This window comes from Aggregatibacter segnis ATCC 33393, from assembly GCF_000185305.1.
GTDB lineage: Bacteria > Pseudomonadota > Gammaproteobacteria > Enterobacterales > Pasteurellaceae > Aggregatibacter > Aggregatibacter segnis.
Window position 1 is genome coordinate 97,359 of sequence record NZ_GL622200.1, and the last position, 54,798, is coordinate 152,156.

Consider the following 54,798-nt stretch of genomic DNA (forward strand, 5'->3'; position numbering starts at 1 on the left):
CTTATTACTTTAGTTCATTAGCTTAATGTTAATAGTGAACTAAATTAATAAGTATTTTTAGCAGTCATAGTGCAGTAGAGCCACCTGAATCCATACCGAACTCAGAAGTGAAATGCTGTTACGCCAATGGTAGTGTGGGGCATCCCCATGTGAGAGTAGGTCACTGCTAATCCCTATCTCGGAGTGGTAGTTCAGCTGGTTAGAATACCTGCCTGTCACGCAGGGGGTCGCGGGTTCGAGTCCCGTCCATTCCGCCAATTTTATAACTTTTTCAAAGTTAAATACCAATAGGGGCGTAGTTCAATTGGTAGAGCACCGGTCTCCAAAACCGGGTGTTGGGAGTTCGAGCCTCTCCGCCCCTGCCATCCATTTTCTTATCTTCTCGCTTTTTATTTTTACTACTTTCTACTGAACTAAGTTTTTAACTAGTTCGATAACTTGATTCATTTGTTGCTCAGATAACTTCCCTTCATGTGCAAATTTCACTTTTCCAGATTTGTCTAATACTACAATTAGGCTTTCTTTAGGCTGTAATCCCCAGTCTTTTTTAACTTGACCTGTTTGATCTAAAATCACTTGGCTGTGAGGATTATTTTTTTTACCTTTTTCAGCACTACTTTTGACGAAAGGACCGGTGCCGAAGATAGCATCTTCTGCATTAATAATTGTTGTTGTTTGATATTTGCTAGAATCAAAGCGTTGAGCTTTGATCATTTCCATTAAGCCATCATTTTTTTCTTTAACGCTACTTCTTCCTGCCATGTGTTGAAGAACCCTTACTTTTCCTGCAACTGCTGGCGATTCCCAGTTTTTATAGTTGATGCTTCCATTGTTTATGATTAATTCTCCGTCAGTTTGAACGGAAACATAAGGGAGGGGGGTATTGAGTTGGAGGTTATGAGCAAAACTCGATGTTGCTAAGGATGTTAGCAATACAAATGCTAATTTTTTCATTCTATTTTCCTTGGATTGGAAGTAAAAAATATTTAGTCAGGTTTATTAAATGGCACGCCCTAAAGGATTCGAACCTTTGACCCACGCCTTAGAAGGGCGTTGCTCTATCCAGCTGAGCTAAGGGCGCATTAAAATGGGATGATGAAAGAATAGAGAAAGGTGGTCGGCGAGATAGGATTTGAACCTACGACCCACTGGTCCCAAACCAGTTGCGCTACCAAGCTGCGCTACTCGCCGAAAGATGTGTAGCATTATAGTTTTCTTTCATTTTCAGTCAATCAATTTTTATGGTTTTACTGTCAATCGTCTAAATTTATTACAATTCAGTTTACATAAAACGGATTTTTCTGACAAAATAGCGTGCGTAAATATTTACCTTACGCGGAGAATTTAATGGCGGCTCAAATTATTTCAGGTACTCAGTTATCCCAGCAAATTAAATTGAATATTACACAAAAAATTGCACAGTATATTGAGCTGGGTAAACGTGCTCCTGGTCTGGCAGTAATTCTAGTTGGCGCGGATCCGGCTTCTCAGGTTTATGTGGGAAGTAAGCGTAAAAGTTGTGCTGAAATCGGTATTTTTTCCAAATCTTACGATTTACCGGAAACCACTTCTGAATCAGAATTGTTAGCTCTTATTGAGCGATTGAATCAAGATCCTGAGGTTGATGGTATTTTGGTGCAGTTACCGTTGCCAAAACACATTGATAGCACCAAAGTAATTGAAAAAATTTCACCGGAAAAAGATGTGGATGGTTTTCATCCTTATAATGTTGGGCGCTTGTGTCAACGTATTCCAACATTACGTGCTTGTACGCCTTATGGTGTGATGAAATTATTGGAAACTACAGGTATTTCTTTTTATGGCAAACATGCTGTCATTGTTGGTGCGTCCAATATTGTTGGTCGTCCAATGGCATTAGAATTGTTACTTGCCGGCTGTACTGTCACAATAACTCACCGTTTTACCGAGGATTTAGCGGGTCATATTCGCCAAGCGGATATTTTAGTGGTTGCTGTGGGTAAACCTAAATTTATTAAAGGTGAATGGATCAAAGAAGGCGCAGTTGTCGTTGATGTCGGAATTAACCGTATTGATGGCAAGTTGGTTGGCGATGTTGAGTTTGAGGTTGCTGCCGAGCGTGCTGCTTATATTACACCGGTGCCGGGTGGCGTTGGCCCAATGACGGTAGCAATGCTTATGTATAATACGCTTTCCGCTTATGAAAAACATGAAAATTTAGTGTAAAAGTGCGGTCATAAAAAACAGTGTTTTTATAGAGATAAAAAAGCCCTTGAGTTAATTCAAGGGCTTTTATTTTTGATAGGGAAGAATTACATCATTCCGCCCATACCTCCCATGCCACCCATACCGGCAGCACCGAGGTCAGCTTTGTCATCTTTTGGTAATTCGGTCACCATACACTCGGTGGTGATCATTAAACCGGCGACAGAAGCTGCGAATTGCAATGCGGAACGGGTCACTTTAGTTGGATCTAAAATACCCATTAAAATCATATCGCCATATTGCTCGGTACCTGCGTTATAACCAAAGTTTCCTTCGCCGTTTTTTACCGCACTTGCGACTACAGAGGCTTCTTCACCTGCGTTCGCGACGATTTGACGTAATGGGGCTTCCATAGCGCGAAGAGCAAGTTTAATACCCACGTTTTGTTCTTCGTTGTCGCCACGTAAATCAGCAACTTTGCTGGCTGCGCGAATTAACGCCACACCACCACCGGCAACCACGCCTTCTTCCACAGCTGCACGAGTTGCGTGTAGTGCATCTTCCACGCGTGCTTTTTTCTCTTTCATTTCTACTTCAGTTGCTGCACCGACTTTAATTACCGCAACACCGCCGGCGAGTTTCGCCACGCGTTCTTGTAATTTTTCTTTGTCGTAGTCGGAAGTGGATTCTTCGATTTGTTGACGAATTTGTGCCACACGACCTTGGATTTGTGCTTCATCGCCGATACCGTCGATAATTGTGGTGTTGTCTTTATTAATGACAACGCGTTTCGCTTGACCAAGATCTTCAAGAGTGGCTTTTTCTAACTCCATACCGATTTCTTCAGAAATCACCGTACCGGCAGTTAAAATCGCAATGTCTTGTAACATCGCTTTACGACGATCGCCGAAGCCTGGTGCTTTCACTGCAGCTACTTTCACGATTCCGCGCATGGTGTTCACTACCAATGTCGCTAACGCTTCGCCTTCTACATCTTCGGCAATGATTAATAACGGTTTACCTGCTTTCGCCACACCTTCTAATACCGGTAATAATTCACGAATATTCGAGATTTTTTTATCGACTAATAAAATGAATGGGTTATCTAATTCTACGGTAGCGGTTTCCGGTTTGTTAATGAAGTACGGGGAAAGGTAACCGCGATCAAATTGCATCCCTTCAACTACATCCAATTCGTCTTCTAAGCCGGTGCCGTCTTCTACGGTAATCACGCCTTCTTTACCCACTTTTTCCATGGCTTGTGCGATTAATTGACCCACAATGCTGTCGGAGTTTGCGGAAATGGTACCCACTTGTTCGATTTCTTTAGAGGTTTCGCAAGGTTTGGAAAGGGATTTAAGTTCGGCAACGACGGCAGTGACTGCTTTGTCGATACCGCGTTTTAAATCCATTGGGTTCATACCTGCCGCTACGGCTTTTAAGCCTTCGTTCACGATGGCTTGTGCTAGAACAGTTGCCGTGGTGGTACCGTCACCGGCGGCATCATTGGCTTTAGAAGCAACTTCTTTCACCATTTGTGCGCCCATGTTTTCAAATTTATCTTCTAATTCAATTTCGCGTGCCACAGACACACCGTCTTTGGTGATGGTTGGTGCACCGAAAGATTTGTCTAAGACTACGTTACGGCCTTTTGGACCAAGGGTGACTTTTACCGCATCAGCTAAAATGTTTACACCTTTTAACATTTTTACGCGTGCGTCGTTACCGAATTTTACGTCTTTTGCTGCCATGTTTAATTTCCTTTTATTTTGTTGCGTGAGATTGCTCCCACCATGATCTATTTCGTTTAAAGTGCGGTCATTTTTCAGCGTGTTTTTGCTTATTCAACGATCGCTAAAATATCGCCTTCGGAGAGAATGAGCACTTCCTCACCATCAATTTTTTCTGTTTTTACACCGTAGCTGTCGCTGAAAATGACGATGTCGCCCACTTTTACGTGCATTGGGTGAATGCTACCGTTTTCTAATAAACGACCAGGGCCGACCGCTAACACTTTCGCGCGGGTAGATTTGGTGGCTGCAGAACCGGTCAATACGATACCGCCGGCAGATTTAGTTTCCACTTCTTCACGTTTTAAAATCACTTTGTCGTGTAATGGACGAATATTCATCTGAAATTTCCTCTATTTCTAGGTTTGTTAAAAAGTTTCTTTTATATGGGAATCATTTTTACGCTTTCAAGGGAAAGGCAAAATTATTTTAACCGTTTATTTTCATCCGCTTCCTTTTCAAATTCCGCCTCAAAAATCTCGCCATCTCTAGGTGGATTGCCTTGGGACGAATAAAAAGTGCGGTTGGTTTTAAAGATGTTTTGTTGGAAGAACACGAATCGGCTACGAATGAATGTATTTACTAGGTAACGACCGAGCGGGCTTAACAGCACGCAAGCGAGAATGTCAGTCACAAAACCGGGAATAACAAAAAGGATGCCGGCAATAAGCCAGCGCAGAGAGCCAAAAAGCGCATCAGTAGGCAATTCGCCTTGGGTGAGCTGCTGTTTTACGCGAGTGAGGCTATACCAACCACGAACACGGATGATGACAATGCCCAGTAGTGAGGAACCAATCAGTAATAAAATGAGCATGAGGATACCCAAACGGCTTCCTAGCCAAACCAGTAGACTCAGTTCCAGATAAATAAATACAAAAACAGCGAAAAGAAAGGTGATAAACGGCATGTTCGCTCCTTAAAAATACGTTGGATGAGCATATTACCCGCTTTATTCTGCAGTGCAACTTTTATTCATGGCTACATCTTTCGGGTTAGAAAAACTAATCTGAAAAATAAAAATAACTCTTAAATGCGTATAAAAATCTGTGACTTGGATCAATTTAATTTTAATCGAATTTTCTATAATTTAGACAATTCAACCAAACGTGTTAAGCATAAAGGAGAACGCAAATGACACAATATAGAAAGGAAGTGGATTTGTTAGGTGAACGTGAAGTTCCTGCAGATGCTTACTGGGGTATTCACACCCTAAGAGCGGTGGAAAATTTTAACATTTCGAAAGTAACGATTTCTGATGTGCCGGAATTTGTTCGCGGCATGGTGATGGTGAAAAAAGCAGCGGCATTGGCAAATGGTGAGTTGGGTGCCATTCCAAAAGAAATTGCAGAAGCCATTGTTAAAGCTTGTGATGAAGTGTTAGTGAACGGCAAATGTTTGGATCAATTCCCATCTGATATTTACCAAGGTGGTGCAGGCACTTCCGTCAATATGAACACCAATGAAGTGATTGCCAACTTGGCGTTAGAAATTTTAGGTCACAAAAAAGGTGAATATAAATACCTCGACCCAATGGATCATGTGAACGCCAGCCAATCCACCAACGATGCGTACCCTACCGGTTTCCACATTGCCGTGTACAACAGCGTCATTAAACTTCTTGAAAAAGTCGCTTATTTGCAACAAGGCTTTGAAAACAAAGCAAAAGAATTCGAGAAAGTGTTGAAAATGGGCCGTACTCAATTACAAGACGCAGTGCCAATGACTGTGGGGCAAGAATTCAAAGCGTTTGCAGTGTTAATGGCAGAAGAAGTGAAACACTTAAAAGCTGCAGCGGCACACTTACTTGAAGTGAACATGGGCGCGACCGCAATCGGTACCGGTTTAAATACCCCACAAGGTTATGTGTCTTCCGTTGTGAAACATTTATCCAATGTCACCGGATTACATTGCACCGGCTCAGAGAACTTAATTGAAGCAACCTCAGACTGCGGTGATTATGTTTCCGTACATGGCGCGTTAAAACGCACTGCCGTGAAATTGTCAAAAATCTGTAACGACTTACGTTTACTCTCTTCCGGCCCTCGTGCAGGCATTAAAGAAATTAACTTGCCTGAATTACAAGCGGGTTCTTCTATCATGCCGGCAAAAGTAAACCCGGTTGTGCCTGAAGTGGTGAACCAAGTGTGCTTCAAAGTGATCGGTAACGATACCACTGTGACTTTTGCGTCAGAAGCAGGTCAATTACAATTAAACGTAATGGAGCCGGTGATTGTACAAGCTATGTTTGAATCTATTGAGATTTTAGGTAACGCTTGTGTGAACTTACGCGATAAATGCGTTGATGGCATCACCGTCAACAAAGAAACGTGTGAAAACTACGTTTACAATTCTATCGGTATTGTGACTTACTTAAACCCATTTATCGGCCACCACAACGGTGACTTAGTGGGTAAAATCTGTGCGCAAACCGGTAAAGGTGTGCGTGAAGTGGTCTTGGAAAAAGGCTTGTTAACCAAAGAACAATTGGATGACATCCTTTCCGTAGAAAACTTGATGAATCCGACCTATAAGGCAAAATTGAATAAATAAAATTCAATATTGACTTGTTTATTTAGTTCAACATCAGCGTCTTAAGGGATTAAGGCGCTGATTTTTTATTTGTCGCTTTTTAATGGCAGTCGGTCAGGCTAGAATAACCTCTCATTTTGGAAAAGAATTTGCATAGGGTGGAAATAATGAAAAACGTATTGGTGATTCGTAACGATAAATTGGGCGATTTTATGTTGGCATGGCCATCCTTTGCCATGTTAAAAGCCTCTGAACCATCGTTAAAACTGACCGCACTTGTACCTGCTTACACCGCAGATATTGCTCGGGCATGCCCTTATTTAGATGACGTTATTATTGATGCGCCGAAAAACGATAAAGCTGCATTTCAGCGCGTGGTGAACGAAATTAAAGCGCGTCAATTTGATGCCATGATCAGCTTCTTTTCCAATACACATAACGCCAAATTAGCGTGGAAATGTCGCATTCCTTACCGTTTAGCGCCGGCAACAAAATGGGTGCAATTTTTCTATAATCATCGTTTAACGCAACGCCGTTCCCAATCGGCTAAGCCTGAATTTGAATATAACTTGGATTTGGCCCGCACTTTTTTACGTGATCATGGCATTGCTGTTGTTCAGCCTTGCCCGCCATATCTCACTTTCCCTAAAAGTGCGGTGGATTTTCAGCGTGAGTCTTTATGCCATCAGTTAAACATTGATGCGGAGAAAAAATGGATTTTTGTGCACAGCGGTTCCGGCGGGTCTGCCAATAATTTATCTTTGGCGCAATATGCTGAGCTCATTCGTGGCTTATTAGCGCGGTTTAACGTCTATGTGATTTTAACGGCAGGGCCGAATGAAAGTGAAAAAGCCCATGAACTGGCAAATTTGGTGCAGGATTCGCGGGTGGTCGTTTATGACAAAAATAACGGCATGGTGGATTTCGCACAATCTTTGGCGTGTGCTAATTTGTTTATTGCCGGTTCCACCGGGCCGTTGCATTTAAGCGCTGCGTTAAATGTTCCGACCATCGGTTTTTATCCGAGTCGTCGTTCTGCTACACCATTGCGTTGGCAGCCGATTAATGAGGTTGATAAACATTTGGCATTTTGTCCGCCAAACGACAAAGCGAGTCAAACAGATTTAAGCAAAATTCATATTGGCGAGAAATTAGACGAGATCGAGCGGTTTATTACTCGGGTGTGGCACTCGACGACGGATAATAAATAAGGTGTATTGCACTACCCAGCCAATCCCCAGTGCGAACATGAGTGTGCCGATGCCTAACACGCCACCGAGCAGATAGCCGAAGAGGCACACTAAAACTTCAATGGACGTTCGCACGATGCCGATTTTCCAATGGAAACGATAACACAACCCCACCATTAACCCATCGCGTGGGCCGGGGCCTTGGTGGCAGGTTAGGTAAAAGGCATTGCCGATGCCGAATAATAAAATACCAACGACAGCGTAAATGAAACGCAGATAAAGTGCGGTAGGTTTTTCCAGCAAATAAACGGTTAAGCCGAGAAAGAGGGCGATCACAAAAATATTCATGACGGTGGCAAGTCCCGGCCTCAGTTTTAATGGAAACCACGCTAACATCACGATTGAACTAATTATCCATGACGCCCAACCGACACTAAATTCCCCGCGTAAGGCTACACCTTGCGATAATATGGTCCAAGGCGCGGAGCCTAAATCAGAAAGAAGCAATAATGCTTCGCCAAATCCCATGACACTTAAAGATAAAAGCAACACACAAAAGGATTTAGGCTCAAATGCCCAAAGGGATTTTGCTGCCCAAGGTGTATGCGGCAGAACCTGTGCTTTCTTCATTTATCTTTAATCCATCGTTTGTTACTAAGTGGCGCGCATTATCCCAAGGTTTATTCATGCTGTCTAAATAAATTACGTTGAATTTTGACCGCACTTTATTCCTTTTTAAGGCGGATTTTGCTTCTAGTGACATCGGGTTGCACTAATTATGATATTAATCAATAAAATTCACTCTCCTTTTTTATGGAAACCAAGTAGAATACGAAGAATTTTATTCAATGACTTTTGAGGTATTTATGGACATTTTAATTAGTGTTGTTGGTATTTTCGTCCTGTTAGGGATTGCAGTTTTGTTCTCTAACAACCGTAAAGCGATCAATCTGCGTACCGTTTTTGGTGCGTTGGCTATTCAAATCGCTATCGGTGCTTTCGTACTTTATGTACCGGCGGGACGTAGTGCGTTACAAACGGCTTCTGATTTTATCGGTAAAATCATTAGCTTCGGTAACGAAGGGATTAGTTTCTTATTCGGTGGATTGACTGATCCAAGCCAAAGTTTCGGTTTTATCTTTGCGATTAAAGTGTTGCCGGTCATCATTTTCTTCTCCGCCTTGATTTCTTTGCTTTATTACATCGGTGTTATGCAATGGGTGATCAAATTAATCGGTGGTGGATTACAAAAATTATTAGGTACATCAAAAGCAGAATCTATGTCTGCGGCTGCCAATATTTTCGTTGGCCAAACGGAAGCGCCATTAATTGTAAAACCATTTATCAGCCGTATGACGCAATCTGAATTATTTGCTGTGATGGTTGGTGGCGTTGCCTCTATCGCCGGTTCTGTGATGGCGGGTTATGCCGGTATGGGTGTGCCGTTAACTTACCTAATCGCGGCTTCTTTCATGGCAGCACCGGGTGGTTTATTGTTTGCGAAAATCATGTTCCCACAAACAGAAAAAGCGGATGACTCATTAAAAGAAAGTGCAGACGTTGAAAAACCATCTAACGCAATTGAAGCATTGGCAAATGGTGCGCGTGACGGTATGCACTTAGCGATGAACGTGGGTGCTATGTTAATCGCGTTTGTTTCTGTGATTGCTTTGATTAACTGGATTCTAAGCAGCTTCGGCGGCGTTATTGGCGAACCGGATTTAACTTTACAAGTGATTTTAGGTTGGATTTTCAAACCATTGGCATACTTAATCGGGATTTCTTGGGAAGAGTCTGCCATTGCCGGTCAAATGATTGGTTTAAAATTAGCGGTGAACGAATTTGTGGGTTATTTAGAATTTGCTAAATATTTACAACCGGATTCTGCTGTGGTGTTAAGTGATAAAACTAAAGCGATCATTACCTTCGCACTTTGTGGTTTTGCTAACTTCAGTTCCATCGCGATCTTAATTGGTGGCTTAGGCGGAATGGCGCCAAATCGTCGTAGCGACGTGGCTCGTTTAGGCTTGAAAGCCGTAGTTGCAGGTTCATTATCTAACTTAATGAGCGCAACAATTGCAGGTTTATTTATTGGTTTAAGTGGTGCCGTGCTATAAAGTGCGGTATGATTTCGCCATGTTTTTTATGATGACACCACGACCATGTTCGTGGTGTTGTCGTTTATAAGCAACGGAAACGTTTGCTTCATCATGTCAACAAGAGGGAAAAACTATGACTCCACACATTAACGCACCTGCCGGTGCATTTGCTGATGCTGTATTAATGCCGGGTGATCCGCTACGTGCGAAGTATATTGCAGAAACTTTTTTGGAAAACGCACAGGAAGTGACTAACGTACGTAATATGTTAGGTTTCACCGGTACCTATAAAGGTCGTCGCATTTCCGTGATGGCACATGGTATGGGGATCCCTTCCTGTTCCATTTACGCAAAAGAACTTATCACTGAATACGGCGTGAAAAAAATGATTCGTGTTGGCTCTTGCGGTGCAGTACGTATGGATGTGAAATTGCGTGATGTGGTTATCGGTGTAGGTGCATGTACCGACTCCAAAGTAAACCGTATTCGTTTTAAAGATAACGACTTTGCCGCCATCGCAGATTTTGGTTTAACCCAAGCCGCAGTGCAAGCAGCGAAAAACTTAGGTGTGAAAGCTCGCGTTGGGAATTTATTCTCTGCCGATTTATTCTACACGCCGGATGTCAGCATGTTTGATGTGATGGAAAAATACGGCATTCTTGGTGTGGAAATGGAAGCCGCCGGTATTTACGGTGTTGCCGCAGAGTATGGTGCACGCGCATTAACCATCTGTACCGTATCTGACCACATTCGCACCCACGAGCTCACCAGTGCGGAAGAGCGTCAGTTAACGTTTAATGAAATGATTAAAATTGCATTAGAAGCAGTATTAATTGACGATGAATCGAATTAGCTTTAGAATTCACCCGCCATACCATAGGCATAATTTTTTATATGTTACTTATTGAATAAGTACAATAGGAGCTGTTTTAAATTTATACCTGTGGCGACAGCATCATTGGCGACAAATTATTTGTGTAGTTTAGTTTTTCAAATGTATGGGCGTTGTCAATGATGTTGTCTCGAGGGCAGGAGTCTGTTTTTAGCGATTCCGTAGGTGTTTTGATAGAAGGCCTTAGAGTTATGGGTATCTATTAGGCCTACTAGTGATGCATTCACTTTTCCTATGTTGTGCAATAGTCATTGCTCAACATATTTTTTGGTTCATGTATTACATATCCATCTTCGTTATGAAGAGTAAAGCATTTATCCATTAAAGTTATATATCAATATATCTTGATTAAATTTAACCATTAGGAGAACTTCCATGAATAATATATACAAGGTTATCTGGAGTAAGGTAACTAACGTATTAGTCGTTGTATCCGAATTAGCGCGCTCTAAAGGGGTATCAGGACGCAATTCAACAGCGGCATCAAGCAATACTGCAAAAGTACGAACAAAATTAACCGCACTTTCTGTCGCCCTCTCATTCTGCTTTGGCGCATCTTCAGTATTTGCTGCTGATGTTAATGCTCCGAACGTTACCGCAACCACATCATTAACTGTTGGTGCTGCAGGCACCGCTGGTGGTTCAGCAACAGGTACAACAACATTGCATGGTACTGCTACATTGAATGGTAAAAATTTAGCGACTACCGATGATTTAGCAAATAAAGCTAACCAAGCCGATTTAACTGCATTAACAACTACAGTTAATGGCAAAGCTAACCAAGCCGATTTAACTGCATTAACAACTACCGTTAATGGTAAAGCTAGCCAAGGTGATCTAGATGCATTAAAAACTGATTTTGGTAACCACAAAACCACTACTGATAATGAGATTGATTTATTAAAAAAAGCAACTGATAAATTAGGTTTAGGTACAGGTACTACTTACAACGGTATTAAATACTTCCGTGCAAATTCAACAGGAGCCGATGCTACAGCCGGTGGAACTGATGCTGTTGCAATTGGTCCAGACGCTAAAGCAGCTGGGAATAATACTGTTGCATTAGGTATGCACGCTTCTTCTTATGGTGCTGAGTCTGTTACTGTTGGTCATGGAGCAGCTGCATCAGGAACTGCCTCATCTTCAGTTGTGTTAGGTCATAATTCTCAAGCAGGCTCTAAATTAAGTGGCGAATTGATTTATGATGGTGCTCAAAAATATATTACTGGTGATGGTAAGAGTGGCATTGCAATCGGTGATACAGCAAAAAGCCGCGGTAATCAGAATATTGCCATCGGTAAAAATGCATTAACAACAAATAAAGACGCATCTGAAACCTTTACTTCTGATAGTATCGCAATTGGTTCTGATGCTAAAACATTTGCAGCAAATTCTGCGATTGCTTTCGGTAAAGGTGCTCAAGTCGCTGTAGGTTCCGATTCTGCTATTGCAATGGGTGAAGGCGCTAAGGCTGAAGGTACGGATGCAATGTCAATTGGTCATGGTGCTGAAGCCAAGAAATCCGGTTTGTCAATTGGTCATGGTGCTCAATCTGAAGGTGAGGGTGCCGCTGCGTTTGGTAAAAATGCTAAATCTACTGGTAAAGGTGCGGTTGCTGTTGGTGAAAATGCAGAGGCTGCGCCATGAAGAACAATCTCAATTGGTCAAGGTGCGGGTAAAGGCCAGGCTGCAGACCTTGTTGGTGATAAAAACGAGCACATCAATATTGGTGTGGACGCAGGTAAAGATGTTGACGGTCAACTTAATATTGGTATCGGTCAATCTGCCGGCTCAAATGTAAAAGGTAAAGGCAATATCGCACTTGGACAAGGTGCCGGTAAATTCATTGGCGGAGCAAATAACAGTGTTAGTAATAACATTGCTATTGGTACATTAGCAAACTCCTATAACACCCCAACGGATATTGTAGAAAGCGTGGCAATCGGTATGAGTGCGCAGGCGAAAACAAGATCGGTTGCAGTAGGTACAGAAACTAAGGCTACCGGTCTCGACTCTGTTTCTATTGGTAATGGTGCTACGTCTACAGAGTCTGGCGGTGTAGCTATTGGTAATAATGCTGTGGCAAATGGTGAGAGTAATGTGGCATTAGGTCGTTCTTCTGTGGCGAATGATACAGCTGCGACAGGCTACCTTACCGGTACAACATCAACTAAAGTTGTTTCCGTAGGTAAATCTGATCTTTTACGTCGAGTTGTGAATGTGGCTGATGGTGCGGATGATCAAGATGCAGTGACCGTGAAGCAATTAAAAGAAGTGTCTAATGATGTTTTCAATAAAGTAAATTCAAAAATTAATGGTCTTACAGGTGGTGGTGCAGGTATTAACTATGATGCTGCGCCAAGAACCACAACTGAAAACAGCGTTACTTTATCAAAAAATGATGGCAAAAAAACGCTCATTGGTAATGTCGCTGAAGGTACGAAAGACGATGATGCGGTAAACGTACAACAATTAAACAAAGTTGTTGATGCGAATAAAACGCACTATTTCAGTACTAAAAATGCTGCGGCCATAGGTAACTTCAATAATGACGGTGCAAAAGGTGAAAAATCGTTAGCCGTTGGTATGGATGTTCATGCGAATGGAGCAACAAGTGTTGCTGTCGGTAATAATACAAGTGCTGAAGGTCTAGGCTCTATTGCAATCGGTGCGCTTTATAACGGTTCAGCGACATTAGATGACAATGTTGCTCAAACATCGGTTCAAACTGTTGCTAAAAGTAGTACCGGTCAAGGCTTCCTATACAATACGGCGATCGGTGCAGGTTCAAGTACCGAAGGTAATAACTCTGTTGCAATCGGTTCATTAGCCAGAGTATCCACAAAACAGCAAAATATCTCTAGCCCGGATCGTGCAGTAGCGTTAGGTTACTACGCAACAGCATCCGCTTCCAAAGCCATTGCGATTGGTGAACGTGCTACTGCAAATGAATACCAAGGCACTGCATTGGGTAGCCAAGCAACTGCCACTGGTTCAGCATCAAACGCAATCGGTGCGGCTGCATTTGTTGGCGATAAGGGTGTAAACTCTATTGCAATGGGTACAAATCAACGTGTTAATGGTGCTAATTCCGGTAGTATCGGTTACGCAGGTAAATTAGCTTTGACAACGACCGGTCGTAGTTTAGGCGGTACCTATGATCCAAATGCAACCTTAGTAACAGGTGAGGGTACTTATTCTATCGGTAACACCAATAGCGAAATTCTTTCCAACCAATCCGGTGTATTTGGTAATGATAACTTTGTTCAAGCCAAAGAAAATATCCGTGTTGTAGGTAATAGCAATATTATTAGTAAAAACAACCAGACTCCAGTAGGTGGTGGTTCCCCAGTAGCAACATCATTGAAAAATGTCTATGTTACCGGTCATGGTAATAAGGTTGATGTTGGCGTTGCACCGTTAGAAGATAGCAAAAATATTTTTGTAATGGGTGCCGGAAATATTATTGGCGATAGTTCCACTGCGAAAAATATTACCGATACTTACGTAATTGGTACCGGAAATAAAGTGAGCGAGTCAAATGAATTGACCACGACTGATGACCCGTCAGATCCAGCTGCAACCAAAACCAAAATTGGTAAAGGTTATTTCATCTTAGGTAACAACGTTAATGCAACATTGCAAAACTCTGTTTACTTAGGTACAGAATCAGCCTTCATTAATGCAGGTGCGGTATCTTCAGGAAAAGGCAACTACAGTCAGTTTAACTCTGCAGGTTTCCCAGCTTATCAGTACGCAGGTGGCGCACCAGTAGGTGTTGTTACGATTGGTAATGACACTCAAACTCGTCGTCTTCAAGGTGTTGCGGCTGGTTTAGTTGGTCCTCAAAGTACTGACGCAATCAATGGTAGCCAATTGTATGCACACACCCGTCCAATGGGATTTGTTGCGGATAATTCCGGTGCAGAAGGAAAAAATCTTGATGGCTTAGCAATTGATGATACAAGTATCACTATGGCTAAACGTGCTGCCGGACAAGCACTTAAACTTAACGGTGGTGCCAAAGGGGTGCTTTCTGATGAAAATATCGGTACTGTTGTAAATGGTACAAACCAAGTTGATATCAAATTAGCCAAAGAACTGAAAAAATTAACAAGTGCTCAGTTCGGTGATGATAATGCCAATACTACGGTTAATAGTTCAGGTGTAACCATTAAAGATGGTCCAAGCTTTACTAAGAACTCTATCGATGCTAACAATAACAAAATCACTAAAGTGGCAGCTGGTGATGTTAACGCAAACAGTACAGATGCGGTTAATGGTAGCCAATTAAACGAAGTGAAAGAAACCGCTGAAAAAGGCTGGAATCTTACTACGGCTGGATCTGCTGCTACTAAGCATAAGGTTGCACCGGGTACTGATGTCGATATTAGCTCTGCTGATAAAAATATTACTGTAAGTAATAATCAAGGCAACGTAACACTTACATTAAACAAGGATCTTAATCTCACCGAAGATGGAAGCGTTAAAGTTGGTGCTACTAAAGTGACTAAAGATGGTGTCACCATTGAAAATGGTCCAAGTATGACAATTACTAACGGTATCAATGCAGGTGATAAGAAAATCACTAATGTTAAAGCAGGCGAAGCTGATACTGATGCAGTGAATGTTGCTCAGTTGAATGAAGTAAAAAATGCAGCGGCAACAGCAGGTAAAGGTTGGACACTCAGTACAGGTAAAAATGATAACAACAAGTATGTTGTTAAACCTGAGGCTGAGGTCAACATCAGTGGTGATACAAATATCACTGTGACTCATGATCGTGGTAATGTAGAAGTTGCATTAAACAAAAACCTTGATCTTACTAAAGACGGCAGTGTCAAAATTGACCAAACGACCTTGAATAAAGATGGTTTAGCTGTTGGCACCAATGTAAAAGTGACTGACAAAGGGCTAACTGCTGGTGATGTGTCTGTGACAACTGACGGTATCAATGCGGGCAATAAGAAAATCACCAATGTGGCTGATGGCACAATTGTAGCAGACAGTAAAGATGCCGTTAACGGTGGTCAGTTGCATAAAGTGAAAACTGATCTTGAGACTGCGGTTACAGCTGCGAAGACAGAAGTTGAAGCGGGTGAAAATGTTACCGTTACTACTACAACAGGTGCTGGTAAACAGACCATTTACACCGTCTCTGCTAAAGATACTTCAGCCTCTGTTTCAAACGGTTCTGACATGATTAAAGTTGAAGCTGAAGCAGAAGCGAAAAAAGGCACTGTTCATGTAACAAACTATAAAGTTGACTTATCTGACAAAGCTAAAGCCGATATTCAAAAAGGTGTTGATGCTAAAACTAAAGTCGATAATGAAGGTTTAACCTTCGCAACTGATGGTGGCAATACCAACGTACGTAAGTTGGGTGACACAGTTGGTGTGAAAGGCGATAACAATATCACAACAAAAGCCAATGGTAATGATGTTAACGTGACGTTGAACAAAGAGTTGAAAGACTTAACAAGTGCTCAGTTTGTTAAGGATAACGACAGTACTAAGGTTGATAGTCAAGGCGTTACCATCACAGGTGGTCCAAGCATGACTAAGAACGGTATTGCGATGAATGACAAAGCAATTACTGGACTTGCGAGTGGTTTAGATGGTGTTACAGATGTCACTAAAGCACCAGACACTAAACTAAAAAATGCTGTCAATGTTGGTGATTTGAAAACTGTAGCGACAGATGCTTTCGGTTTGAAAGACAAAGCTGGTAACAAGGTTACACAAGACCTAGGTACTACGGCTCAAATTACCGGTGATGACAACATCAATACTAAAGTTGAAGAGCAACCAGTTGATGGTAAGAAAACTGCGAAATTAACAGTTAGCTTAAATAACGAGATTACTCTCGGTGGTACAACTAAGGGTAACCAAGATGGAACTTTAGCGGTGAAAAGTGCTAACGATCAAAACAGCGTTACTTTAAACGGCAAAGACGGTTCTATCGATATTGATGGTGCAGATGCTAAAGGCAAGGTCACTGTTGCTCAAGGTGCAACTGACGTAAATGGTGCAGCGGGTGAGAAGAAAACTCGTATCGTTTACGATGTTGACGGTGGTGCACGTGAATATGTAGCAACTTTAAATGACGGATTAAAATTTGGAGCAAATGACGGTGCAGTTCATAAGGCCCCACTTAATACTCAAGTCGATATTAAAGGTGCTGCAACAAACACGGATTGGACTAAATTTGATGGCGGTAGCAATATTATGACCAAAGTCGAAGGAAACACCGTGACTGTAGGCTTGGCAAAAGATGTTAATGTCAATAGCGTTACTGCAACTGAACACGTGACTGTTGGTGGTACTACCAAAATCACCAATGATGGCGTAACCATTCAAGATGGTCCAAGCATGACGAAGAGCAATGGTATCGACGCCAGCAATATGACCATCAAAAATGTTGCACCAGGCGTGAACAATACCGATGCAGCGAATGTTGGACAATTACGCATTCTTGAAGGCAAGGTTAACCGTGTTGACAGAAATCTGCGTGCCGGTGTAGCAGGTGCTAACGCAGCGGCATCTTTACCGCAAGCTTACTTGCCGGGTAAAAACATGGTTGCTGTTTCTGCCGGTACTTACCGTGGTGAAGGCGCGATTGCATTAGGTGTATCCCGCGTTTCTGATAACGGTAAAGTTGTGGTGAAATTGACTGGTAACAGCGACACCCGTGGCAACTTTGGTGCTGGTGTAGGTGCGGGCTACCAATGGTAATACCGTTCGCTTAATGAAAATAGGGAAGCGATATAGCTTTCCTATTTTTTGAAGGCATACCAAGGTGAATTTCACGATAAAAATCGACCGCACTTTTATGTGCAATCCGGTTAAATAATGTGATTTCCCTTGGTAACCAAAGAGAAGCAACCCAAGGTTGAAACAAACAACTATTTTATGAATTCTACGAGGTGAAGAGATGACCTTAGCAAAAATGTTATTATCAACTATCGCTGCAACTATGTTGGTTGCTTGCGGTAACTTAAGTCACGTATCTAAAGATGGCGCACCGGTGGAGAACACCCAATTAGTGTGGCCTAAAGTTGAAGATTCCACATTTAATCATGACGGCAGCCAATACGGTTCTTGGCCGAACTGGGATAACGTTCGCATGATTGAAAAAGGCATGAATAAAGATCAACTTTATTATTTGATCGGTCGCCCGCATTTTGCGGAAGGCTTATTCGGCGTGCGCGAATGGGATTACGTGTTTAACTACCGTGAAAACGGTGCAAATAAAGTATGCCAATTTAAAGTATTGTTCGATTCTGAGATGAACGCACAAAATTTCTATTGGTATCCAAACGGCTGTAACAGCAACTATTCTTTCAGTTTGTCCGGCGATTTCTTGTTTGATTTTAACAAGGACACATTGACTGCACAAGGTGTAGAAGTGATTGACAATATTGCACAGCAGTTAAAATCTGCTAAAGCAAAAGAAGTCACTGTTGACGGCTATACCGATCGCTTAGGTTCTGATCGTTATAATTTAGCTTTATCACAACGTCGTGCAGACCGCGTGAAAGCGCGTTTAGCTGAATTAGGCTTAAAAGCGCACATCGTAGCTATCGGACACGGTAAAGCAAATCAAGTGAAAGCTTGTGATGGCAGTGGTCAAGCACTAAAAGATTGCTTAGCACCTAACCGTCGAGTAGAGATTTCCTCTTCCGGTTCGTTGGTAAAAGCCGAAGGCACGAAAACGATGGGTAAAACAGGTCCTGCACCGTTATACTCAAAATAAAATGCTAAAAAAAGCCTCTTAACGGAGGCTTTTTTATTGCCATTGATTTGATACAGACAATAAAAAGAGCGGTCGAAATTCATGGTGTTTTTCGACCGCTCTTTTTATGCGATAAGCCCTGGTGACTTACGTCAATTATACTAACAAGCCTGCCGCTTTCACTACCACATGAATGGCGGTTTCTTCCGTGGATTGAATCGTCGCCTCATTCGGGATTTCTTGTTGGGTGCGGTTGACGATAGCACCTGCGATCATGCCGGCACGCAAACCCAGTGCGGAGCACATGGTGAACAAGGTGGCAGATTCCATTTCGTAGTTCATTACGTTCAATTCTTGCCATTGTTTTAATGAACCTTGGAAATGACGACAAATTTTGCCGGTGTAGGTGTCATAACGTTCTTGTCCCGGGTAGAAAGTGTCGGAAGAGGCGGTGATACCCACATGGACGGCATCGCCGACTTCTTCTTTGGCGACTTTGTAAAGGGCTTCGGTACATTCAAAGTTTGCTACCGCCGGATATTCCAATGGGGCGAAATGGCGGCTGGCGCCATCGAGACGTACAGCACCGGTTGTCACTAATAAATCACCGACGTTAATGTGCGGTTGGATGGCGCCGGTTGTACCGATACGTAAGAAAGTACGCACACCGAGTTGGGCTAGTTCTTCTACCGCGATGGAAACGGACGGGCCGCCAATACCGGTGGAACATACGACCACCGCGTGTTCCTCAATATAGCCGAGCCAAGAGGTAAATTCGCGGGTGGAGGCGAGGAATTTTGGGCGATCTAATAAGCGTGCAATGCGTTCCACACGCTCCGGCGCGCCCGGGACGATGGCTAATTGAGCCCCATCTAACATGGCTTTCGTTAAGCCAAGGTGAAAGACTTCTGACATAACATCCTCCTTTCTTGTTCTTTGTTTTTTACGGTTTAATATCACGCAAAATCGGATTCTGCATGGAAATTAAGGTTTCTGTGGATTGAATCTCATCGATTAATTGAATTTTTGCCGACAAGACTAAATGCAGTTCGGCAATCGTGTGCGTCATGACTTTAATGAAAATGGAATAATTGCCGGTGGTGTAATAGGCTTCCACCACTTCATCAATGGCTTCCAGCTTTTTGATCACCTTGTCGTAATCTTTTGCCGATTTCAAAATAATGCCAATGAAACCGCAAACATCATAACCTAGTTTGCGTTCATTGATTTTCACTTTTGTCCCTTCAATAATGCCTGACTGGCGCATTTTTTCCACCCGAACATGAATGGTGCCGGGGCTAACACCAAAATTTTTCGCCATTTCTGCATAAGGGGTTCGGGCATCTTTGGTTAATACACGCAATATTTGTTGATCTAAATTGTCGATATTGTGCATAACACACTCCTTTGTTTTAAAAACTCTAAATAATTATATTATTTTTTAGATGTTATTTAAATAATGATGAAGTTTCTTTAATTCTGGCTAAATTGTGTTGCATTAACCCTAAAGAATGGGGAGAATCTACCGCATTCATGTAGAAACGTTAAATAATATAGGGTAAAAACAATGAAAAAGACATTTATTTTGCAACAACAAGAGATTAGTTTTGTAAAAAATACATTTACTCAAAACCTCATCGAGCAATTAGGCATCATCGAAGTTCAAGGCCCAATCTTAAGTCAGGTTGGTAATGGCATGCAAGATAACCTTTCCGGTATTGAAAAAGCGGTTCAAGTGCATGTAAAACAAATCCCAAATGCGGTGTTTGAAGTGGTTCACTCTTTGGCAAAATGGAAACGTCATACATTAGCCCGTTTTCATTTTAGAGAAGGCGAAGGCTTGTTTGTACATATGAAAGCGTTGCGTCCGGACGAAGATTCGTTAGATGCGACCCACTCCGTTTATGTGGACCAATGGGACTGGGAGAAAGTGATTCCGGAAGGTCGTCGCAATTTCGCCTATTTAAAAGAAACCGTGAATTCGATTTATCGTGCGATTCGCTTAACAGAATTGGCGGTGGAAGCCCGTTTTGATATTCCATCCGTGCTACCAAAACACATTACTTTCGTACACAGTGAAGACCTCGTGAAACGTTATCCAAACATGAGCGGCAAAGAGCGTGAAAATGCGATCTGTAAAGAATACGGTGCAGTTTTCTTAGTCGGTATCGGCGGTAAATTGTCTGACGGCAAGCCACACGATGGACGTGCGCCGGATTACGATGACTGGACAACAGAGTCAGAAAACGGCTACAAAGGCTTGAACGGTGATATTTTGGTTTGGAACGACCAACTTGGCAAAGCGTTTGAACTATCTTCTATGGGGATTCGTGTAGATGAAGCGGCGTTACGTTTACAAGTGAGTTTAACCGGTGATGAAGACCGTCTAAATATGGATTGGCACCAAGAATTATTGCAAGGCAAATTGCCGTTAAGTATTGGTGGCGGTATCGGTCAATCTCGTTTGGCAATGTTGTTATTACGTAAAAAACATATCGGTGAAGTGCAATCCAGCGTTTGGCCGAAAGAAATGTTAGAAGAATATCAACATATTCTGTAATAGATGAAAAAGTGCGGTGGATTTGAAAAACGTTTTTTTAATCCACCGCACTTTTTTTGTTCTATAACTGATTTACTGATGGCACGCATTTTCTCATGCGTGCTTTTTTACATCTAAAACTGACCGCACTTTTACTCTTCTACAAACCCTAATGCGGTTTCTACCACGTCAATGCCGGCGCCGGCTTTGTAGGCGTTTTCGCTTAAATAACGACGCCATTGGCGTGCGCCTTTGCAGTGTTGGAAGGCACCGAGCATGTGGCGCACGATATGATTCAGATAGACGCCTTGGCTGAGTTGCTGTTCGATGTATGGAAACATGTTTTCCACCGCTTGGCGTGGGGTGATAATCGGGGCATTTGCGTCAAACAATGTGTGATCGATATGACCGAGCAATGCGGGATTTTGATAGGCTTCGCGCCCCACCATGACACCATCTACATACTTCAAGTGCTGTTGCATTTCTTCAGTGGTTTTAATGCCACCGTTGATGCTGATGAGCAAATGGGGAAAATCCTGTTTTAGTTGATACACACGTTCGTAATTTAGCGGCGGAATTTCACGATTTTGTTTCGGGCTTAAACCGGATAACCACGCTTTACGGGCATGCACGATAAATTCCTGACAGCCGGCTTGGTGTACTTTTTGGACAAAATCACATAGAAAATCATAGCTGTCAAAATCATCAATGCCGATGCGGGTTTTTACGGTGACGGGAATGTGCACCGCACTTTGCATTTGTTGTACGCACTCTGCAACCAGTTCCGCGTTTGCCATTAAACACGCACCGAACATACCGTTTTGTACACGATCGGATGGGCAACCTACGTTCAAATTGATTTCTTGGTAACCACGCTGTTGCGCTAATTGAGCGCAATGTTGAAGTTGTTCCGGATCGCTGCCGCCCAGTTGCAACGCCACCGGGTTTTCTGCCGTATCAAAATCAAGGTGATCATATTTGGCATGAATGATGGCTTGGGTGGTCACCATTTCCGTATAAAGCAAGGCGTGCCGGGAAAATTGGCGGTGGAAATAACGGCAATGGCGCGTTGTCCAATCCAGCATGGGCGCGACGGCAAAGCGTCCTCGGTAAAAGTGCGGTTGATTTTGGGACATTTTTATGGGTTTTCCTTCATGTCTTTTTGCGTTTCTTCTTTTATCCGCTGGCGGAAACGCCCTGCCGCCATGTGATAAAACGGCTTCGGATTAAATTGGCGTGAAATAATGGAGGAAATCAGGCAGCAAATCAATAGCCAAATCAATACGGGTTGGCAGCCGGTCATTTCCATCACGATAACGCTGGCGGTGACCGGTGATTGGGTCGCACCTGCGAGAAATGCTGCCATACATAACAACACCAGCAAACGCTGGTCGACTGAACCGTCAGTAAAGGCAGCCACTTGCACGCCAAGCCCAGCCCCGATGGTGAGTGCCGGGGTGAAAATACCGCCGGCAATGCCCGTCCAATATGTGCCTACTGTGGCGAACAGTTTCATGATGCCAATGTCGCTTTGTACCGCTTGTCCATCAAGAGCTTGGGTGACAACTTGGTAGCCGGTGCCGTAAGTTTGTCCATTGGTGTAAACGCCAAGTGCGGTCAATATTAATCCTAAAATAATGGCGGTGAAAATAGGGTGCTTGCGTATCCAATGGCGACAGAAAGGGAAGGTTCCGGCTGCGCCTTTGATTAACAAACGGCCGAAAATTCCTCCGCTGACACCACTTACCGCACCACAAACTAAAACCCATAAACATAAATAAGGCATATCGGTGACACCTTGATATGTTGGGAAATAGGGGTTGTTGCCTTCAATCGCCACCAAAATAAAACCAGCCGCGAGTACGCCTAACAATACGCGTCGTTCCCAGCGCAATAGCACACCACGTCCCAATTCCTCTATGGCAAAAATAACGCCGGCTAAAGGCGCATTAAATGCAGCAGCAAGGCCACCGGCCGCCCCGGTTGCCATCAGTTCATTAGCACTCAATCCATTAAATGCCACGCCGTATTTTCGGCATAAGTTACCCCACCATAACATCACGGCAGCACCGATTTGCACGGAAGGCCCTTCCCGTCCAACGGAGGCGCCGATAAGCATCGCTAAAAATGTCAGTGGAATTTTCCATAGAGTTTGTCCAAAGGCGACTAAACGGTTTTTATTGGCGTGATGGGGCAGGCTAAGCGAGGCAATGACTTGCGGAATGCCGCTGCCACCGACATAAGGCGTGTATTTGGCGATGAACCAGGTTAATAACGCCAAACCGCAGGGCAAGATAAACCAAACGGCAATCGGATATTGTTGTGTCCAATGGGCGTTCCATTCCAAGCCCAAATCCGCAAGTTTGGCAAAGCCAAGGGAAAACAGCGAGACCAAGCTGGCGCCGATCAGTAAACAGGTAAATTCGAGGGTTTTATGGGAGATTCGATAGGTTTGACGTAATTTCTTGTGTAAAACATACCGCACTTTAATGGCGTTATGACGTAAAAAAAGAAGCACAGTGTTCATGATGAGATTAATGTTGGGTGATGAGGTTAAAATTTTTTCACATAGAAAATTTTTTGTTCGAATTTTATACCAATAAAAAGTCCTTTGTTAGAAATTTGTTCAAAATCTTTACATTACGAGCCGAAATTCGACACGATATTCACTTGCCTTTCTTTTAGAATAAAGACGTTCGCAAGGAGTAGGTTGTATGTCGAATAAATAGTTTGTGAATAGCTTGGCTATTCGGATTAAGTCAATAAACAAAAATCAAGGAGATTATTATGGCTTTCAATCTTAAAAACAGACACTTATTAAGTCTTGTTAATCACTCAGAACGTGAAATCAAATATTTATTAGATTTATCCAGAGACTTAAAAAGAGCAAAATATGCCGGTACCGAACAACAAAAATTAAAAGGCAAAAATATTGCGCTAATTTTTGAAAAAACCTCCACCCGTACCCGTTGTGCTTTTGAAGTCGCTGCTTATGACCAAGGCGCCCAAGTCACTTACATCGATCCAAACTCATCTCAAATTGGCCACAAAGAAAGTATGAAAGACACTGCCCGCGTATTAGGCAGAATGTATGACGCCATTGAATATCGTGGTTTCAAACAAGAAATTGTGGATGAATTAGCAGAATATGCCGGTGTGCCGGTATTCAATGGTTTAACTGACGAGTTCCACCCAACACAAATGTTGGCGGACGTGTTAACCATGATTGAAAACTGCGATAAACCATTAAGTGAAATCAAATATGTGTATATCGGTGATGCGCGCAACAACATGGGTAACTCCTTGTTATTAATCGGTGCTAAATTGGGTATGGATGTACGCATTTGCGGACCGAAAGCCTTATTACCGGATGCAGAATTAGTGGACATGTGCGAAAAATTTGCAAAACAAAGTGGCGCACGCATTACGGTAACCGATGATATTGATAAAGCTGTCAAAGGCGTTGATTTCGTGCACACCGACGTATGGGTTTCCATGGGTGAGCCATTAGAAACCTGGGGCGAACGCATTAAATTATTATTACCGTATCAAGTCACTCCTGAATTGATGAAACGCACCGGCAATCCGCGTGTGAAATTCATGCACTGCTTGCCGGCATTCCACAACAGCGAAACCAAAGTGGGCCGCCAAATTGCAGAAAAATACCCTGAATTAGCAAATGGTATTGAAGTAACCGAAGATGTCTTTGAGTCGCCAATGAATGTGGCCTTTGAGCAAGCGGAAAACCGCATGCACACCATTAAAGCCGTACTTTATTCCAGCTTAATTTAAGAGGTGGTATATGAGAATTGTTATTGCATTGGGTGGAAATGCCTTGTTGCGTCGCGGCGAGCCGCTCACCGCTGAGAACCAGCGATTAAACGTGCGTATCGCTTGTGAACAAATTGCGAAGATTTATCCAAACAATGAGTTGGTTATCGCGCATGGCAATGGTCCACAAGTAGGTTTATTAGCATTACAAAGTGCAGCCTATAAAGAAGTGCCTCCTTATCCGTTAGATGTATTGGGGGCAGAATCTGTGGGTATGATTGGTTACATGATTGAACAAGAATTAGGTAACTTAGTGCCGTTTGAAGTGCCGTTCGCTACATTGCTATCACAAGTAGAAGTGGATATTAATGACCCGGCATTTAAGAACCCAACTAAACCAATCGGTCCGGTGTATTCCAAAGAAGAAGCCGAACGCTTGGCAAAAGAGAAAAACTGGACCATTGCACAAGATGGTGATAAATATCGTCGCGTGGTGCCAAGTCCGTTACCAAAACGCATTTTTGAAATCAACCCGGTGAAATGGTTGTTGGAAAAAGGCAGTATCGTGATTTGCGCCGGTGGTGGCGGTATCCCTACTTACTACGATGAGCAACATAATTTGCGCGGCGTAGAAGCGGTTATCGATAAAGACTTATGTTCTGCACTACTTGCCGATAATCTGGAAGCAGATTTATTCATTATTGCGACTGATGTGTCAGCAACCTTTGTAGATTGGGGCAAACCAACACAAAAAGCTATCGCATCAGCACCGCCGGATGAAATTGAAAAAATGGGCTTTGCCGCCGGTTCTATGGGACCAAAAGTACAGGCTGCAGTAAATTTCGCACGTAGTACGGGTAAAGATGCCGTGATTGGATCACTTTCTGATATCGTTGATATTGTGAAAGGTAAAGCCGGCACACGTATCACGAATAAAGTGAAAGAAATTTCTTATTATTCATAATAATAAACTCACTTTGAGTATTTTAGCAGTTCAAAGTAGAATGTGCGGTCGGCATGGTTGATGAATGATTATGCCGATCTGCTAACTTCGATATTGACGAGGAGTCTGCTATGGAAGCGTCTAATAAAAAAAAGGTCTTTAATTTCCCATCAGCGTTCACGATTTTATTCTTCATTTTAATCCTTGCGGTGGGATTAACATGGGTTATTCCTTCCGGTTCCTATTCTAAGTTGACCTATAATATGACTGAAAAAGTCTTTGTAGTAAAAGCTTATGGTGAGCAAGATAAAACCTATCCTGCTACGGAAGAAACCTTAAATAATCTTAATATCAAAATTAAACTCTCCAATTTCACCGAAGGTGTGATCAAAAAACCGATTGCCATTCCGGGCACTTATCAACGTATTGAACAACATTACAAAGGTATCAAAGATATCCCTATCAGCATGGTAGAAGGAACCATCGAAGCGGTAGATGTCATGGTGTTCATCTTCGTGTTGGGCGGTATGATCGGTGTGATTAACAGAACGGGCTCATTTAACGCAGGGCTCATGGCGTTGGCACGGCGCACGAAAGGCAATGAATTTATGATTGTATTTAGTGTTTCCGTGTTGATGGTGTTAGGCGGTACAACTTGCGGTATCGAAGAAGAAGCCGTTGCGTTTTACCCTATCTTGGTACCGGTATTTTTGGCGCTGGGGTATGATGCAATCATCTGTGTTGGTGCAATCTTCTTGGCTTCCTCCATGGGGACAGCGTTTTCCACAATTAATCCATTCTCAGTGGTTATTGCGTCTAATGCGGCCGGTATTCAATTTACCGAAGGGATTGGATTCCGTGCCATTGGTCTCTTGTTAGGGGCAACTTGCGTGATTTCTTACTTATATTGGTATGGTAAGAAAGTAAAAGCGGATCCGAGTTTTTCCTATACTTATGAAGATAGAGAAGAGTTTTATCATCGTTATATGAAAAACTTTGACCCAAATACCGTGCTTGAATTTACCTTAAGAAGAAAACTTATCTTAATCCTCTTCTGTATTGCTTTCCCAATCATGATTTGGGGGGTAATGGCAGGCGGTTGGTGGTTCCCTCAAATGGCAGCTTCTTTCTTGTCAATCACGATTATCATCATGTTTATCAGTGGCTTGAAAGAAAAAGATATTGTGGAATCCTTTACCGAAGGGGCTTCCGAATTGGTCGGTGTATCTTTGATTATCGGTTTGGCGCGTGGTGTAAACTTAGTGCTTGAACAAGGTATGATTTCTGACACCATTTTGGACTATATGTCTAACCTTGTAAGTGGTATGCCGGGTAGCGTCTTTATTCTTGGTCAATTAGTGGTCTTCATCTTCCTAGGCCTTATCGTACCATCTTCTTCCGGTTTGGCAGTGCTTTCCATGCCAATTATGGCACCGCTTGCGGACGCAGTGGGTATTCCGCGGGACATCGTGGTTTCTGCCTATAACTGGGGTCAATACGCCATGTTGTTCTTGGCACCGACCGGTTTGGTGTTGGTGACATTACAAATGTTGCACATTCCATTTAATAAATGGGTGAAATTTGTGATGCCGATGATTGGCTGCTTATTGGTCATCGGGGCAATCCTGCTGGTTGTTCAAGTCTCCTTATATAGCGTTTAACATCAATTTTAATAAAGGCCACCTATATCACAGTTTTTAATAGGTGGCCTTGTTATAATGCGCACGCATTTTCTTTCCTAAAAAAGGGATTTTTTATGTTTAAGAAATTATTCGATAACATTGATACGCGCATTTTAAAGGCTTTACAGCGCAACGGGCGCTTACAAAATAATGAGCTCGCCAAAGAAATCGGGCTGTCAAATTCTGCTTGCTTGCGTCGAGTAAACCATTTAGAAGAAAGCGGTGTAATCGATGGTTATACGGCGTTATTGAATCCTAAAAAATTAAACCGCAATTTGCTTGTTTATGTGCAGGGTACATTTTTTGAAGAAGATCCTGCCCTCAAAGAGCGGTTCATTTTTGAAGTGAAATTGATTCCGCAAATCACAGAATGTCATTTGATGGCGGGAAGTTATGATTTTATTTTAAAAATGTTGGTATCCGATTTGGATGAATTTCACGCCATAAAAACCAAATATTTAACCAAAGAGATCGGCATTAAAACGTTAAAGTCAGAAGTATCGCTAAAAACCATTAAATCTACTACCGAATTGCCGTTGTAATTCGCTTTTTCATCAATAAAGTGCGGTCGTTTTAGAAAACGTTTTTGAAATTCACCGCACTTTATTGATGTAAAAAGTAAGAAAAGGCTTGCAGTGAAGACGAGGTTTTAGTAGAATTCACGGGCTTTAATTATAGAAGCCGTTTAATGTAATCATTTATTAAACGGGTATTACGATATGTAATACTAACAATGTCTCCGATTTGGGGACTATATAACAGGTAGCTTGCACCTCCTTTTCTTGTTGTTTTGATGTAAGAATTGTGATGGTGTTAGTTTTTTTATTAGCTAAATTTATTGGAGCTCTGGTCTCATGCAGAACCAAAGAATCCGTATCCGCCTTAAAGCGTTTGATCATCGTTTGATCGATCAATCCACAGCGGAGATCGTTGAAACAGCTAAACGTACCGGTGCGCAAGTGCGTGGTCCGATTCCTTTACCAACTCGTAAAGAGCGTTTCACAGTATTGATTTCTCCACACGTAAATAAAGATGCGCGTGACCAATATGAAATCCGTACTCACAAACGTTTAGTTGATATTGTTGAGCCAACAGAAAAAACTGTTGATGCTTTAATGCGTTTAGACTTGGCTGCCGGCGTTGACGTGCAGATCAGCCTAGGTTAATTAAGAGGTTATTACAATGATTGGTTTAGTCGGTCGTAAAGTCGGTATGACCCGTATCTTCAATGAAGATGGTGTGTCTGTACCGGTTACCGTTATCGAAATCGAAGCCAACCGCGTAACTCAAGTTAAAACTCTTGAAAACGATGGCTATACTGCAGTTCAAGTTACCACTGGCTCTAAAAAAGCAAGTCGTGTAACGAAGCCTGAAGCGGGCCATTTCGTGAAAGCTGGCGTTGAAGCTGGTCGCGGTTTATGGGAATTTCGTACTGAAGGTGAAGAATTCACTTTAGGTCAAGAAATTAACGTTGACATCTTTGCAGATGTTAAAAAAGTTGATGTTACCGGTACTTCTAAAGGTAAAGGTTTCCAAGGTGGTGTTAAACGTTGGAACTTCCGTACTCAAGATGCTACCCACGGTAACTCTTTATCACATCGTGTTCTCGGTTCTATTGGTCAAAACCAAACTCCGGGTCGTGTGTTTAAAGGTAAAAAAATGGCAGGGCACTTAGGTAATGAACGTGTAACCGTTCAATCCCTTGAAGTTGTTCGTGTAGATGCTGAGCGTAAATTGTTATTAGTAAAAGGTGCCGTTCCTGGTGCTACTGGTAGCGATGTTATCGTTAAGCCGGCAGTTAAAGCATAGGTCTAGGAGATAGAGATGGAATTACAAGTTGTTGGTGCTAATGCACTCACTGTTTCTGAAACTACCTTCGGCCGTGAGTTTAACGAAGCGTTGATTCACCAAGTTGTTGTTGCTTATGCAGCAGGTGCTCGTCAAGGTTCTCGTGCACAAAAAACTCGTGCTGAAGTGTCCGGTTCAGGTAAAAAACCTTGGCGTCAAAAAGGTACAGGTCGTGCTCGTTCCGGTGATATCAAATCACCAATTTGGCGTTCTGGTGGTGTGACTTTCGCAGCGAAACCACAAGATCACAGCCAAAAAGTGAACAAGAAAATGTACCGCGGTGCAATCAAGAGCATTCTTTCCGAGCTTGTTCGTCAAGATCGTTTAGTTGTTGTTGATAAATTTGAAATTGATGCACCAAAAACCAAAGTATTAGTACAAAAATTAAAAGAATTAGCACTTGAAGATGTGTTAATCATCACAGCAAGTTTAGATGAAAATCTATTCTTGGCAGCACGCAACTTATACAAAGTAGATGTTCGTGATGCTCAAGGTATCGATCCGGTAAGTTTAATTGCTTTCGATAAAGTAGTTGTAACTGTGGATGCTGTGAAGCAAATTGAGGAGATGTTAGCATGAGTCAAGAACGTTTGCTAAAAGTGCTTAAAGCACCACATGTCTCTGAGAAAGCAACAAATAACGCTGAGAAGTCAAACACAATCGTTTTCAAAGTCGCTTTAGATGCGAATAAAGTAGAAATTGCTAATGCAGTAGAGCAACTTTTTGAAGTGAAAGTGGATTCTGTTCGTACCGTTGTGGTGAAAGGTAAAACTAAACGCCGTGGTGCTAAGATGGGACGTCGCAGTGACTGGAAAAAAGCTTATGTTACACTTCAAGAAGGACAATCTTTGGACTTCGTTGAAGGCGCAGCAGAGTAATTACGGAGGAGTAGAAGATAATGGCTATCGTTAAATGTAAGCCGACCTCCGCTGGTCGTCGTCATGTTGTTAAAGTTGTTAACCCTGAGTTGCATAAAGGTAAACCTTTTGCTGCGCTTTTAGATACTAAATCTAAAACCGGTGGTCGTAACAACTATGGTCGTATTACTACTCGTCACATCGGTGGCGGTCACAAACAACACTATCGTTTAATTGATTTTAAACGTAATAAATTAGACATTCCTGGTGTTGTTGAACGTTTAGAATACGATCCGAATCGTTCTGCAAATATTGCTTTAGTGCTTTATAAAGACGGTGAACGTCGTTATATCTTAGCACCAAAAGGTTTGGCTGCAGGTGATCAAATCCAAGCGGGTGCACATGCGCCAATTAAAGTTGGTAACTCATTACCAATGCGTAATATCCCGGTTGGTTCTACCGTACATAACGTTGAATTAAAACCAGGCAAGGGCGGTCAAATTGCTCGTTCAGCCGGCGCTTATGTACAGATCATTGCCCGTGAAGGTAACTATGTGACTTTACGTCTCCGTTCTGGTGAGATGCGTAAAGTATTAGCTGAATGTTCTGCCACCATTGGTGAAGTAGGCAACTCAGAGCATATGCTTCGCGTATTGGGTAAAGCCGGTGCTAACCGCTGGAGAGGTGTACGCCCTACAGTTCGTGGTACTGCAATGAACCCAGTAGATCACCCGCACGGTGGTGGTGAAGGTCGTAACTTTGGTAAACACCCAGTAACACCTTGGGGCGTTCAAACTAAAGGTAAGAAAACTCGCCATAACAAACGTACTGATAAATATATCGTACGTCGTCGTGGTAAATAATTTTAATTAAATAAGAGGATAAGCCATGCCACGTTCTCTCAAGAAAGGTCCTTTCCTTGACCTACACTTGTTGAAGAAGGTAGAGAAGGCGGTGGAAAGCGGGGATAAAAAACCAATTAAAACTTGGTCCCGTCGTTCAATGATCATTCCATCAATGATTGGATTGACCATCGCAGTCCATAATGGTCGTCAGCATGTTCCTGTTTATGTTTCTGATGAAATGATCGGTCATAAATTAGGCGAATTTGCACCGACTCGTACTTACCGCGGTCACGCTGCGGACAAGAAAGCTAAGAAGTAAGGGGTAAAAGATGGAAACTATTGCAAAACATCGTTACGCTCGCACTTCAGCGCAAAAAGCTCGCTTAGTTGCGGATTTAATCCGTGGCAAGAAAGTTGCTCAAGCTCTAGAAATTCTTACTTACACGAATAAAAAAGCATCTGCTTTAGTGAAGAAAGTTCTTGAGTCAGCGATTGCTAATGCTGAGCACAATGACGGTGCAGATATCGATGATCTTAAAGTTGCGAAGATTTTCGTAGATGAAGGTCCAAGCATGAAACGTGTTATGCCACGTGCTAAAGGTCGTGCAGATCGTATTTTAAAACGTACAAGCCACATTACTGTGGTTGTGTCAGATCGTTAATCGTAGAGGAATAACAATGGGTCAAAAAGTACATCCACATGGTATTCGCCTAGGTATTGTAAAACCTTGGAGCTCTACTTGGTTTGCGAATACACAAGACTTCGCTGACAATCTTGAAGGCGATTTCAAAGTACGTCAATTCTTAAACAAAGAATTAGCGAATGCTTCCGTTTCACGTATCACTATTGAACGTCCTGCGAAAAGTATTCGTGTTACTATTCACACAGCTCGCCCAGGTATCGTTATTGGTAAAAAAGGCGAAGATGTTGAAAAATTGCGTAATGCAGTGGCAAAAATTGCCGGCGTTCCTGCTCAAATCAACATCGCTGAAGTGAAAAAACCTGAATTAGATGCAAAATTAGTTGCAGACAGCATCGCTTCACAATTAGAACGTCGTGTTATGTTCCGTCGTGCTATGAAGAAAGCGGTACAAAATGCAATGCGTTTAGGCGCTAAAGGTATCAAAGTTGAAGTTAGCGGTCGTTTGGGCGGTGCTGAAATTGCTCGTTCCGAATGGTATCGTGAAGGTCGCGTGCCTCTACATACATTGCGTGCGGACATCGACTATAACACTGCAGAAGCTCATACTACATACGGCGTAATCGGCGTTAAAGTATGGATCTTCAAAGGTGAGATTCTTGGTGGAATGGCTGCGCTAGCGCAACCGGAACAACAACCTGCCGACAAGCCTAAAAAGGCTCCGCGCGGTAAAGGTCGTAAGTAAGGAGAATCGCTAAATGTTGCAACCAAAACGTACAAAATTCCGTAAAGTTCACAAAGGCCGTAACCGCGGTATCGCGGGCGGTACAGAAGTTAGCTTCGGTACTTTCGGTTTAAAAGCAGTTGGTCGTGGTCGTTTAACTGCGCGTCAAATTGAAGCCGCTCGTCGTGCGATGACTCGTGCAGTAAAACGTCAAGGTAAAATCTGGATTCGTGTATTCCCAGATAAACCAATTACTGAAAAACCACTAGAAGTCCGTATGGGTAAAGGTAAAGGTAACGTTGAGTACTGGGTAGCCTTAATCCAGCCGGGTAAAGTTCTCTATGAAATGGATGGTGTGTCTGAAGAGATCGCAAGAGAGGCATTTGCTTTAGCAGCTGCTAAATTGCCAATTAAGACCACTTTCGTAACTAAGACGGTGATGTAATGAAAGCTCAAGAACTACGTACAAAAAGTGTTGAAGAGCTGAATGCTGAATTGGTTAACTTGTTAGGTGAGCAATTCAAGTTGCGTATGCAAGCAGCCACCGGTCAGCTTCAACAAACCCATCAGTTAAAACAAGTGCGTCGTAGTATTGCACAAATTAAAACTGTTCTAACCGAAAAGGCGGGTGAGTAATGACTGATAAAATTCGTAGCGTGCAAGGTCGTGTAGTAAGTGACAAGATGGAGAAGTCTTTCGTTGTTGCTATTGAACGCAAGGTTAAACACCCACTTTATGGTAAGTTTATCCGCCGCACAACTAAACTACATGTGCACGATGAAAATAACGAAGCTAAATTAGGTGATTTAGTAGAAGTTCGCGAATGTCGTCCGATTTCTAAAACTAAATCATGGACTTTAGTTCGTGTAGTTGAGAAAGCAGTAATTGCTTAATTAACAACAAAAAGTAATAAAATAAAAGCCAATAGCGTAAAGTTGTTGGCTTTTCATTTTTTAAACGCTTGAAATTCTGACCGCACTTCCGTTTTCTCACATAAGTATAAGAGTGAGATGAGATTTTACTAACTGGAATTTTTTCCTATAAGTAAATTTTTAGAAATAAAATCCCGTTGCTTTTTGTATCTAATTTTGCTAAACTCCGCCACCTCTCCGTCATATACATTTATTTAATGTGTATTTTCGGAAGGTTCGTCCCGCAAGGGTGGTTTTTTAATTTAACGGAGCACTAATATGATCCAAGAACAGACTATGCTGGATGTTGCTGATAACTCAGGGGCTCGTAGCGTAATGTGTATCAAGGTTCTAGGTGGATCGCACCGTCGTTATGCTGCTATTGGCGACATCATCAAAATTACCGTAAAAGAAGCAATTCCACGTGGTAAAGTAAAAAAAGGTGATGTGTTAAAAGCAGTTGTTGTGCGCACCAAGAAGGGTGTTCGTCGCCCAGATGGGTCAGTTATTCGTTTCGATGGTAATGCTTGTGTAATTTTAAATAATAACACTGAGCAACCAATCGGTACTCGTATTTTTGGACCGGTGACTCGTGAACTTCGTTCTGAGAAATTCATGAAGATCATTTCTTTAGCTCCAGAAGTACTGTAAGGAGAATGTAATGGCTGCAAAAATCCGTCAAAATGATGAAGTAATTGTGCTTACCGGCAAAAGCAAAGGTAAGCGCGGCAAGGTAACAAAAGTGTTATCTAATGGTAAAGTGATTGTTGAAGGCGTAAATATCATCACTAAACATGAAAAACCAGTACCTGCATTAGGTAAAGAAGGTGGTTTAGTGAAGAAAGAGGCTGCAATTGATGTATCAAACGTTGCAATTTTCAACCCAACAACAAATAAAGCTGACCGAGTAGGTTTTAGATTCGAAGATGGCAAAAAAGTACGTTTCTTCAAATCTAACAATGAAATTATTTAACAAACTGGAGTAATGCGATGGCGAAACTGCATGATTACTACAGAGATCAAGTAGTAAATGAATTGAAAACTAAATTCAACTACTCATCTGTCATGCAAGTCCCACGAATCGAAAAGATAACCCTAAATATGGGTGTGGGTGAAGCATTGACCGATAAAAAATTGCTAGATAATGCAGTAGCAGATTTAGCAGCAATTAGCGGTCAAAAACCTTTGGTTACTAAAGCTCGCAAGTCTGTTGCAGGCTTTAAAATCCGTCAGGGATATCCAATCGGTTGTAAAGTAACACTACGTGGTGAACGTATGTGGGAGTTCTTAGAACGTTTAATTACAATTGCTGTTCCACGTATTCGTGACTTCCGCGGTTTAAGCGCGAAATCATTTGATGGCCGTGGAAATTACAGTATGGGTGTGCGTGAGCAAATCATCTTCCCTGAAATCGACTACGATAAAGTAGATCGTGTACGTGGTTTAGATATTACTATTACCACAACAGCTAAGAATGATGAAGAAGGTCGAGCACTATTGGCTGCCTTTAATTTCCCATTCCGTAAGTAAGGCAGGTTGCAAATGGCTAAACAATCAATGAAAGCACGCGATGTAAAGCGCGTCAAATTGGCTGAAAAATTTTATGCGCAACGCGTAGAATTGAAAAAAATTATTTCTGACGTTAATGCCTCTGACGAAGATCGTTGGAATGCCGTGATGAAGTTACAAACTTTACCACGTGATTCTAGCCCTAGTCGTCAACGTAACCGTTGTCGTCAAACTGGACGTCCTCACGGCGTTCTTCGTAAGTTTGGTTTAAGCCGTATTAAGGTTCGTGAAGCTGCTATGCGCGGTGAAATCCCAGGCCTTAAGAAAGCTAGCTGGTAATATGCCACTTTAATTTGGAATCGGAGTAAAAGCACAATGAGTATGCAAGATCCTATCGCAGATATGTTGACCCGTATTCGTAACGGTCAAGCTGCGAATAAAGTTGCGATCAGTATGCCTTCATCCAAGCTAAAAGTTGCAATTGCCAATGTATTAGCTAGCGAAGGTTATATCGAAAGCGTTAAAGTAGTTGAAGGTGTAAAACCTGAATTGGAAATTACATTAAAATATTTCCAAAATAAACCGGTTGTAGAGAGTATTCAGCGTGTAAGTCGCCCAGGTCTTCGTATTTACAAACGTAAAGACGAATTACCAAAAGTAATGGGTGGTTTAGGTATTGCTGTAGTATCTACATCTAAAGGTGTAATGACTGACCGTGCCGCTCGTCAAGCGGGTTTAGGCGGTGAGATCATTTGTTATGTAGCTTAATGGAGAGGTAGGAAAATGTCTCGTGTTGCAAAAGCACCTGTTAGTATTCCTGCCGGTGTTGAGGTAAAACTTAACGGACAGTTACTAACAATTAAAGGTAAAAATGGTGAGTTGTCTCGCTCTATTCATCATTCAGTAGAAGTTAAGCATGAAAATAATGAATTAACATTTTCACCTCGCGAAGGTATTGAAGGTGGTAATGCTCAGTCAGGTACTGCTAGAGCATTAGTTAATTCCATGGTTATCGGTGTGACTGAAGGATTTACAAGAAAACTACAATTAGTAGGTGTAGGTTATAGAGCTCAAATTAAGGGAAATGCTGTTGCTTTAAGTCTTGGATTTTCTCACCCTGTTGAGCATGTTTTACCTGCAGGAATTACTGCTGAGTGTCCTTCTCAAACTGAAATTGTTTTGAAAGGCTCAGATAAACAGTTAATTGGTCAAGTTGCTGCAGATATTCGTGCTTATCGTCGCCCTGAACCGTATAAAGGTAAAGGGGTACGTTACGCTGATGAAGTGGTACGTATTAAAGAAGCTAAGAAGAAATAATTAAGGTAACACTATGGATAAGAAATCAGCTCGTATCCGTCGTGCGGCTCGTGCGCGTCATATGATGAGAGAGCAGGGAGTAACTCGTTTAGTTATTCATCGTACTCCACGTCATATCTACGCTCAAGTCATCGCACCAAACGGTTCGGAAGTGCTTGCAGCTGCTTCTACTGTTGAGAAAGCAATTAGTGAGCAAGTGAAATATACCGGAAATAAGGAAGCAGCCGCTGTTGTCGGTAAAGTTGTTGCGGAAAGAGCATTAGCAAAAGGCGTTAAAGACGTGGCTTTTGATCGTTCTGGTTTTAAATATCATGGCCGTGTCCAATCTTTAGCGGATGCTGCTCGTGAAGCTGGTCTACAGTTCTAATTGAGGTAATTTGAGATGTCAAACATCGAAAAACAAGCTGGTGAACTGCAAGAGAAGCTAATTGCGGTAAACCGCGTATCTAAAACTGTGAAAGGTGGTCGTATCATGAGTTTCACTGCGTTGACCGTAGTGGGCGATGGTAATGGTCGTGTCGGTTTTGGATATGGCAAAGCGCGTGAAGTTCCTGCAGCTATTCAAAAGGCGATGGAGAAGGCGCGTCGTAATATGATCAATGTAACTTTAACTGAAGGAACATTGCAGCACCCTGTTAAGGGTGTCCATACAGGTTCTAGAGTATTTATGCAACCTGCTAGTGAGGGTACCGGTATCATTGCCGGTGGTGCAATGCGTGCTGTGTTAGAAGTTGCTGGCGTACGTAACGTATTGTCAAAGGCTTATGGTTCAACTAACCCAATCAATGTTGTTCGTGCAACTATTGATGCTTTAGCAAATATGAAATCACCAGAAATGGTTGCTGCTAAACGTGGTAAATCAGTTGATGAAATTTTGGGGTAATTAATAATGGCTAAAACTATTAAAGTAACGCAAGTTCGTAGTTCTATTGCTCGTTTACCGAAGCATAAAGCTACGCTACGTGGTCTTGGTCTTCGCCATATGCATCATACTGTTGAGTTAATTGATACTCCAGCAGTACGTGGAATGATTAACCAGATTTCATATATGGTTAAAGTGGAGGAGTAATAGATGCGTTTAAATACTCTATCTCCGGCTGAAGGTGCTAAGCATAGTGCTAAACGTCTTGGTCGTGGTATCGGTTCTGGTTTAGGTAAAACCGGTGGACGTGGTCATAAAGGTCAAAAATCTCGTACCGGTGGCGGTGTTCGTCGCGGGTTTGAAGGTGGTCAAATGCCTTTATATCGTCGTTTACCTAAATTTGGTTTTACTTCAATGAAGTCTGCAGTAACAGCAGAAGTTCGTTTAGATGACCTAAACAAAATTGAAAATGGCATTGTAACTTTAGAGACACTAAAAGCAGCTAATATTTTAACTAAGGATATTCAGTTTGCTAAGGTAATTTTAGCTGGTGAAGTTAAAGTTAAGTTAGTTGTTCGTGGATTACGTGTTACTAAAGGCGCTAAAGCAGCTATTGAGGCTGTTGGCGGTTCAATTGAGGAATAATTAATGGCTAAGCAACCAGGCTATCAAACGAGAAGTGTTCAAGACGGTAAAAGTGAACTGAGAAGCAGATTATTATTTGTTCTTGGAGCGCTTATTGTTTTCCGTATTGGTTCGTTCATTCCGGTTCCTGGTATAGATGCAGCTGTGTTAGCTCAATTAATTGAACAGCAAAAAGGCACCATCATTGATATGTTTAATATGTTCTCTGGTGGTGCATTGAGCCGAGCTTCTATTTTTGCTTTGGGCATTATGCCTTATATCTCGGCATCAATTATTATTCAGTTGTTAGCATCGGTTCATCCAGCACTTGCTGAGTTAAGAAAGGAAGGTGAATCTGGTCGTCGTAAAATTAGTAAGTATACCCGTTATTCTACGGTTGTTCTTGCTACCTTGCAGGCGGTTGGTATTTCAACGGGTTTACCTAACATGCTACCAGGCCTAGTTCCGAATCTAGGGTTTGGGTTCTATTTCACTGCCGTGATTAGTTTAGTTACAGGAACCATGTTTTTAATGTGGCTAGGCGAGCAAATTACAGAGCGTGGTATTGGGAATGGCATTTCTTTAATTATCTTTGCTGGTATTGTGGCAGGATTGCCTGCGGCTGTAGGTCAAACAATTGAGCAAGCTCGTCTTGGTCAGATGCATTTTCTTGTTCTTATATTAATTGCTGTAATTGTCTTCGTAGTTACTTATTTTGTTGTTTTCGTAGAACGAGGGCAAAGAAGAATTAAAATTGAGTATGCTAAACGCCAACAAGGTAGACAAATCTTGGGGGGACATACGACTCATCTTCCATTAAAAGTGAATATGGCAGGTGTTATCCCAGCAATTTTTGCATCAAGTATAATTCTTTTCCCAGCAACATTAACTCAATGGGTTGGGCAAGGGTCAAGCTTAGAATGGCTAACTGATTTATCAATGTTATTGCATCCTGGGCAACCTTTATACTTGATTGTTTATGCTACTGCAATTATCTTCTTTAGCTTTTTCTATACTGCAATGCAATATAATCCTAGAGATACAGCAGATAACTTGAAAAAATCAGGTGCATTTATACCTGGAATTAGACCTGGGGAACAAACATCTCGGTATATCGATAAAATTATGACTAGATTAACTCTTATTGGTGGTCTATATGTCACATTTGTTTGTTTAGTTCCTTATATCATGACATCAGCTTGGAATGTGCAGTTTTATTTTGGCGGTACCTCTTTGCTAATTGTTGTGGTGGTCATTATGGATTTCATCGTTCAGATTCAGAGTCATTTGATGTCTACAAAATATGAATCTGCGTTGAAAAAAGCAAACCTCAAAGGTTTTGGACAATAGTCCAATTATTAAAAAGGATAAGCAATGAAAGTTCGTGCTTCCGTTAAGAAATTATGTCGTAACTGTAAGATTGTTAAACGCGAAGGTGTTGTTCGTGTACTTTGTAGCGATCCTAAGCATAAGCAACGTCAAGGTTAGTTGATATTTTTCTTGCAAAGAACAGGTTGGGTATATATACTACCCAACTCATTTATTTCCTTGACGCTCTGTTTGAGTATCCTGAAAACGGGCTTTTCAAGATCAGAGTGTCAACTAATTAACAATAGGAGTGCATAGTGGCCCGTATTGCAGGCATTAACATTCCTGATCATAAACACGCTGTAATCGCTTTAACTGCAATTTACGGTATTGGCAAAACACGCTCAAAAAGCATTTGTGCTGCTGCGGGTATTGCCGAAGATGTTAAGATCAGCGAATTGTCTGAAGAGCAGATTGACAAACTGCGTGACGAAGTTGGTAAATTTACCGTCGAAGGGGATTTACGTCGTGAAGTAACACTTAACATTAAACGCCTATTAGATTTAGGTTGTTATCGTGGTTTACGTCATCGTCGTAGTTTACCGGTACGTGGTCAACGTACTAAAACTAATGCGCGTACCCGCAAGGGTCCTCGTAAGCCGATCAAAAAATAGTCGGGGTAAATTAAGATGGCAAAAACACCAGTTCGTGCACGTAAACGTGTAAAAAAACAAGTTGTAGATGGCGTTGCACATATTCACGCATCTTTCAATAACACAATCGTTACTATAACTGATCGTCAAGGTAATGCCCTCGCTTGGGCTACCGCAGGTGGTTCAGGTTTCCGTGGTTCTCGTAAATCCACCCCGTTTGCTGCACAGGTTGCTGCTGAACGTTGTGCTGAAGTTGTAAAAGAATTCGGCTTGAAAAACTTGGAAGTTATGGTAAAAGGACCTGGTCCTGGTCGTGAGTCAACTATTCGTGCATTAAATGCGGCAGGTTTCCGTATTACGAATATTACTGATGTGACTCCGATTCCTCATAACGGTTGTCGTCCACCGAAAAAACGTCGTGTTTAATGACGTTATAGGATAGTTGGAGAAAGAAAATGGCAAGATATTTGGGTCCTAAACTCAAGCTAAGCCGCCGTGAAGGTACTGATTTATTTCTTAAATCAGGCGTTCGTGCGATTGATTCAAAATGTAAAATTGATACTGCGCCAGGTCAACATGGTGCACGTAAGCCACGTTTATCTGACTATGGTAGTCAGTTACGTGAGAAACAAAAAGTTCGCCGTATGTACGGTATTTTAGAACGTCAATTCCGTAATTACTACAAAGAAGCAAATCGATTAAAGGGTAATACAGGTGAAAATCTATTAGTATTACTTGAAGGTCGATTGGATAATGTAGTTTATCGTATGGGATTTGCAGCAACTCGTGCTGAAGCTCGCCAGTTAGTGAGTCATAAAGCTATCGTTGTTAATGGTCGTGTGGTAAACATCCCATCTTTCCAGGTTTCAGTTGATGATGTGATTTCTGTTCGTGAAAAATCTAAAAAACAAGCACGTATTAAAGCATCATTAGAATTAGCAGAACAGAAAGAAAAACCAACTTGGTTAGAAGTTGATGCTGCTAAAATGGAAGGTGTATTCAAACGTGTTCCTGAGCGTTCTGATTTATCAGCAGACATTAATGAACATCTGATCGTTGAGCTTTATTCTAAATAATAGAGCTTAGAAGCAAAGAGAGGATAAAATGCAGGGTTCTGTTACAGAATTTTTAAAACCACGTTTAGTTGATATTGAGCAAATTAGCTCAACTCAGGCTAAGGTGATCTTAGAGCCTTTAGAGCGTGGTTTCGGTCATACTCTAGGAAATGCATTACGTCGAATTCTTTTATCTTCAATGCCAGGTTGTGCTGTTACTGAAGTAGAGATTGATGGTGTACTGCATGAATATAGTAGTAAAGAAGGTGTACAAGAAGATATTATCGAAGTACTGCTAAACTTAAAAGGTTTAGCTGTAAAGGTACAAAATAAAGATGATGTTCTTTTGACACTTAGTAAGTCTGGAATTGGCCCTGTTGTTGCTGCAAACATTACCCATGATGGTGATGTTGAAATTGTAAATCCTGAACATGTCATTTGCCATTTAACAGATGAGAATGCGTCAATTAATATGCGCATTCGTGTCCAGCGTGGTAGAGGATATGTCCCAGCATCTGCTCGTACTCAGAATCAAGATGAGGACCGTCCAATTGGACGTTTATTAGTAGATGCTTGTTATAGCCCAATTGACCGTATTGCTTACAATGTTGAGGCAGCACGTGTTGAACAACGAACCGATTTAGATAAATTGGTTATTGAGCTAGAAACAAATGGTACCATTGATCCTGAGGATGCGATTCGTCGTGCAGCAACAATTTTAGCAGAACAGCTTGATGCATTCGTTGATTTGCGTGATGTTCGTCAACCTGAAGTTAAGGAAGAGAAGCCTGAATTCGATCCGATTCTGCTTCGTCCTGTTGATGACTTAGAGTTGACAGTTCGTTCTGCTAACTGTTTGAAAGCAGAAACAATTCACTATATCGGTGATTTAGTTCAACGTACAGAAGTTGAGTTGTTAAAAACTCCTAATTTGGGTAAAAAATCACTTACTGAAATTAAGGATGTGCTCGCTTCAAGAGGCTTATCACTAGGTATGCGCCTTGAAAATTGGCCACCAGCAAGTATTGCTGAAGACTAGTTTGGTCGTAGGTTAAAGATTTTTCTGAGAAGGATAAGGTTATGCGCCATCGTAAGAGTGGTCGTCAACTAAACCGTAATAGCAGTCATCGTCAAGCGATGTTCCGTAATATGGCAAGTTCTTTAATTGGTCATGAGATCATTAAAACGACTTTGCCTAAAGCAAAAGAATTACGTCGAGTAGTTGAGCCGTTAATTACTTTAGCAAAAGTAGATTCTGTGGCAAATCGCCGCTTAGCTTTTGCTCGTACACGCAATATTGAAACTGTTGCAAAATTATTTAATGAATTAGGTCCACGTTTTGCTCAGCGTGCAGGTGGTTACACCCGCATTCTTAAATGTGGTTTCCGTGCAGGCGATAATGCACCAATGGCTTACATTGAGTTAGTTGATCGTCCGGAAGTTTCTACTGAAGAAGCTGTAGCGGAATAAGATTTTTAATTTATTAATCAAAAGGTCGAATGTTTTCATTCGACCTTTTTTATTTTTAGCATTAGAATATTTAAAATATCGCAAGATTTCGCTCTTATTTAGTTCTGTTTCTAACCCATAAATCTGCGTATTTTACAAAAGTAGAGTGTGCAGAAAGAATTGCTAATAATAATCCTGCCTTACCATCCAAGAAACCTAATCGAATAAAATACATTTTTACAAAACAACCGATAGCATGGGTTATGCCTTGCCATAAGGTGGCTTTTTTACCCGCTTTTTCTCGTTGGTCTGCCCACGCCTTGGCATAGCCGGCAGATTTGACGAGATAATGATGAATATCCTGATAAGTGTAATGAAGCAAATCGCCATTTAATTTTTGAATCTTAGCATTGTCAGGTAACTCGACTTTTTCATGCACTAATTGATCGCCATAGTGGGCGAAATCTCTGCGGTACAGACGAATGACATAATCGGGATACCAACCGGAATAGCGGATTTGGCTACCAAATACTTCGCTTAAACGCGGGATTTTGTATGCTGTATTTGGTGCATCTTGTGCTATTGCATTTTGAATGGATTGGCGTAATTCTGGTGTGACTCGTTCGTCTGCGTCTAACCATAGTACATAATCACTGGTGACATGTTGTTGAGCCAATTGGCGTTGTTTACCAAAGCCAGGCCAATCAATATTCTGGTAAAATTTTGCGCCGTATTGTTCGGCGATGCGTTGCGTATCGTCTGTACTGCCGGAGTCTAAAATGATGATTTCATCTACCCAATCTTTCACCGTATCTAAGCAAGATGCGAGGTGATGGGCCTCATTTTTGACAATCATTGCAACACTGATAGTAGGCATGTTTTTATCCTTTGTGAATCTGTTGCAAACGCTTATACTAAGCGCTTGTTTATCATTATTAATTTTCGCAATTCTAACATAAGCCGGCGTATTTTCTATGTTACGTTTTTTTTATACCTGTGTAATGTATCTTGCCCAGCCATTTTTGTGGTTGTCACTCCTGGCTGGTAGTATAAAAGAATCTAATTCCCGTAAACGTTTGAGTGAACGTTATGGCTTGTATTGTAAGTTGTCTTCGCCTAAACCTAATGGTGTGCTTATTCATGCCGCTTCTGTGGGAGAGGTCATCGCTGCAGTGCCACTGATTAAGCGTATTCAGCACGATTATCCGCATTTGCCGATTACCATCACCACCATGACACCTACCGGTTCTGATCGCGTTAAAGCGGTCTTTGGAGAAAGTGTTACTCACGTTTATTTGCCTTATGATTTACCTGATGCCGTTGCACGCTTTATTCGTTTTGTGCAGCCAAGTTTAGTCGTGGTGATTGAAACGGAACTTTGGTTTAACCTGATTCACCAACTGGCCAAGAAACAAATTCCATTTGTTATTGTGAATGCTCGCTTATCCGCGCGTTCTACCAAGCGTTATGGTTGGTTTAAAAAGGCATTAAAACCGCTTTTAGAGAATATCACTTTAATTGCTCCGCAAGATGAGGTGAGTTTATCGCGTTACGCTCAATTAGGGATTGTGCCAGAACGCTTAAAATTGACCGGCAACATTAAATACGATTTAAATTTAACAGACGATTTATTGGCTAACATTTCGGCATTAAAAACCCAATGGAATGCTGGTCGCCCTATTTGGATTGCGGCGAGCACCCATGAAGGCGAGGATGAAATCATCTTAAAAAGCCACCGCACTTTACTGCAGCGTTTTCCCGATTTATTACTGATTTTAGTCCCTCGTCATCCTGAACGTTTTAATTCCGTTGCACAGCTTATTGAACAACAACGTTTTAATTATATTCGTCGTAGTACTCATCTGGCGCCGCAGGCAGAAACCCAAGTGTTGCTCGGTGATAGTATGGGTGAGCTGATGTTGCTATATGGCATGGCAGATGTCGCCTTGGTAGGTGGTAGTTTGGTGGCTCATGGTGGACATAATCCGTTGGAGCCGTTAGCCTTTAAATTGCCGGTGATTAGTGGTAAACATACCTTTAATTTTCCTGAAATATTTGCAAAGTTGGAAGCGCGTCAAGGTGTGTTAATGACGGAAGAAAGTCCTCAAGCCGTGGCAGAAGCTGTCGCACAGTTTTTAGAATCACCGACGCTTAGCCAACGTTATGGTAATGCGGGTTATGCAGTACTAAATGAAAATCGCGGTGCGTTGCAACGAGTGATGGATTTGTTAAAACCTTATTTGAATGAGGCAAACTAAATGACAACGGTAATTTATCCCGGTACTTTTGACCCCTTAACCAATGGGCATTTAAATATTATTGAGCGAAGTGCGGTGCTTTTTTCTCACGTTTTGGTAGCCATAGCCGAAAGCCCAAGTAAGAAACCGTTATTCAGTTTGGCGGAGCGGGTAGAGTTGGTACGTCAATCAACAGCGCATTTGCCAAATGTGGAAGTGATTGGGTTTAATAATTTATTGGCGGACACCATTGCGGAATATCATGTCAAAGCGATTATTCGCGGTGTGCGCAGTACGACAGATTTTGAATATGAAGTTCAGTTAGCCCATCTTAACCGTTTGTTGACGCATGGTGTTGAGAGCCTATTTTTCCCACCGGTCGAGCAATGGTCTTATGTGTCTTCTACGATGATTCGTGAAATTTATCTTCATAACGGCGACATGAGCCAACTTGTTCCGCCAGCCGTGTTAAAGGCGTTGCAGCATAAACGAGAGTTAGGTGCGTAGGTATCTGTAACTTACTATGTCACTAGTGCATGTATTTTGCCTGCACTAGCATTTTCTCCTTAGCTTGAATATCCCTCGAGTAAATCCCGCCAATTCTGCTCATTAAACTGAATATGCATTCGTTCCACTTCTTTAGTAAAAGAACGATGTAATCGTTGTAAGTTTGCGTCTTTCCAAAAACTTCCGGATTTTTCACCGCACTTATCGAAGTCGATGAGCCAGAATTGGTTGTCGCTTTCGTTTTGTTGAAACAGAATATTGTGGGCGTTCAGGTCCGTGTGGCAGATTTGCAAATCGTGTAAGCGGCGAATAAGCCCGCCGATTTGTTGCCATTGTTTGGGTTCAAGGGCGTGATGTTGTAAAAGTGCGGTCAGATCTTGGGCATTTTCTACTTTTTCACTTAATAAATCGGCTTGATAACAAATGCCTAAATTCCCCTTATGCACCCGAGCCCCAATCGGTTTCGGCACCGGTAAACCAGCTTGATGTAATTGATTGAGTAAGTTGAATTCCACCATGCTACGAGTATGGTTCAAATCGTTGAAGCGATAACGATCTTTGTTGATTTTTCCCCACAAGCCACCACGATAATAATGTCGTAATGCCGTGTTTACGCCAAATAAATCTGCGGTTTGGAGAAACCACGTAGTACCACGCCCTTTGGCGGAGCCGATAATGCGATTGTGTTGTTGCCAAAATGTTGGATTAAAAAACAGATCTTGGTTTGCCAGCGGTTGATCAAAATTAAAGAGAAAAAAGTCGTTTTTGAGTTGAAATTCAAGCATTTTAAGTGATGAAAATGAGATAGCGGATAGACGCATTCTACTTTAAAATAAGCCGATTCCCAAGTTTAACCGAGATAACAAATCCCCATGGCACTTTTCTCCCAAGCACCTCAATCTCTCTGCATTCTACGTTTATCCGCTATCGGTGACGTTTGTCATGCGTTAGCGGCAGTGCAACATATTCAACGTTATTGGCCGAACACCCAAATTACGTGGATTATTGGTAAAACGGAAGCGCAGTTATTTCGCCATGTGTCGGGCATTGAATTTATTGTGTACGATAAAAAGAGCGGTTGGCGTGGTGTGTGGAATTTATGGCGGCAATTGAAACATCGTCGGTTTGATGCACTTTTGAATATGCAAACAGCCTTTCGAGCTTCCATTTTATCTCTCGGAATCCATGCGAAATACCGTATTGGTTTCGGTAAGCAACGGGCACGAGAAGGGCAGTGGTTGTTTACGAATCAACGAATTCATGATCCTGCTAAGCCGCATGTATTAGACGGGTTTATGGCATTTACTGACTATCTTGGTGTCCCCTCGTCTCAGCCTGAGTGGGATTTACTGGTGACGGAGGCAGATTTAACGGTCGTACGAGAATATCTTGATCCACATCGCAAAAATCTGCTGATTTCACCTTGTTCCAGCAAAAAAGAAAAAGACTGGCTGGTGGAACGTTATGCTGCAGTGGCAAATTGGGCACATCAACATGATATCAATGTGATTTTATGCAGCTCACCCGCGCCACGTGAATTGGCGATGATTGAGGAAATAAAAACCTTATGCAATTTTGAGTTTGTAGATGTGGCTGGCAAGTTATCTTTAACTCAACTTACCGCATTAATTCGTGAAGTAGATTTAGTGATTTCACCGGATTCCGGTCCGGCGCATATTGCTACAACACAAGGGACGCCCGTTATCGGACTGTATGCCTACCATAATCCGCTCCGCACCGGACCTTACAACAATTTAGATAATGTGGTTTCCGTGTATGAACAAAATGCACAAAAAGAATACGGCAAACCTTCAGCGCAATTGCCTTGGGCAACCAAGTTAAAAGGGCAAAATTTAATGGCGGAAATTGAAGTGGAAGAGGTGGTTAAACAAATGGAAGACCTTCTCTTGCCGTAAAAGTGCGGTGGTTTTTCATCTTGTTTTTTATAAAAAAATCGGCACCTATAAAAGGTGCCGATGATATAAAGTTCCTAATAAATGAAGTTAGTCTTTCTGCGTATTATAGGCTTCTAATGCGCGTAAAGAATAGGTGTAAGCTGCGCCGGCATTGAGTGCGATTGACATCGCTAAGGCTGCGGCTACTTCTTCTTCGGTTGCACCGGCTTTTACCGCTTCCGCGGCGTGTACGCCGATACAGCTTTCACAGCGCGTGGTGACGGCCACTGCAAGGGCAATTAATTCGCGGGTTTTAGCATCCAACACGTCGCCTTCTGCCGCCGCTGCGCTTAGTGCGCCGTAGGCTTGTAACATTTTCGGGTGTTTTTTACCTAATTCGCCGAATGATTTTTTTACATGGGCAACATCATTTTTCCAATCTGCAAACATCTTGTTCTCCTTAAATATGTTGTAAATGTGTTCTGAATTTCGGAACAAATTATAGGCAAATTCTTGTATCATACTTGCCAATTCGTCTTAACTTTTATACTTAAAATCTCATTATGGATTGTTTAGATAAACTTATTCAGTTAGCACAGGTCAGCGGAGAAGTGAACGTCCGTTGTTTATTTCAGGGTGATTGGCAGGTGCAGCAGGACGTTGGTGAAAATCAATATGTCGGCATTTTTCATTTGATTGAACAAGGGAATTGTTGGTTGAGTTTGGAAAATCAACAGATTCATTTGCAAGCCGGCGATGTCTTTTTTCTTCCGCAAAATCGACCGCACGTGATCGCCAGTCAAACGCAACAGGCGGCAATGAAAACAGCGCCAATGTTGGCAACACCGCAAGAAAAGCCGACGGATTTATTTAAGGTTTATCATATTGGGCGGAATTCCCCGGATTTGAAAATGTTTTGCGGCATGTTGTATTACAGTCGTCCGTCGTTGTTAATAGAGGCGTTGCCTACATATTTGCATTTGTCTTTGCATGATACGCCGTTGTTAGCATTGATTCAGGTGCTACAACAGGAGGCGGACAAAACGCAAAGTGGGGCGAAATCTTTGATTGATTCACTGGTCACGGTGCTGTTTATTTATATTTTGCGCCACGGATTGCAATCAACTCAGTTCAATCAAGGGGTGTTGGCGGGGTTGCAAGATAAACGCTTGAGTCATGTGTTGGCACAGTTATTAAGCGCACCGCAACAAGCGTGGAATATGGATTCTTTGGCCGAGTTGGCGGCAATGTCGCGTGCGAATTTTATGCGGGTGTTTCAGCAAAAAATCGGTATGGCACCGGGTAAATTTTTAACTCAGCTTCGTCTTCAACAAGCGGCGTTATTATTAAACCAAAGCAAGAAAAGTGTATTGGCGGTGGCGTTGGACGTGGGCTATCAATCGGAAGCGCATTTTAGCAAGGCTTTTAAAAGTGCTTACGGTATGAGTCCAAGTCAATACCGTAAACGTGTCTCCCTTTAGTATGGGTTGAAGACAATTTAGGCTATAATATGCCGCAGTTTGTGGGCAACATCGAATAAGGTTGCCCTTTGTTTTTAAGGAAAGATGATATGTTACATAAAATTTTTAGTTGGTTTGAGAATCGCTTGAACCCCTATCCCGACCAATCGCCGAAAACACCGGAAAACGGTTTGTTCCGCTTTATTTGGTCGAGTATTGAGGGCATGAAAGGCTGGATTTTGTTGTTAGCGGTGCTGACGATTGGTAACGGCGTGATGGAAGCCATGTTGTTCCAATTCATGGGCTTGTTGGTGGATTGGTTGGGGGCTTATACCCCAGTAACATTATGGCAAGAAAAAGGCCATTTACTCATGGGGATGGGCGGCTTGTTAGTCTTCAGCATTATTTGGTTGTTTTTAGCCTCCTCCGTGCGTCTGCAAACCTTACAAGGCGTGTTTCCGATGCGCCTGCGTTGGAATTTCCATCGTCTGATGTTGGGACAAAGTTTAAGTTTTTACCAAGACGAATTTGCCGGACGGGTGTCTGCCAAAGTCATGCAGACGGCTTTAGCGGTGCGTGATACGGTGCTGACGATCGCCGATATGTTGGTTTATGTGGTGGTGTATTTTGTGACCTCAGGCTTAGTGTTGGCATCATTGGATAGTTGGTTCCTCGTGCCTTTCTTCGTTTGGATTGTGCTGTTTATCACCATTTTGCGTTTGTTAATTCCCCGTCTTTCCAAAACGGCTCAACGTCAGGCAGATGCCCGTTCATTAATGACGGGGCGAATCACCGATGCCTATTCCAATATTGCTACCGTAAAATTGTTTTCTCATGGTGCTCGTGAAGCGGGTTACGCTAAGCGTTCCATGGAAGAATTTATGGTCACGGTACATGCCCAAATGCGTTTGGCAACCTCGCTAGACAGCTTAACCTACATCAATAATGTCGTGCTGATTTTAAGTACGGCGATCATTGGTGTACTGCTATGGCAACAAGGGTTGGTCGGTGTCGGCGCGATTGCCACGTCCACCGCGATGGCATTGCGTGTTCATGGTTTGTCCCGTTGGATTATGTGGGAATCGGCACGCTTGTTTGAAAATATCGGTACGGTAAATGACGGCATGAATACGCTGACCAAGCCGCAGACCATTTTGGATAAACCGAATTGCCCACCGTTAAAGGTCACGCGTGGAGAGATTAAATTTAACGACCTAAGTTTTGCCTACGATCCGGCAAAACCTTTGTTGAGCCATTTTAATTTAACCATTAAACCGGGTGAAAAAGTGGGGTTGATTGGGCGTTCCGGCGCGGGGAAATCTACCATTGTGAATTTGCTTTTACGCTTTTATGAAGCGCAGCAAGGTAGCATTACTATTGATGGGCAAAATATCATGGACGTGCAACAGGAAAGCCTGCGCAGTCAAATCGGCTTGGTGACGCAAGATACGTCGTTATTGCACCGTTCTGTGCGTGATAACATCGTGTACGGCAGACCAAGTGCCACCGAGCAGGAAATGTTTGATGCGGCGGCGCGTGCAGAAGCGGCGGATTTTATTCCGTTTTTAAGTGATGCACAGGGACGCAAGGGATATGATGCGCACGTTGGTGAACGTGGCGTGAAACTTTCCGGTGGGCAACGTCAACGTATCGCCATTGCCCGCGTGATGTTGAAAGATGCACCGATTTTGTTATTGGACGAAGCCACCAGCGCGCTGGATTCCGAAGTGGAAGCGGCGATTCAAGAAAGTTTGGATAAAATGATGGAAAACAAAACCGTTATCGCCATCGCTCACCGTTTATCCACGATTGCCGCGATGGATCGTCTGATTGTGTTGGATCACGGACAAATCGTGGAACAAGGTACCCATGCCGAATTGCTCGTACAAAACGGTCTCTACGCCAAATTATGGCAGCACCAAAGCGGTGGCTTCTTGAGTGGGCACACAGATTAAAAACACCTTCTAAAACGACCGCACTTTTGCTTGGCAAAGTGCGGTTTCTTTTTACGGCGTTTTTTAGCCTTGTGTTCCTCGCATTTTTTTAGCGTAGAAGCAATAGATTTACTCAAAGGATAGGGCTGATTATAATGCTTGGCATGATTTAAACGATTTTAAGGATACACATGCAATTTTCTAAAATGCACGGGCTCGGCAATGATTTTATGGTGGTGGATGCGGTTACGCAGAACGTTTATTTTCCCGCCGACACCATTAAACGTTTAGCCGATCGTCATCGTGGCATTGGTTTTGATCAGCTGTTGGTGGTGGAACCGCCTTATGATCCCGAATTGGATTTTCATTATCGTATTTTTAATGCGGACGGCAGTGAAGTGGCGCAATGTGGTAATGGTGCCCGTTGCTTTGCCCGTTTTGTCACGCTTAAAGGTTTAACCAACAAAAAAGATATCGCCGTCAGTACACAAAACGGCAAAATGGTGTTAACCGTCAAAGAAGACGACAATGTGCGTGTGAACATGGGCGAACCCATTTGGGAGCCGAATAAAATTCCGTTTACCGCCAATAAATTCGAGAAAAATTATATTCTGCGCACGGAAATTCAAACGGTACTCTGTGGCGCGGTATCCATGGGAAATCCCCATTGTGTGGTGCAGGTGGATGATATTCACACGGCTAACGTAGCGCAGCTCGGACCATTACTCGAAAACCATGAGCGTTTTCCTGAACGGGTGAATGCCGGTTTTATGCAGGTGGTGAACCGCAAACATATTAAATTACGCGTACATGAGCGCGGCGCGGGCGAAACCCAAGCCTGCGGTAGCGGTGCTTGTGCGGCGGTCGCTGTGGGTATTATGCAAGGCGTATTGGACAATGAAGTGCAGGTGGATTTGCCCGGCGGCAGTTTGCTGATTGAATGGCAAGGCGAAGGGCATCCGCTGTATATGACCGGTAGCGCTACCCACGTCTATGACGGTGTGATTTATCTCTAATGGTCGATCATCTGCGATGCAAAATGAACTGCAAAAATACCTGACTTATTTGCGCATTGAACGTCAAGTGAGTCCTCATACGCTGACCAACTATCAGCATCAGTTGGTGCGCGTTATCGCCATTTTGCAGGATGCCGGAATTCAACAATGGCAACAAGTCACACTAAGTGTCGTGCGCTATGTGTTGGCACAAAGCAGTAAACAAGATGGCTTAAAAGAAAAAAGCTTGGCGTTACGCCTTTCTGCGTTGCGCCGCTTTTTGAGTTATTTGGTGTATCAAGGGCAGCTCAAGGTGAATCCGGCCGTGGGCGTTTCCGCGCCTAAGCAACCCAAACATTTACCCAAAAACATCGATAGGGATCAAATTCAGCTATTACTTGCTAATGACAGCAAAGAGCCCATTGATATCCGCGATCGCGCCATGATTGAATTGTTTTACAGCTCCGGTTTGCGTTTGTCGGAATTGCAAGGATTGAACTTAAACAGCATTAATCTTCGCGTGCGTGAAGTAAGGGTGATTGGTAAAGGGAACAAAGAGCGCATTGTGCCACTGGGGCGTTATGCTTCCCATGCGATTCAACAATGGCTCAAAGTGCGGTTGTTATTTAACCCAAAAGACGATGCGTTGTTTGTTAGTCAGTTGGGGAATCGTATGTCCACGCGCACGATTCAAATGCGCTTGGAACGCTGGGGCATTCGACAAGGGTTGAATAGCCATTTGAATCCGCATAAACTCCGCCACTCTTTTGCCACCCATATGTTGGAAGCCAGTTCGGATTTACGCGCGGTGCAAGAATTGCTCGGACATAGTCATTTATCGACAACGCAAATTTATACGCACTTAAATTTCCAACATTTAGCAGACGTGTATGATGCGGCGCATCCGCGAGCCAAACGGAAAAAATAAGAGAAACGTCATGAAATTTTACCGCACTTTACAGCCTTTTCAGGTGATCAGTTTTGATTTGGATGACACCTTATACGATAACTCACAGGTGATGATTAAAGCGGAAAGTGAATTTTTGGCATTTTTACGCCAATATGACGGTGTTCAAGGCGTGACATATGCCGAATGGGTGTTTTGGAAAGAAACGATTGGGCGAGAAAATCCTCTCCTACAAGAAAATGTTACCGCATGGCGAACGCAAAGTTTACAAGCGCTATTAGCAAAACGACAAAAAAGTGCGGTGGACATTTCCGCTATTTCTGAAAAAGCCATGTCGTATTTTTTACACTGGCGCCATCAAATTGACGTACCGACAAAGAGTTTCGAGATTCTACAACAACTCAAACAACACTATAAACTTGTGGCGATGACTAACGGCAACGTAGAACCAGCGCGTATTGGCTTTCACCACTTTGATTTAACATTACGCGGCGGTGAGCATGGCAGAGCTAAACCTCATGAGGATTTATTCCGACAGACCGCCCGGCATTTCAATATTTCGCCACACCAACTGTTGCATGTAGGCGACAATTTACAAACAGACGTGCAAGGCGCCATTCAAGCCGGCTGCCAAGCAGTTTGGTTAAACTTAACCCAAAAGCATATTTACCAATTCAGCGATGCTCGTCTGTTACCAACGGTAGAAATGTCGGATTTATCGGCATTGTTGTCGTTGCATTGTTAAAAGTGCGGTCATTTTTTACCGTGTTTTGTAAAGAAAAAGGCATAGTCAACCTATGCCTTTTTTATTTTATGAATGAATATTTTCAATTATTTGACGATATCATCTTTCTTATTGTCTTGCGATTGCTTTAGTTAGGTCGGGTAGGTAGAATTGGTGGAATTTTAATTTTGATATTTTAAATTTCATTAAGTGGGTTATTTTATGAAAAAATTCTTGTTATGTGTCGGTTTTGCTGTTTTTTCTTTGACAGCTTGTTCCTCTGGTGTTACTGATTTGAAACCTGTTAGCGCAGGTCAGAATATTAAACATGTTTGCTTAAAAGGGAGCGTTAAAGCCGCACCAGATCATTTTATTGATGCGTTAACTCGTAGCTTAAAAAATAAAAATATTTCAGCTGAATTAATGAGAAATAAAGCGGATTGTGATCACGTTTTATTTTTTAACGTGAGAGGAAATAATCATATTATTGCTCGTGCTAAATTTGAATTGAAAGAGATGGGAACAAAACAATCTTTGGGATCATTATCGTATAAACGTCGCGGTGATGAGAAAGAACGTGTTGATCAGGTTGGTTTACAAGGTCAAACGGATTTAATGATTAACCAACTCTTTCAATAAACTATAATGACTAAGACTATTTGTCAGTTTTCTTGCAATATTTCAGCGTGGAACATTGTTTGTAATAAGACATTATCCAACAATGATTGGGCGCTAGGATATGCGCATTGGCAACAAAATAGCGGAAGTTTTCCTGATTTTGTTCCTAAACTTGAGTTTTTAGCGCCATTAAAACGTCGCCGTTTAAGCGATTCCGCCCGTTTAATTTTTGAGGCAGCTTGGAATCTGGTTGAGGAGAAAAACAATTTACCGGTGGTTTATGCGTCAGCAAATAGTGAAATTAATCGCAACTTTAGTTTGTGGCATGCTTTATTAACGGAAGGGGATGTATCTCCAACCTCTTTCAGTTTGTCAGTACACAATGCATTAATCGGGCAATGGTCTGAATTGCGTCAAGTGAAAGCAGAAACCACAGCGCTGGTTGCTAACAAAGACAATTTGGAGATTGCATTATTGGAGGCCTATCTCCTGTTACGGGAAGGTGAAAAGCAGGTTCTTGTGGTTGTCGCAGAATCACCTCTTGCCCTGGAATACAACGCTCATCCGGTTATGCGTCAGCCTTTTAGTTATGCGTTGGCATTGGTGGTGGAAGCCGGGGAACAATACCAATTAAGTCTTTCTAATAGCGCTTTTGAAATGGAGCCTGTTTTAGATTCAGCCTTAGAATGGGTTAAAAATCAGCATTTAAACTGCACACAATGGCAAACGCCAAATAGTACGGGAGGTGTTTGGGCATGGCAGAAAAATTAGACTGGTTTCGGCGATTTGTTGGGACGGCAATGGGTTTTTTCTTTTGGGGGATCGCAGGGGGCATGCTTCAATTAGTTTTATACCCTTATATGCTTACTAGTAAAAGCCATGCACTACAAAGCCAGCTAAAAACACGCCGTTTTGTTGGTCGGATTTGGAATTACTTTATTCGCTATTTATCTTTTGCTGGTTTGTTGCAAGTTAGTTATAAGGGGTTTGAAAAGCTTGGTCGTCCTGGACAATTAATACTGCCTAATCATCCTTCTTTACTGGATGTGGTATTAATTTTAAGTAAAGTGCCAACGCTCAACTGTATTGTTAAAAAAGATTTATTAAATAACCCTACCATGCGAAATCAGATATTAGCCTGTGGTTTTTTACCTAATACGGAGTCTGTCGAATTACTTGAACAAAGCGATGAGGTACTCAAAGAACAAGCCTTATTGCTTTTTGCAGAAGGAACGCGAACCGGTTGGGATGGGGTGGTTAACCTTAACCGAGGTGCGGTATCTATCGGTTTACGTAGTGCTAAAGTGATTACACCAGTCGTGATTCGAATGTTTCCGTTAAATTTGAAAAAAGGTCAACCGTGGTATCAAATTCCGAAAACACGCATTCAATATGAGCTTATTGTTGGGGAGGATATTGACCCTCAAGACTGGCTACAAACCCAATCTTTACCAATGGCTTCTCGTCGATTGACTAAATATTTAGAAGATTATTTTAATTTACACACAAAGGACAACAAAAATGGAACTGGAACAGCAAATTAAACAATTAATTATTGATAGTT

65 protein-coding genes, 4 tRNA genes and 1 rRNA gene (1 of these 70 cut by a window edge) are annotated in these 54,798 nt (G+C 42.3%); 56 read left to right on the plus strand and 14 right to left on the minus strand.

Features of this window, described 5'->3' with window-relative positions:
* Nucleotides 1–56 precede the first annotated feature (56 nt).
* The 3 genes from rrf to HMPREF9064_RS08890 all read left to right on the plus strand — a co-directional run bounded on the left by rrf (nt 57) and on the right by HMPREF9064_RS08890 (nt 365).
* Nucleotides 57–172, plus strand: a 5S ribosomal RNA gene (gene rrf / locus HMPREF9064_RS08900).
* A gap of 8 nt (nt 173–180) precedes the next feature.
* Nucleotides 181–257, plus strand: a tRNA-Asp gene (locus HMPREF9064_RS08895).
* 32 nt (nt 258–289) lie between these two features.
* A tRNA-Trp gene (locus HMPREF9064_RS08890) sits at nt 290–365 on the plus strand.
* Between the two features lie 40 nt (nt 366–405).
* On the opposite strand, the gene HMPREF9064_RS08885 is transcribed toward HMPREF9064_RS08890, so the two are convergent.
* The 3 genes from HMPREF9064_RS08885 to HMPREF9064_RS08875 all read right to left on the minus strand — a co-directional run bounded on the left by HMPREF9064_RS08885 (nt 406) and on the right by HMPREF9064_RS08875 (nt 1,191).
* A complete protein-coding gene (locus HMPREF9064_RS08885; RefSeq protein ID WP_005715704.1) occupies nt 406–954 on the minus strand; it encodes a YtfJ family protein in 549 nt (182 codons plus the stop codon).
* 50 nt (nt 955–1,004) lie between these two features.
* A tRNA-Arg gene (locus HMPREF9064_RS08880) sits at nt 1,005–1,081 on the minus strand.
* Nucleotides 1,082–1,114: 33 nt separating this feature from the next.
* Nucleotides 1,115–1,191: transfer RNA gene (locus HMPREF9064_RS08875), tRNA-Pro, on the minus strand.
* 156 nt (nt 1,192–1,347) lie between these two features.
* Between HMPREF9064_RS08875 and folD the strand changes: the two genes are divergently transcribed.
* Nucleotides 1,348–2,205 carry a bifunctional methylenetetrahydrofolate dehydrogenase/methenyltetrahydrofolate cyclohydrolase FolD gene (gene folD, locus HMPREF9064_RS08870; RefSeq protein ID WP_005715706.1) on the plus strand — a complete coding sequence of 286 codons (858 nt, stop codon included), beginning with the start codon at nt 1,348–1,350 and terminating at the stop codon, nt 2,203–2,205.
* A gap of 86 nt (nt 2,206–2,291) precedes the next feature.
* On the opposite strand, the gene groL is transcribed toward folD, so the two are convergent.
* The 3 genes from groL to HMPREF9064_RS08855 form a co-directional block, all read right to left on the minus strand.
* Nucleotides 2,292–3,935, minus strand: coding sequence for a chaperonin GroEL (gene groL / locus HMPREF9064_RS08865; protein ID WP_005715708.1), 1,644 nt, complete (start codon nt 3,933–3,935; stop codon nt 2,292–2,294).
* Nucleotides 3,936–4,024: 89 nt separating this feature from the next.
* A complete protein-coding gene (locus HMPREF9064_RS08860; protein ID WP_005715710.1) occupies nt 4,025–4,315 on the minus strand; it encodes a co-chaperone GroES in 291 nt (96 codons plus the stop codon).
* An 83-nt stretch (nt 4,316–4,398) separates the two neighbouring features.
* The gene (locus HMPREF9064_RS08855) at nt 4,399–4,881 is read right to left on the minus strand and encodes an FxsA family protein (protein ID WP_005715712.1); all 483 of its coding nucleotides are present in this window, start codon (nt 4,879–4,881) and stop codon (nt 4,399–4,401) included.
* 224 nt (nt 4,882–5,105) lie between these two features.
* Between HMPREF9064_RS08855 and aspA the strand changes: the two genes are divergently transcribed.
* Nucleotides 5,106–6,524 carry an aspartate ammonia-lyase gene (gene aspA / locus HMPREF9064_RS08850; protein WP_005715714.1) on the plus strand — a complete coding sequence of 473 codons (1,419 nt, stop codon included), beginning with the start codon at nt 5,106–5,108 and terminating at the stop codon, nt 6,522–6,524.
* A gap of 146 nt (nt 6,525–6,670) precedes the next feature.
* Nucleotides 6,671–7,714 carry a glycosyltransferase family 9 protein gene (locus HMPREF9064_RS08845; protein ID WP_005715716.1) on the plus strand — a complete coding sequence of 348 codons (1,044 nt, stop codon included), beginning with the start codon at nt 6,671–6,673 and terminating at the stop codon, nt 7,712–7,714.
* On the opposite strand, the gene yczE is transcribed toward HMPREF9064_RS08845, so the two are convergent.
* Nucleotides 7,655–8,323, minus strand: coding sequence for a membrane protein YczE (gene yczE, locus HMPREF9064_RS08840; protein WP_005715718.1), 669 nt, complete (start codon nt 8,321–8,323; stop codon nt 7,655–7,657). The two genes, HMPREF9064_RS08845 and yczE, sit on opposite strands and share 60 nt — an antisense overlap.
* A 236-nt stretch (nt 8,324–8,559) precedes the next feature.
* Here yczE and HMPREF9064_RS08835 point away from each other — a divergent pair, with 236 nt between their 5' ends.
* The 5 genes from HMPREF9064_RS08835 (at nt 8,560) to HMPREF9064_RS08815 (ending at nt 18,440) form a co-directional block, all read left to right on the plus strand.
* Nucleotides 8,560–9,810 (plus strand): NupC/NupG family nucleoside CNT transporter, encoded by a 1,251-nt coding sequence (locus HMPREF9064_RS08835; protein WP_032997737.1) that lies wholly within the window; start codon nt 8,560–8,562, stop codon nt 9,808–9,810.
* A 115-nt stretch (nt 9,811–9,925) separates the two neighbouring features.
* Nucleotides 9,926–10,645: a purine-nucleoside phosphorylase gene (gene deoD / locus HMPREF9064_RS08830; protein ID WP_005715721.1), complete on the plus strand. Its 720-nt coding sequence runs from the start codon at nt 9,926–9,928 to the stop codon at nt 10,643–10,645.
* 414 nt (nt 10,646–11,059) lie between these two features.
* On the plus strand, nt 11,060–12,331 hold the full coding sequence (locus HMPREF9064_RS08825) for an ESPR-type extended signal peptide-containing protein (protein WP_005715722.1): 1,272 nt from the start codon (nt 11,060–11,062) through the stop codon (nt 12,329–12,331).
* Between the two features lie 84 nt (nt 12,332–12,415).
* On the plus strand, nt 12,416–17,419 hold the full coding sequence (locus HMPREF9064_RS08820; protein ID WP_005715724.1) for a YadA-like family protein: 5,004 nt from the start codon (nt 12,416–12,418) through the stop codon (nt 17,417–17,419).
* Nucleotides 17,420–17,618: 199 nt separating this feature from the next.
* A complete protein-coding gene (locus HMPREF9064_RS08815; RefSeq protein WP_005715726.1) occupies nt 17,619–18,440 on the plus strand; it encodes an OmpA family protein in 822 nt (273 codons plus the stop codon).
* Between the two features lie 135 nt (nt 18,441–18,575).
* Here the strand turns inward: HMPREF9064_RS08815 and udp are convergent, their stop codons facing one another.
* Together udp and asnC are read right to left on the minus strand one after the other, a co-directional pair.
* The gene (udp, locus tag HMPREF9064_RS08810; RefSeq protein ID WP_032997738.1) at nt 18,576–19,334 is read right to left on the minus strand and encodes a uridine phosphorylase; all 759 of its coding nucleotides are present in this window, start codon (nt 19,332–19,334) and stop codon (nt 18,576–18,578) included.
* A gap of 28 nt (nt 19,335–19,362) precedes the next feature.
* On the minus strand, nt 19,363–19,815 hold the full coding sequence (gene asnC / locus HMPREF9064_RS08805) for a transcriptional regulator AsnC (protein ID WP_005715729.1): 453 nt from the start codon (nt 19,813–19,815) through the stop codon (nt 19,363–19,365).
* Between the two features lie 171 nt (nt 19,816–19,986).
* Between asnC and asnA the strand changes: the two genes are divergently transcribed.
* Nucleotides 19,987–20,979 (plus strand): aspartate--ammonia ligase, encoded by a 993-nt coding sequence (gene asnA / locus HMPREF9064_RS08800; RefSeq protein ID WP_005715731.1) that lies wholly within the window; start codon nt 19,987–19,989, stop codon nt 20,977–20,979.
* A gap of 131 nt (nt 20,980–21,110) precedes the next feature.
* Here the strand turns inward: asnA and dusA are convergent, their stop codons facing one another.
* Together dusA and HMPREF9064_RS08790 are read right to left on the minus strand one after the other, a co-directional pair.
* A complete protein-coding gene (gene dusA, locus HMPREF9064_RS08795; protein WP_005715733.1) occupies nt 21,111–22,094 on the minus strand; it encodes a tRNA dihydrouridine(20/20a) synthase DusA in 984 nt (327 codons plus the stop codon).
* 2 nt (nt 22,095–22,096) lie between these two features.
* Complete coding sequence (locus HMPREF9064_RS08790; RefSeq protein WP_005715735.1) at nt 22,097–23,485, minus strand: chloride channel protein; 1,389 nt, start codon at nt 23,483–23,485, stop codon at nt 22,097–22,099.
* Nucleotides 23,486–23,745: 260 nt separating this feature from the next.
* Here HMPREF9064_RS08790 and HMPREF9064_RS08785 point away from each other — a divergent pair, with 260 nt between their 5' ends.
* The 32 genes from HMPREF9064_RS08785 (at nt 23,746) to rplQ (ending at nt 41,978) form a co-directional block, all read left to right on the plus strand.
* On the plus strand, nt 23,746–24,750 hold the full coding sequence (locus HMPREF9064_RS08785; protein ID WP_005715736.1) for an ornithine carbamoyltransferase: 1,005 nt from the start codon (nt 23,746–23,748) through the stop codon (nt 24,748–24,750).
* A 10-nt stretch (nt 24,751–24,760) separates the two neighbouring features.
* The gene (gene arcC / locus HMPREF9064_RS08780; RefSeq protein ID WP_005715738.1) at nt 24,761–25,693 is read left to right on the plus strand and encodes a carbamate kinase; all 933 of its coding nucleotides are present in this window, start codon (nt 24,761–24,763) and stop codon (nt 25,691–25,693) included.
* Nucleotides 25,694–25,803: 110 nt separating this feature from the next.
* On the plus strand, nt 25,804–27,333 hold the full coding sequence (locus HMPREF9064_RS08775; protein WP_005715740.1) for a YfcC family protein: 1,530 nt from the start codon (nt 25,804–25,806) through the stop codon (nt 27,331–27,333).
* Nucleotides 27,334–27,428: 95 nt separating this feature from the next.
* Nucleotides 27,429–27,896 (plus strand): Lrp/AsnC family transcriptional regulator, encoded by a 468-nt coding sequence (locus HMPREF9064_RS08770; RefSeq protein WP_005715742.1) that lies wholly within the window; start codon nt 27,429–27,431, stop codon nt 27,894–27,896.
* A gap of 312 nt (nt 27,897–28,208) precedes the next feature.
* Entirely contained in the window at nt 28,209–28,520 is a 312-nt protein-coding gene (gene rpsJ / locus HMPREF9064_RS08765) for a 30S ribosomal protein S10 (RefSeq protein WP_001181005.1), read from the plus strand.
* A gap of 16 nt (nt 28,521–28,536) precedes the next feature.
* Complete coding sequence (gene rplC, locus HMPREF9064_RS08760; protein WP_005545484.1) at nt 28,537–29,163, plus strand: 50S ribosomal protein L3; 627 nt, start codon at nt 28,537–28,539, stop codon at nt 29,161–29,163.
* 15 nt (nt 29,164–29,178) lie between these two features.
* Nucleotides 29,179–29,781 (plus strand): 50S ribosomal protein L4, encoded by a 603-nt coding sequence (gene rplD, locus HMPREF9064_RS08755; protein WP_005556240.1) that lies wholly within the window; start codon nt 29,179–29,181, stop codon nt 29,779–29,781.
* Complete coding sequence (rplW, locus tag HMPREF9064_RS08750) at nt 29,778–30,080, plus strand: 50S ribosomal protein L23 (RefSeq protein WP_005701885.1); 303 nt, start codon at nt 29,778–29,780, stop codon at nt 30,078–30,080. The genes rplD and rplW overlap by 4 nt, the downstream gene beginning before the upstream one ends.
* Before the next feature lie 20 nt (nt 30,081–30,100).
* Complete coding sequence (gene rplB / locus HMPREF9064_RS08745) at nt 30,101–30,922, plus strand: 50S ribosomal protein L2 (protein WP_005701883.1); 822 nt, start codon at nt 30,101–30,103, stop codon at nt 30,920–30,922.
* 25 nt (nt 30,923–30,947) lie between these two features.
* Nucleotides 30,948–31,223, plus strand: coding sequence for a 30S ribosomal protein S19 (rpsS, locus tag HMPREF9064_RS08740; RefSeq protein WP_005539416.1), 276 nt, complete (start codon nt 30,948–30,950; stop codon nt 31,221–31,223).
* A gap of 10 nt (nt 31,224–31,233) precedes the next feature.
* Entirely contained in the window at nt 31,234–31,566 is a 333-nt protein-coding gene (rplV, locus tag HMPREF9064_RS08735) for a 50S ribosomal protein L22 (RefSeq protein ID WP_005539363.1), read from the plus strand.
* Nucleotides 31,567–31,582: 16 nt separating this feature from the next.
* Nucleotides 31,583–32,290 (plus strand): 30S ribosomal protein S3, encoded by a 708-nt coding sequence (gene rpsC, locus HMPREF9064_RS08730; protein WP_005715746.1) that lies wholly within the window; start codon nt 31,583–31,585, stop codon nt 32,288–32,290.
* Nucleotides 32,291–32,303: 13 nt separating this feature from the next.
* Nucleotides 32,304–32,714, plus strand: coding sequence for a 50S ribosomal protein L16 (gene rplP / locus HMPREF9064_RS08725; protein ID WP_005715748.1), 411 nt, complete (start codon nt 32,304–32,306; stop codon nt 32,712–32,714).
* Entirely contained in the window at nt 32,714–32,905 is a 192-nt protein-coding gene (gene rpmC, locus HMPREF9064_RS08720; protein WP_005539356.1) for a 50S ribosomal protein L29, read from the plus strand. The genes rplP and rpmC overlap by 1 nt, the downstream gene beginning before the upstream one ends.
* Nucleotides 32,905–33,162, plus strand: coding sequence for a 30S ribosomal protein S17 (gene rpsQ, locus HMPREF9064_RS08715; RefSeq protein WP_005539352.1), 258 nt, complete (start codon nt 32,905–32,907; stop codon nt 33,160–33,162). The genes rpmC and rpsQ overlap by 1 nt, the downstream gene beginning before the upstream one ends.
* Nucleotides 33,163–33,459: 297 nt before the next feature.
* Nucleotides 33,460–33,831, plus strand: coding sequence for a 50S ribosomal protein L14 (gene rplN / locus HMPREF9064_RS08710; protein ID WP_005548786.1), 372 nt, complete (start codon nt 33,460–33,462; stop codon nt 33,829–33,831).
* Nucleotides 33,832–33,841: 10 nt separating this feature from the next.
* Nucleotides 33,842–34,153: a 50S ribosomal protein L24 gene (gene rplX / locus HMPREF9064_RS08705; RefSeq protein ID WP_005548785.1), complete on the plus strand. Its 312-nt coding sequence runs from the start codon at nt 33,842–33,844 to the stop codon at nt 34,151–34,153.
* A 17-nt stretch (nt 34,154–34,170) separates the two neighbouring features.
* A complete protein-coding gene (gene rplE, locus HMPREF9064_RS08700) occupies nt 34,171–34,710 on the plus strand; it encodes a 50S ribosomal protein L5 (protein ID WP_005715751.1) in 540 nt (179 codons plus the stop codon).
* Between the two features lie 12 nt (nt 34,711–34,722).
* Entirely contained in the window at nt 34,723–35,028 is a 306-nt protein-coding gene (rpsN, locus tag HMPREF9064_RS08695) for a 30S ribosomal protein S14 (protein WP_005715753.1), read from the plus strand.
* A 36-nt stretch (nt 35,029–35,064) separates the two neighbouring features.
* Nucleotides 35,065–35,457 carry a 30S ribosomal protein S8 gene (gene rpsH / locus HMPREF9064_RS08690; RefSeq protein WP_005715755.1) on the plus strand — a complete coding sequence of 131 codons (393 nt, stop codon included), beginning with the start codon at nt 35,065–35,067 and terminating at the stop codon, nt 35,455–35,457.
* Between the two features lie 15 nt (nt 35,458–35,472).
* A complete protein-coding gene (gene rplF / locus HMPREF9064_RS08685) occupies nt 35,473–36,006 on the plus strand; it encodes a 50S ribosomal protein L6 (protein WP_005715756.1) in 534 nt (177 codons plus the stop codon).
* A gap of 13 nt (nt 36,007–36,019) precedes the next feature.
* Entirely contained in the window at nt 36,020–36,373 is a 354-nt protein-coding gene (gene rplR / locus HMPREF9064_RS08680; protein ID WP_005715761.1) for a 50S ribosomal protein L18, read from the plus strand.
* Nucleotides 36,374–36,388: 15 nt separating this feature from the next.
* Complete coding sequence (gene rpsE / locus HMPREF9064_RS08675) at nt 36,389–36,889, plus strand: 30S ribosomal protein S5 (protein WP_005715763.1); 501 nt, start codon at nt 36,389–36,391, stop codon at nt 36,887–36,889.
* Nucleotides 36,890–36,895: 6 nt separating this feature from the next.
* Nucleotides 36,896–37,075, plus strand: coding sequence for a 50S ribosomal protein L30 (gene rpmD / locus HMPREF9064_RS08670; RefSeq protein WP_005715766.1), 180 nt, complete (start codon nt 36,896–36,898; stop codon nt 37,073–37,075).
* 3 nt (nt 37,076–37,078) lie between these two features.
* Nucleotides 37,079–37,513 carry a 50S ribosomal protein L15 gene (gene rplO / locus HMPREF9064_RS08665; RefSeq protein ID WP_005715768.1) on the plus strand — a complete coding sequence of 145 codons (435 nt, stop codon included), beginning with the start codon at nt 37,079–37,081 and terminating at the stop codon, nt 37,511–37,513.
* A gap of 3 nt (nt 37,514–37,516) precedes the next feature.
* The gene (gene secY / locus HMPREF9064_RS08660) at nt 37,517–38,842 is read left to right on the plus strand and encodes a preprotein translocase subunit SecY (protein WP_005715771.1); all 1,326 of its coding nucleotides are present in this window, start codon (nt 37,517–37,519) and stop codon (nt 38,840–38,842) included.
* 24 nt (nt 38,843–38,866) lie between these two features.
* The gene (gene rpmJ / locus HMPREF9064_RS09725) at nt 38,867–38,980 is read left to right on the plus strand and encodes a 50S ribosomal protein L36 (protein ID WP_005548767.1); all 114 of its coding nucleotides are present in this window, start codon (nt 38,867–38,869) and stop codon (nt 38,978–38,980) included.
* A gap of 137 nt (nt 38,981–39,117) precedes the next feature.
* A complete protein-coding gene (gene rpsM / locus HMPREF9064_RS0109365; protein WP_005548758.1) occupies nt 39,118–39,474 on the plus strand; it encodes a 30S ribosomal protein S13 in 357 nt (118 codons plus the stop codon).
* 15 nt (nt 39,475–39,489) lie between these two features.
* A complete protein-coding gene (rpsK, locus tag HMPREF9064_RS08655) occupies nt 39,490–39,879 on the plus strand; it encodes a 30S ribosomal protein S11 (protein WP_005701868.1) in 390 nt (129 codons plus the stop codon).
* A gap of 29 nt (nt 39,880–39,908) precedes the next feature.
* Nucleotides 39,909–40,529 (plus strand): 30S ribosomal protein S4, encoded by a 621-nt coding sequence (rpsD, locus tag HMPREF9064_RS08650; RefSeq protein WP_005715776.1) that lies wholly within the window; start codon nt 39,909–39,911, stop codon nt 40,527–40,529.
* 28 nt (nt 40,530–40,557) lie between these two features.
* Nucleotides 40,558–41,547: a DNA-directed RNA polymerase subunit alpha gene (locus HMPREF9064_RS08645; protein WP_005715778.1), complete on the plus strand. Its 990-nt coding sequence runs from the start codon at nt 40,558–40,560 to the stop codon at nt 41,545–41,547.
* Nucleotides 41,548–41,588: 41 nt separating this feature from the next.
* Nucleotides 41,589–41,978, plus strand: coding sequence for a 50S ribosomal protein L17 (gene rplQ, locus HMPREF9064_RS08640; RefSeq protein WP_005715780.1), 390 nt, complete (start codon nt 41,589–41,591; stop codon nt 41,976–41,978).
* 94 nt (nt 41,979–42,072) lie between these two features.
* On the opposite strand, the gene HMPREF9064_RS08635 is transcribed toward rplQ, so the two are convergent.
* A complete protein-coding gene (locus HMPREF9064_RS08635; RefSeq protein ID WP_005715783.1) occupies nt 42,073–42,834 on the minus strand; it encodes a glycosyltransferase family 2 protein in 762 nt (253 codons plus the stop codon).
* A 97-nt stretch (nt 42,835–42,931) separates the two neighbouring features.
* On the opposite strand from HMPREF9064_RS08635, the gene waaA reads away from it, so the two are divergent.
* Complete coding sequence (gene waaA / locus HMPREF9064_RS08630; protein ID WP_032997739.1) at nt 42,932–44,215, plus strand: lipid IV(A) 3-deoxy-D-manno-octulosonic acid transferase; 1,284 nt, start codon at nt 42,932–42,934, stop codon at nt 44,213–44,215.
* The gene (coaD, locus tag HMPREF9064_RS08625) at nt 44,216–44,701 is read left to right on the plus strand and encodes a pantetheine-phosphate adenylyltransferase (protein WP_005715787.1); all 486 of its coding nucleotides are present in this window, start codon (nt 44,216–44,218) and stop codon (nt 44,699–44,701) included. It begins immediately after the preceding gene.
* 59 nt (nt 44,702–44,760) lie between these two features.
* On the opposite strand, the gene HMPREF9064_RS08620 is transcribed toward coaD, so the two are convergent.
* Nucleotides 44,761–45,486: a 3-deoxy-D-manno-octulosonic acid kinase gene (locus tag HMPREF9064_RS08620; RefSeq protein WP_005715788.1), complete on the minus strand. Its 726-nt coding sequence runs from the start codon at nt 45,484–45,486 to the stop codon at nt 44,761–44,763.
* An 87-nt stretch (nt 45,487–45,573) separates the two neighbouring features.
* On the opposite strand from HMPREF9064_RS08620, the gene HMPREF9064_RS08615 reads away from it, so the two are divergent.
* Nucleotides 45,574–46,617 (plus strand): glycosyltransferase family 9 protein, encoded by a 1,044-nt coding sequence (locus HMPREF9064_RS08615; RefSeq protein ID WP_005715790.1) that lies wholly within the window; start codon nt 45,574–45,576, stop codon nt 46,615–46,617.
* Between the two features lie 87 nt (nt 46,618–46,704).
* Here the strand turns inward: HMPREF9064_RS08615 and HMPREF9064_RS08610 are convergent, their stop codons facing one another.
* Nucleotides 46,705–47,046, minus strand: coding sequence for a carboxymuconolactone decarboxylase family protein (locus HMPREF9064_RS08610; RefSeq protein WP_032997740.1), 342 nt, complete (start codon nt 47,044–47,046; stop codon nt 46,705–46,707).
* Between the two features lie 113 nt (nt 47,047–47,159).
* Here HMPREF9064_RS08610 and HMPREF9064_RS08605 point away from each other — a divergent pair, with 113 nt between their 5' ends.
* The 9 genes from HMPREF9064_RS08605 to HMPREF9064_RS08565 all read left to right on the plus strand — a co-directional run.
* Complete coding sequence (locus HMPREF9064_RS08605) at nt 47,160–48,077, plus strand: cupin domain-containing protein (RefSeq protein WP_005715793.1); 918 nt, start codon at nt 47,160–47,162, stop codon at nt 48,075–48,077.
* Between the two features lie 89 nt (nt 48,078–48,166).
* Entirely contained in the window at nt 48,167–50,011 is a 1,845-nt protein-coding gene (locus HMPREF9064_RS08600; RefSeq protein ID WP_005715795.1) for an ABC transporter ATP-binding protein, read from the plus strand.
* 170 nt (nt 50,012–50,181) lie between these two features.
* Nucleotides 50,182–51,006 (plus strand): diaminopimelate epimerase, encoded by an 825-nt coding sequence (dapF, locus tag HMPREF9064_RS08595; RefSeq protein ID WP_005715797.1) that lies wholly within the window; start codon nt 50,182–50,184, stop codon nt 51,004–51,006.
* Nucleotides 51,007–51,022: 16 nt separating this feature from the next.
* A complete protein-coding gene (gene xerC, locus HMPREF9064_RS08590; RefSeq protein WP_005715799.1) occupies nt 51,023–51,913 on the plus strand; it encodes a tyrosine recombinase XerC in 891 nt (296 codons plus the stop codon).
* Nucleotides 51,914–51,923: 10 nt separating this feature from the next.
* Complete coding sequence (yigB, locus tag HMPREF9064_RS08585) at nt 51,924–52,637, plus strand: 5-amino-6-(5-phospho-D-ribitylamino)uracil phosphatase YigB (protein WP_005715802.1); 714 nt, start codon at nt 51,924–51,926, stop codon at nt 52,635–52,637.
* A 201-nt stretch (nt 52,638–52,838) separates the two neighbouring features.
* Entirely contained in the window at nt 52,839–53,255 is a 417-nt protein-coding gene (locus HMPREF9064_RS08580; RefSeq protein ID WP_005715804.1) for a hypothetical protein, read from the plus strand.
* Nucleotides 53,256–53,261: 6 nt separating this feature from the next.
* Complete coding sequence (locus tag HMPREF9064_RS08575; protein ID WP_005715806.1) at nt 53,262–54,005, plus strand: beta-ketoacyl synthase chain length factor; 744 nt, start codon at nt 53,262–53,264, stop codon at nt 54,003–54,005.
* Nucleotides 53,990–54,778: a lysophospholipid acyltransferase family protein gene (locus HMPREF9064_RS08570; RefSeq protein WP_005715808.1), complete on the plus strand. Its 789-nt coding sequence runs from the start codon at nt 53,990–53,992 to the stop codon at nt 54,776–54,778. Before HMPREF9064_RS08575 ends, HMPREF9064_RS08570 begins: the two co-directional genes overlap by 16 nt.
* Nucleotides 54,756–54,798, plus strand: the 5' portion of a protein-coding gene (locus tag HMPREF9064_RS08565; RefSeq protein WP_005715810.1) for a phosphopantetheine-binding protein. 221 nt of this gene lie beyond the right edge of the window; 43 of the gene's 264 nt are visible here — the first part of the coding sequence; the start codon lies at nt 54,756–54,758; its stop codon lies off the right edge, out of view. The genes HMPREF9064_RS08570 and HMPREF9064_RS08565 overlap by 23 nt, the downstream gene beginning before the upstream one ends.

Excerpts from the sequence above, each read along its gene's own strand:
- HMPREF9064_RS08885 (WP_005715704.1), bottom strand. The coding sequence starts at position 954 with ATGAAAAAATTAGCATTTGTATTGCTAACATCCTTAGCAACATCGAGT.
- folD (WP_005715706.1), top strand. The coding sequence starts at position 1,348 with ATGGCGGCTCAAATTATTTCAGGTACTCAGTTATCCCAGCAAATTAAA.
- groL (WP_005715708.1), bottom strand. The coding sequence starts at position 3,935 with ATGGCAGCAAAAGACGTAAAATTCGGTAACGACGCACGCGTAAAAATG.
- HMPREF9064_RS08860 (WP_005715710.1), bottom strand. The coding sequence starts at position 4,315 with ATGAATATTCGTCCATTACACGACAAAGTGATTTTAAAACGTGAAGAA.
- HMPREF9064_RS08855 (WP_005715712.1), bottom strand. The coding sequence starts at position 4,881 with ATGCCGTTTATCACCTTTCTTTTCGCTGTTTTTGTATTTATTTATCTG.
- aspA (WP_005715714.1), top strand. The coding sequence starts at position 5,106 with ATGACACAATATAGAAAGGAAGTGGATTTGTTAGGTGAACGTGAAGTT.
- HMPREF9064_RS08845 (WP_005715716.1), top strand. The coding sequence starts at position 6,671 with ATGAAAAACGTATTGGTGATTCGTAACGATAAATTGGGCGATTTTATG.
- yczE (WP_005715718.1), bottom strand. The coding sequence starts at position 8,323 with ATGAAGAAAGCACAGGTTCTGCCGCATACACCTTGGGCAGCAAAATCC.
- HMPREF9064_RS08835 (WP_032997737.1), top strand. The coding sequence starts at position 8,560 with ATGGACATTTTAATTAGTGTTGTTGGTATTTTCGTCCTGTTAGGGATT.
- deoD (WP_005715721.1), top strand. The coding sequence starts at position 9,926 with ATGACTCCACACATTAACGCACCTGCCGGTGCATTTGCTGATGCTGTA.
- HMPREF9064_RS08825 (WP_005715722.1), top strand. The coding sequence starts at position 11,060 with ATGAATAATATATACAAGGTTATCTGGAGTAAGGTAACTAACGTATTA.
- HMPREF9064_RS08815 (WP_005715726.1), top strand. The coding sequence starts at position 17,619 with ATGACCTTAGCAAAAATGTTATTATCAACTATCGCTGCAACTATGTTG.
- udp (WP_032997738.1), bottom strand. The coding sequence starts at position 19,334 with ATGTCAGAAGTCTTTCACCTTGGCTTAACGAAAGCCATGTTAGATGGG.
- asnC (WP_005715729.1), bottom strand. The coding sequence starts at position 19,815 with ATGCACAATATCGACAATTTAGATCAACAAATATTGCGTGTATTAACC.
- asnA (WP_005715731.1), top strand. The coding sequence starts at position 19,987 with ATGAAAAAGACATTTATTTTGCAACAACAAGAGATTAGTTTTGTAAAA.
- dusA (WP_005715733.1), bottom strand. The coding sequence starts at position 22,094 with ATGTCCCAAAATCAACCGCACTTTTACCGAGGACGCTTTGCCGTCGCG.
- HMPREF9064_RS08790 (WP_005715735.1), bottom strand. The coding sequence starts at position 23,485 with ATGAACACTGTGCTTCTTTTTTTACGTCATAACGCCATTAAAGTGCGG.
- HMPREF9064_RS08785 (WP_005715736.1), top strand. The coding sequence starts at position 23,746 with ATGGCTTTCAATCTTAAAAACAGACACTTATTAAGTCTTGTTAATCAC.
- arcC (WP_005715738.1), top strand. The coding sequence starts at position 24,761 with ATGAGAATTGTTATTGCATTGGGTGGAAATGCCTTGTTGCGTCGCGGC.
- HMPREF9064_RS08775 (WP_005715740.1), top strand. The coding sequence starts at position 25,804 with ATGGAAGCGTCTAATAAAAAAAAGGTCTTTAATTTCCCATCAGCGTTC.
- HMPREF9064_RS08770 (WP_005715742.1), top strand. The coding sequence starts at position 27,429 with ATGTTTAAGAAATTATTCGATAACATTGATACGCGCATTTTAAAGGCT.
- rpsJ (WP_001181005.1), top strand. The coding sequence starts at position 28,209 with ATGCAGAACCAAAGAATCCGTATCCGCCTTAAAGCGTTTGATCATCGT.
- rplC (WP_005545484.1), top strand. The coding sequence starts at position 28,537 with ATGATTGGTTTAGTCGGTCGTAAAGTCGGTATGACCCGTATCTTCAAT.
- rplD (WP_005556240.1), top strand. The coding sequence starts at position 29,179 with ATGGAATTACAAGTTGTTGGTGCTAATGCACTCACTGTTTCTGAAACT.
- rplW (WP_005701885.1), top strand. The coding sequence starts at position 29,778 with ATGAGTCAAGAACGTTTGCTAAAAGTGCTTAAAGCACCACATGTCTCT.
- rplB (WP_005701883.1), top strand. The coding sequence starts at position 30,101 with ATGGCTATCGTTAAATGTAAGCCGACCTCCGCTGGTCGTCGTCATGTT.
- rpsS (WP_005539416.1), top strand. The coding sequence starts at position 30,948 with ATGCCACGTTCTCTCAAGAAAGGTCCTTTCCTTGACCTACACTTGTTG.
- rplV (WP_005539363.1), top strand. The coding sequence starts at position 31,234 with ATGGAAACTATTGCAAAACATCGTTACGCTCGCACTTCAGCGCAAAAA.
- rpsC (WP_005715746.1), top strand. The coding sequence starts at position 31,583 with ATGGGTCAAAAAGTACATCCACATGGTATTCGCCTAGGTATTGTAAAA.
- rplP (WP_005715748.1), top strand. The coding sequence starts at position 32,304 with ATGTTGCAACCAAAACGTACAAAATTCCGTAAAGTTCACAAAGGCCGT.
- rpmC (WP_005539356.1), top strand. The coding sequence starts at position 32,714 with ATGAAAGCTCAAGAACTACGTACAAAAAGTGTTGAAGAGCTGAATGCT.
- rpsQ (WP_005539352.1), top strand. The coding sequence starts at position 32,905 with ATGACTGATAAAATTCGTAGCGTGCAAGGTCGTGTAGTAAGTGACAAG.
- rplN (WP_005548786.1), top strand. The coding sequence starts at position 33,460 with ATGATCCAAGAACAGACTATGCTGGATGTTGCTGATAACTCAGGGGCT.
- rplX (WP_005548785.1), top strand. The coding sequence starts at position 33,842 with ATGGCTGCAAAAATCCGTCAAAATGATGAAGTAATTGTGCTTACCGGC.
- rplE (WP_005715751.1), top strand. The coding sequence starts at position 34,171 with ATGGCGAAACTGCATGATTACTACAGAGATCAAGTAGTAAATGAATTG.
- rpsN (WP_005715753.1), top strand. The coding sequence starts at position 34,723 with ATGGCTAAACAATCAATGAAAGCACGCGATGTAAAGCGCGTCAAATTG.
- rpsH (WP_005715755.1), top strand. The coding sequence starts at position 35,065 with ATGAGTATGCAAGATCCTATCGCAGATATGTTGACCCGTATTCGTAAC.
- rplF (WP_005715756.1), top strand. The coding sequence starts at position 35,473 with ATGTCTCGTGTTGCAAAAGCACCTGTTAGTATTCCTGCCGGTGTTGAG.
- rplR (WP_005715761.1), top strand. The coding sequence starts at position 36,020 with ATGGATAAGAAATCAGCTCGTATCCGTCGTGCGGCTCGTGCGCGTCAT.
- rpsE (WP_005715763.1), top strand. The coding sequence starts at position 36,389 with ATGTCAAACATCGAAAAACAAGCTGGTGAACTGCAAGAGAAGCTAATT.
- rpmD (WP_005715766.1), top strand. The coding sequence starts at position 36,896 with ATGGCTAAAACTATTAAAGTAACGCAAGTTCGTAGTTCTATTGCTCGT.
- rplO (WP_005715768.1), top strand. The coding sequence starts at position 37,079 with ATGCGTTTAAATACTCTATCTCCGGCTGAAGGTGCTAAGCATAGTGCT.
- secY (WP_005715771.1), top strand. The coding sequence starts at position 37,517 with ATGGCTAAGCAACCAGGCTATCAAACGAGAAGTGTTCAAGACGGTAAA.
- rpmJ (WP_005548767.1), top strand. The coding sequence starts at position 38,867 with ATGAAAGTTCGTGCTTCCGTTAAGAAATTATGTCGTAACTGTAAGATT.
- rpsK (WP_005701868.1), top strand. The coding sequence starts at position 39,490 with ATGGCAAAAACACCAGTTCGTGCACGTAAACGTGTAAAAAAACAAGTT.
- rpsD (WP_005715776.1), top strand. The coding sequence starts at position 39,909 with ATGGCAAGATATTTGGGTCCTAAACTCAAGCTAAGCCGCCGTGAAGGT.
- HMPREF9064_RS08645 (WP_005715778.1), top strand. The coding sequence starts at position 40,558 with ATGCAGGGTTCTGTTACAGAATTTTTAAAACCACGTTTAGTTGATATT.
- rplQ (WP_005715780.1), top strand. The coding sequence starts at position 41,589 with ATGCGCCATCGTAAGAGTGGTCGTCAACTAAACCGTAATAGCAGTCAT.
- HMPREF9064_RS08635 (WP_005715783.1), bottom strand. The coding sequence starts at position 42,834 with ATGCCTACTATCAGTGTTGCAATGATTGTCAAAAATGAGGCCCATCAC.
- waaA (WP_032997739.1), top strand. The coding sequence starts at position 42,932 with ATGTTACGTTTTTTTTATACCTGTGTAATGTATCTTGCCCAGCCATTT.
- coaD (WP_005715787.1), top strand. The coding sequence starts at position 44,216 with ATGACAACGGTAATTTATCCCGGTACTTTTGACCCCTTAACCAATGGG.
- HMPREF9064_RS08620 (WP_005715788.1), bottom strand. The coding sequence starts at position 45,486 with ATGCTTGAATTTCAACTCAAAAACGACTTTTTTCTCTTTAATTTTGAT.
- HMPREF9064_RS08615 (WP_005715790.1), top strand. The coding sequence starts at position 45,574 with ATGGCACTTTTCTCCCAAGCACCTCAATCTCTCTGCATTCTACGTTTA.
- HMPREF9064_RS08610 (WP_032997740.1), bottom strand. The coding sequence starts at position 47,046 with ATGTTTGCAGATTGGAAAAATGATGTTGCCCATGTAAAAAAATCATTC.
- HMPREF9064_RS08605 (WP_005715793.1), top strand. The coding sequence starts at position 47,160 with ATGGATTGTTTAGATAAACTTATTCAGTTAGCACAGGTCAGCGGAGAA.
- HMPREF9064_RS08600 (WP_005715795.1), top strand. The coding sequence starts at position 48,167 with ATGTTACATAAAATTTTTAGTTGGTTTGAGAATCGCTTGAACCCCTAT.
- dapF (WP_005715797.1), top strand. The coding sequence starts at position 50,182 with ATGCAATTTTCTAAAATGCACGGGCTCGGCAATGATTTTATGGTGGTG.
- xerC (WP_005715799.1), top strand. The coding sequence starts at position 51,023 with ATGCAAAATGAACTGCAAAAATACCTGACTTATTTGCGCATTGAACGT.
- yigB (WP_005715802.1), top strand. The coding sequence starts at position 51,924 with ATGAAATTTTACCGCACTTTACAGCCTTTTCAGGTGATCAGTTTTGAT.
- HMPREF9064_RS08580 (WP_005715804.1), top strand. The coding sequence starts at position 52,839 with ATGAAAAAATTCTTGTTATGTGTCGGTTTTGCTGTTTTTTCTTTGACA.
- HMPREF9064_RS08575 (WP_005715806.1), top strand. The coding sequence starts at position 53,262 with ATGACTAAGACTATTTGTCAGTTTTCTTGCAATATTTCAGCGTGGAAC.
- HMPREF9064_RS08570 (WP_005715808.1), top strand. The coding sequence starts at position 53,990 with ATGGCAGAAAAATTAGACTGGTTTCGGCGATTTGTTGGGACGGCAATG.